50 protein-coding genes, 1 tRNA gene, 1 riboswitch and 1 other annotated feature (2 of these 53 cut by a window edge) are annotated in these 57671 nt (G+C 48.2%); of the genes, 7 read left to right on the top strand and 44 right to left on the bottom strand.

The window, feature by feature from the left end:
* From Q7Q81_RS02005 to ppsA, 7 genes are all read right to left on the bottom strand, one after another.
* A protein-coding gene (locus Q7Q81_RS02005; protein ID WP_021720600.1) for an ABC transporter ATP-binding protein crosses the window boundary here: on the bottom strand, nucleotides 1–80 show its 5' end (the start). Its footprint begins 724 nt before the window's first position; the window shows 80 of its 804 coding nt (coding positions 1–80); it begins with the start codon at nucleotides 78–80; its stop codon lies off the left edge, out of view.
* A 3-nt stretch (nucleotides 81–83) separates the two neighbouring features.
* Nucleotides 84–1082, bottom strand: a complete 999-nt coding sequence (locus tag Q7Q81_RS02000) for a FecCD family ABC transporter permease (RefSeq protein ID WP_304273295.1) — start codon at nucleotides 1080–1082, stop codon at nucleotides 84–86.
* On the bottom strand, nucleotides 1079–2032 hold the full coding sequence (locus Q7Q81_RS01995; protein ID WP_304273294.1) for an ABC transporter substrate-binding protein: 954 nt from the start codon (nucleotides 2030–2032) through the stop codon (nucleotides 1079–1081). Before Q7Q81_RS01995 ends, Q7Q81_RS02000 begins: the two co-directional genes overlap by 4 nt.
* Before the next feature lie 132 nt (nucleotides 2033–2164).
* Nucleotides 2165–2692 carry a hypothetical protein gene (locus Q7Q81_RS01990; protein ID WP_304273293.1) on the bottom strand — a complete coding sequence of 176 codons (528 nt, stop codon included), beginning with the start codon at nucleotides 2690–2692 and terminating at the stop codon, nucleotides 2165–2167.
* Entirely contained in the window at nucleotides 2689–3804 is a 1116-nt protein-coding gene (locus tag Q7Q81_RS01985) for a hypothetical protein (RefSeq protein ID WP_304273292.1), read from the bottom strand. Before Q7Q81_RS01985 ends, Q7Q81_RS01990 begins: the two co-directional genes overlap by 4 nt.
* Nucleotides 3801–4250, bottom strand: coding sequence for a prepilin peptidase (locus Q7Q81_RS01980; protein WP_304273290.1), 450 nt, complete (start codon nucleotides 4248–4250; stop codon nucleotides 3801–3803). The genes Q7Q81_RS01985 and Q7Q81_RS01980 overlap by 4 nt, the downstream gene beginning before the upstream one ends.
* A 165-nt stretch (nucleotides 4251–4415) precedes the next feature.
* Nucleotides 4416–6791: a phosphoenolpyruvate synthase gene (gene ppsA / locus Q7Q81_RS01975; protein ID WP_304241987.1), complete on the bottom strand. Its 2376-nt coding sequence runs from the start codon at nucleotides 6789–6791 to the stop codon at nucleotides 4416–4418.
* 171 nt (nucleotides 6792–6962) lie between these two features.
* Here ppsA and Q7Q81_RS01970 point away from each other — a divergent pair, with 171 nt between their 5' ends.
* Entirely contained in the window at nucleotides 6963–7523 is a 561-nt protein-coding gene (locus Q7Q81_RS01970; protein ID WP_304273288.1) for a hypothetical protein, read from the top strand.
* A gap of 96 nt (nucleotides 7524–7619) precedes the next feature.
* On the opposite strand, the gene Q7Q81_RS01965 is transcribed toward Q7Q81_RS01970, so the two are convergent.
* From Q7Q81_RS01965 to Q7Q81_RS01955, 3 genes are all read right to left on the bottom strand, one after another.
* Nucleotides 7620–7695 (bottom strand) — tRNA-Ala (locus tag Q7Q81_RS01965).
* Between the two features lie 74 nt (nucleotides 7696–7769).
* Nucleotides 7770–9014 (bottom strand): peptidase T, encoded by a 1245-nt coding sequence (gene pepT, locus Q7Q81_RS01960; protein ID WP_304273287.1) that lies wholly within the window; start codon nucleotides 9012–9014, stop codon nucleotides 7770–7772.
* Between the two features lie 292 nt (nucleotides 9015–9306).
* Nucleotides 9307–10860: an AbgT family transporter gene (locus Q7Q81_RS01955; RefSeq protein WP_304273285.1), complete on the bottom strand. Its 1554-nt coding sequence runs from the start codon at nucleotides 10858–10860 to the stop codon at nucleotides 9307–9309.
* 252 nt (nucleotides 10861–11112) lie between these two features.
* Here Q7Q81_RS01955 and Q7Q81_RS01950 point away from each other — a divergent pair, with 252 nt between their 5' ends.
* Nucleotides 11113–12309 carry a pyridoxal phosphate-dependent aminotransferase gene (locus tag Q7Q81_RS01950; protein WP_293721710.1) on the top strand — a complete coding sequence of 399 codons (1197 nt, stop codon included), beginning with the start codon at nucleotides 11113–11115 and terminating at the stop codon, nucleotides 12307–12309.
* 61 nt (nucleotides 12310–12370) lie between these two features.
* On the opposite strand, the gene Q7Q81_RS01945 is transcribed toward Q7Q81_RS01950, so the two are convergent.
* The 16 genes from Q7Q81_RS01945 to Q7Q81_RS01870 form a co-directional block, all read right to left on the bottom strand.
* Nucleotides 12371–13534, bottom strand: coding sequence for a CaiB/BaiF CoA transferase family protein (locus tag Q7Q81_RS01945; RefSeq protein ID WP_304080618.1), 1164 nt, complete (start codon nucleotides 13532–13534; stop codon nucleotides 12371–12373).
* 42 nt (nucleotides 13535–13576) lie between these two features.
* Complete coding sequence (locus tag Q7Q81_RS01940) at nucleotides 13577–14800, bottom strand: class I SAM-dependent rRNA methyltransferase (protein ID WP_304273284.1); 1224 nt, start codon at nucleotides 14798–14800, stop codon at nucleotides 13577–13579.
* A 361-nt stretch (nucleotides 14801–15161) separates the two neighbouring features.
* Nucleotides 15162–16187, bottom strand: coding sequence for a CobW family GTP-binding protein (locus Q7Q81_RS01935; protein ID WP_304273282.1), 1026 nt, complete (start codon nucleotides 16185–16187; stop codon nucleotides 15162–15164).
* Between the two features lie 5 nt (nucleotides 16188–16192).
* Nucleotides 16193–16534: a hypothetical protein gene (locus Q7Q81_RS01930; RefSeq protein WP_368500294.1), complete on the bottom strand. Its 342-nt coding sequence runs from the start codon at nucleotides 16532–16534 to the stop codon at nucleotides 16193–16195.
* Between the two features lie 85 nt (nucleotides 16535–16619).
* The gene (locus tag Q7Q81_RS01925; protein ID WP_368502098.1) at nucleotides 16620–17507 is read right to left on the bottom strand and encodes a polysaccharide deacetylase; all 888 of its coding nucleotides are present in this window, start codon (nucleotides 17505–17507) and stop codon (nucleotides 16620–16622) included.
* Nucleotides 17508–17520: 13 nt separating this feature from the next.
* A complete protein-coding gene (locus Q7Q81_RS01920) occupies nucleotides 17521–18315 on the bottom strand; it encodes a carbon-nitrogen hydrolase family protein (protein ID WP_304273274.1) in 795 nt (264 codons plus the stop codon).
* 74 nt (nucleotides 18316–18389) lie between these two features.
* Entirely contained in the window at nucleotides 18390–18848 is a 459-nt protein-coding gene (locus Q7Q81_RS01915) for a DUF1097 domain-containing protein (protein WP_304273271.1), read from the bottom strand.
* Between the two features lie 454 nt (nucleotides 18849–19302).
* Nucleotides 19303–19842 (bottom strand): hypothetical protein, encoded by a 540-nt coding sequence (locus Q7Q81_RS01910; protein WP_304273269.1) that lies wholly within the window; start codon nucleotides 19840–19842, stop codon nucleotides 19303–19305.
* A gap of 362 nt (nucleotides 19843–20204) precedes the next feature.
* Nucleotides 20205–21026, bottom strand: a complete 822-nt coding sequence (locus Q7Q81_RS01905) for a MetQ/NlpA family ABC transporter substrate-binding protein (RefSeq protein WP_276865251.1) — start codon at nucleotides 21024–21026, stop codon at nucleotides 20205–20207.
* 87 nt (nucleotides 21027–21113) lie between these two features.
* Nucleotides 21114–21214, bottom strand: a riboswitch (SAM riboswitch).
* Between the two features lie 107 nt (nucleotides 21215–21321).
* Nucleotides 21322–21888: a Fe-S-containing hydro-lyase gene (locus Q7Q81_RS01900; RefSeq protein ID WP_021720586.1), complete on the bottom strand. Its 567-nt coding sequence runs from the start codon at nucleotides 21886–21888 to the stop codon at nucleotides 21322–21324.
* Nucleotides 21889–21903: 15 nt separating this feature from the next.
* Entirely contained in the window at nucleotides 21904–22749 is an 846-nt protein-coding gene (locus tag Q7Q81_RS01895) for a fumarate hydratase (RefSeq protein WP_009145044.1), read from the bottom strand.
* Nucleotides 22750–22807: 58 nt separating this feature from the next.
* Nucleotides 22808–24034, bottom strand: coding sequence for an NADP-dependent malic enzyme (locus Q7Q81_RS01890; protein WP_368502100.1), 1227 nt, complete (start codon nucleotides 24032–24034; stop codon nucleotides 22808–22810).
* A 192-nt stretch (nucleotides 24035–24226) separates the two neighbouring features.
* The gene (locus tag Q7Q81_RS01885; protein ID WP_293389408.1) at nucleotides 24227–24706 is read right to left on the bottom strand and encodes a metallophosphoesterase; all 480 of its coding nucleotides are present in this window, start codon (nucleotides 24704–24706) and stop codon (nucleotides 24227–24229) included.
* On the bottom strand, nucleotides 24703–25296 hold the full coding sequence (locus Q7Q81_RS01880; RefSeq protein WP_304273263.1) for an XTP/dITP diphosphatase: 594 nt from the start codon (nucleotides 25294–25296) through the stop codon (nucleotides 24703–24705). Before Q7Q81_RS01880 ends, Q7Q81_RS01885 begins: the two co-directional genes overlap by 4 nt.
* A 60-nt stretch (nucleotides 25297–25356) precedes the next feature.
* Complete coding sequence (locus tag Q7Q81_RS01875; RefSeq protein ID WP_304273261.1) at nucleotides 25357–26682, bottom strand: histone deacetylase family protein; 1326 nt, start codon at nucleotides 26680–26682, stop codon at nucleotides 25357–25359.
* Nucleotides 26682–28331 carry a hydantoinase/oxoprolinase family protein gene (locus Q7Q81_RS01870; protein ID WP_304273259.1) on the bottom strand — a complete coding sequence of 550 codons (1650 nt, stop codon included), beginning with the start codon at nucleotides 28329–28331 and terminating at the stop codon, nucleotides 26682–26684. Before Q7Q81_RS01870 ends, Q7Q81_RS01875 begins: the two co-directional genes overlap by 1 nt.
* Nucleotides 28332–28999: 668 nt before the next feature.
* Between Q7Q81_RS01870 and Q7Q81_RS01865 the strand changes: the two genes are divergently transcribed.
* Nucleotides 29000–30370 (top strand): sodium-dependent transporter, encoded by a 1371-nt coding sequence (locus Q7Q81_RS01865; RefSeq protein ID WP_304273256.1) that lies wholly within the window; start codon nucleotides 29000–29002, stop codon nucleotides 30368–30370.
* Nucleotides 30371–30474: 104 nt separating this feature from the next.
* Here Q7Q81_RS01865 and Q7Q81_RS01860 read toward each other — a convergent pair whose 3' ends face one another.
* The 8 genes from Q7Q81_RS01860 to argC form a co-directional block, all read right to left on the bottom strand.
* Entirely contained in the window at nucleotides 30475–31848 is a 1374-nt protein-coding gene (locus tag Q7Q81_RS01860; RefSeq protein ID WP_304273253.1) for an ATP-binding protein, read from the bottom strand.
* A 165-nt stretch (nucleotides 31849–32013) separates the two neighbouring features.
* Nucleotides 32014–33426 carry an argininosuccinate lyase gene (gene argH, locus Q7Q81_RS01855; RefSeq protein ID WP_304273250.1) on the bottom strand — a complete coding sequence of 471 codons (1413 nt, stop codon included), beginning with the start codon at nucleotides 33424–33426 and terminating at the stop codon, nucleotides 32014–32016.
* On the bottom strand, nucleotides 33426–34646 hold the full coding sequence (locus Q7Q81_RS01850) for an argininosuccinate synthase (RefSeq protein WP_021720576.1): 1221 nt from the start codon (nucleotides 34644–34646) through the stop codon (nucleotides 33426–33428). Before Q7Q81_RS01850 ends, argH begins: the two co-directional genes overlap by 1 nt.
* A gap of 246 nt (nucleotides 34647–34892) precedes the next feature.
* Nucleotides 34893–35834, bottom strand: coding sequence for an ornithine carbamoyltransferase (gene argF, locus Q7Q81_RS01845; protein WP_021720575.1), 942 nt, complete (start codon nucleotides 35832–35834; stop codon nucleotides 34893–34895).
* A 20-nt stretch (nucleotides 35835–35854) separates the two neighbouring features.
* Nucleotides 35855–37045 carry an aspartate aminotransferase family protein gene (locus tag Q7Q81_RS01840; RefSeq protein WP_304273247.1) on the bottom strand — a complete coding sequence of 397 codons (1191 nt, stop codon included), beginning with the start codon at nucleotides 37043–37045 and terminating at the stop codon, nucleotides 35855–35857.
* A 37-nt stretch (nucleotides 37046–37082) separates the two neighbouring features.
* The gene (argB, locus tag Q7Q81_RS01835; RefSeq protein WP_304273244.1) at nucleotides 37083–37973 is read right to left on the bottom strand and encodes an acetylglutamate kinase; all 891 of its coding nucleotides are present in this window, start codon (nucleotides 37971–37973) and stop codon (nucleotides 37083–37085) included.
* 232 nt (nucleotides 37974–38205) lie between these two features.
* Nucleotides 38206–39411, bottom strand: coding sequence for a bifunctional glutamate N-acetyltransferase/amino-acid acetyltransferase ArgJ (argJ, locus tag Q7Q81_RS01830; RefSeq protein WP_304273242.1), 1206 nt, complete (start codon nucleotides 39409–39411; stop codon nucleotides 38206–38208).
* Nucleotides 39412–39503: 92 nt separating this feature from the next.
* Entirely contained in the window at nucleotides 39504–40538 is a 1035-nt protein-coding gene (gene argC, locus Q7Q81_RS01825) for an N-acetyl-gamma-glutamyl-phosphate reductase (protein WP_304273241.1), read from the bottom strand.
* A 238-nt stretch (nucleotides 40539–40776) separates the two neighbouring features.
* Between argC and Q7Q81_RS01820 the strand changes: the two genes are divergently transcribed.
* The 3 genes from Q7Q81_RS01820 to feoB all read left to right on the top strand — a co-directional run bounded on the left by Q7Q81_RS01820 (nucleotide 40777) and on the right by feoB (nucleotide 43984).
* Nucleotides 40777–41601: a transglycosylase domain-containing protein gene (locus tag Q7Q81_RS01820; protein WP_304273239.1), complete on the top strand. Its 825-nt coding sequence runs from the start codon at nucleotides 40777–40779 to the stop codon at nucleotides 41599–41601.
* A 131-nt stretch (nucleotides 41602–41732) separates the two neighbouring features.
* On the top strand, nucleotides 41733–41981 hold the full coding sequence (locus Q7Q81_RS01815; protein ID WP_009145060.1) for a FeoA family protein: 249 nt from the start codon (nucleotides 41733–41735) through the stop codon (nucleotides 41979–41981).
* Nucleotides 41978–43984: a ferrous iron transport protein B gene (feoB, locus tag Q7Q81_RS01810; protein ID WP_304273236.1), complete on the top strand. Its 2007-nt coding sequence runs from the start codon at nucleotides 41978–41980 to the stop codon at nucleotides 43982–43984. Before Q7Q81_RS01815 ends, feoB begins: the two co-directional genes overlap by 4 nt.
* A gap of 28 nt (nucleotides 43985–44012) precedes the next feature.
* On the opposite strand, the gene Q7Q81_RS01805 is transcribed toward feoB, so the two are convergent.
* The 9 genes from Q7Q81_RS01805 to pheS all read right to left on the bottom strand — a co-directional run bounded on the left by Q7Q81_RS01805 (nucleotide 44013) and on the right by pheS (nucleotide 54845).
* Nucleotides 44013–44825, bottom strand: coding sequence for a hypothetical protein (locus Q7Q81_RS01805; RefSeq protein WP_304273233.1), 813 nt, complete (start codon nucleotides 44823–44825; stop codon nucleotides 44013–44015).
* 49 nt (nucleotides 44826–44874) lie between these two features.
* On the bottom strand, nucleotides 44875–45285 hold the full coding sequence (locus Q7Q81_RS01800) for a peptide deformylase (protein WP_293696893.1): 411 nt from the start codon (nucleotides 45283–45285) through the stop codon (nucleotides 44875–44877).
* A 70-nt stretch (nucleotides 45286–45355) separates the two neighbouring features.
* Complete coding sequence (locus Q7Q81_RS01795) at nucleotides 45356–48235, bottom strand: DUF3427 domain-containing protein (protein ID WP_304273230.1); 2880 nt, start codon at nucleotides 48233–48235, stop codon at nucleotides 45356–45358.
* A gap of 2 nt (nucleotides 48236–48237) precedes the next feature.
* Nucleotides 48238–48645 (bottom strand): (deoxy)nucleoside triphosphate pyrophosphohydrolase, encoded by a 408-nt coding sequence (locus tag Q7Q81_RS01790; protein WP_368502099.1) that lies wholly within the window; start codon nucleotides 48643–48645, stop codon nucleotides 48238–48240.
* 2 nt (nucleotides 48646–48647) lie between these two features.
* Nucleotides 48648–49088, bottom strand: a complete 441-nt coding sequence (locus Q7Q81_RS01785) for a hypothetical protein (protein ID WP_304273224.1) — start codon at nucleotides 49086–49088, stop codon at nucleotides 48648–48650.
* A gap of 216 nt (nucleotides 49089–49304) precedes the next feature.
* Entirely contained in the window at nucleotides 49305–50267 is a 963-nt protein-coding gene (locus Q7Q81_RS01780) for a ComEC/Rec2 family competence protein (RefSeq protein WP_304273222.1), read from the bottom strand.
* Nucleotides 50268–50415: 148 nt separating this feature from the next.
* Complete coding sequence (locus Q7Q81_RS01775) at nucleotides 50416–51180, bottom strand: cyclase family protein (protein ID WP_304273219.1); 765 nt, start codon at nucleotides 51178–51180, stop codon at nucleotides 50416–50418.
* A 167-nt stretch (nucleotides 51181–51347) separates the two neighbouring features.
* The gene (gene pheT, locus Q7Q81_RS01770) at nucleotides 51348–53801 is read right to left on the bottom strand and encodes a phenylalanine--tRNA ligase subunit beta (protein WP_304273216.1); all 2454 of its coding nucleotides are present in this window, start codon (nucleotides 53799–53801) and stop codon (nucleotides 51348–51350) included.
* A gap of 12 nt (nucleotides 53802–53813) precedes the next feature.
* Nucleotides 53814–54845: a phenylalanine--tRNA ligase subunit alpha gene (gene pheS / locus Q7Q81_RS01765; protein ID WP_304093825.1), complete on the bottom strand. Its 1032-nt coding sequence runs from the start codon at nucleotides 54843–54845 to the stop codon at nucleotides 53814–53816.
* Nucleotides 54846–55079: 234 nt separating this feature from the next.
* Nucleotides 55080–55293 (bottom strand) — a binding site (T-box leader).
* Nucleotides 55294–55462: 169 nt separating this feature from the next.
* Between pheS and Q7Q81_RS01760 the strand changes: the two genes are divergently transcribed.
* Entirely contained in the window at nucleotides 55463–56551 is a 1089-nt protein-coding gene (locus Q7Q81_RS01760) for a Fic family protein (RefSeq protein WP_304273213.1), read from the top strand.
* 166 nt (nucleotides 56552–56717) lie between these two features.
* Here Q7Q81_RS01760 and Q7Q81_RS01755 read toward each other — a convergent pair whose 3' ends face one another.
* Nucleotides 56718–57671, bottom strand: partial view of a PDDEXK nuclease domain-containing protein gene (locus Q7Q81_RS01755; RefSeq protein WP_304273211.1) — the 3' portion only. 45 nt of this gene lie beyond the right edge of the window; only the last 954 of its 999 coding nucleotides appear in the window; the start codon falls outside the window, past its right edge; its stop codon occupies nucleotides 56718–56720.

Here is a 57671-nt window from a genome sequence, read left to right as displayed (position 1 = left end):
TCCAGCGTCAGGTCCCTGATTATCGTATGCTCGCCGTAGCGCAGAGTAATTTTTTGTGTATGTAATGTCGGGATATTCATAGCTTAACGCATCCTCCGTTTCAGCAGATACAAGAAGAACGGACCGCCGATGAAGGACATGAAGATGCCCACAGGAATTTCCAGCGGACTGAAAAGCGTTCTTGCCGCCGTATCAGCCAGTGTTACCACCGCACCGCCGGCAATCGCCGCACAGGGCAGCAGGTATTCGTGGTCGCTGCCGATTAACAGGCGCATGATGTGCGGCACGATGAGGCCCACAAAGCCCAGCATGCCTGCCACGCTTACGGAAACCGCCGCCAGCAGCGCGGAAAGAAAGATCAAAATAGTGCGCATGCGCATAACGCGCACGCCCAAACTTTTGGCCAGCTCATCACCCAACTGCAACGCATTTAGGGAACGCGCACACAAAATCGTACCGATAATACCAATCGCGCTATAAGGCAAAAGCATTTCCACATGCCCCCAGCTGCGCCCCTGAAAACCGCCGGCCATCCACATAACCGTGCCTTGGATTCTGTCACTGTAAAATACGTTCAGCGCCGCCATACCGCCGCCGAAGAAGGTGGCAACTGCCACGCCCGCCAGAATCATTCGCAGCGGGTTGATGCCCTTTTCCCACGCCAGGAAAAAAACGATGCCTGTGGAAAGCACGGCGCCGACGAAGGCTGCCAGCGGCACCATAGCAGATTGTTCCGGGAAAATCAGCATGACAATCATGGCAAACAGGCCCGCACCGGCACTCACGCCGATGATACCGGGGTCTGCCAGCGGATTGTGCAGCACGCCCTGCAGGTTGCAGCCTGCCAAAGCCAGGTTAGCACCCACCAGCACTGTCACAATCGTGCGGGGCAGGCGGATGAGGTTCACAATGCGATCGGTGTCAGCATCGGCCTCGCCCAGCAGCGCCGCCCATGTTTCGCTCACGGAAAGGCTCACCGTACCGCTGCCGATGCTCACGAAGATGCCTGCAACGAGCAGGATGCACAGGCCGCAAAAGACCGCTATACGCATTTTTTCTTTTGTTTTGGCATCATTGCTCATTGCTTGCCCTCTCCATAGATATATTCTTTCATAATCTTCATCGCGTCGATGGTGTGCGTGCCGGGGTTAACGGTAAACAGGCTAGGCGGCAGCTGGTACACACGGTTATTCTTCACGGCGTTCACGTCATGCCAAATGGCGTTTTCACGCATATTGGCGCGCAGCTTTTCCAGAATCTCCTTGCTGCCGCCCATGGTAATCAGCATCACGATGTCGGGGTTTTCCTTGGCTACGAATTCCATGCTCAGCGGAATGTAGCTGCTGTCCTTCACGTTCTCGGCCTTGTCCGCAATGTTTACGGCGCCCAAACGCTCTGCCAGATCACCGCCGAAGCTCTTTTTGGTGGACATATTGAAGCTGTCTGGCGAGCCGAAGATGATCAGCACCTTCGGTCCCCTGCCCTTCTGTACGTCCTGCGTCAGTGCGGCATATTCCTTTTCTATCTGCGCACGCTTGGCGGCAGCTTCCTTTTCTCTGCCGGCAAAGCGGCCAAAGTCGTCTATGCTTTTCAGCACGTCCTCATAGGAGTTTATCATGTTCAGGTAAAGCGGCACGCCGGCCATTTCCAGAGGCTTGCGCAGCATTACGTGGAAGGGTACGTTCGTACCTACAACCAGGTCAGGCTTCAGGCTCATGATTTTTTCCAGATTGGGCGCGTGGATCATGCCTACTTCGGGGATGTCCTTAATGCTTTCCTTGATGTCGTCGGGATATGAAGTGCTGGTAGGTCTGCCGACGGCCTTGCCGCCGATGGAGGTGAAGATTTCCAGATTGGAGGCATTGAGAAAGACGATTCTTTTGGGCTCCGTGGGGATGTGAACCTTGGCGCCGGTGCTGTCGGTTACGCTGACGGCGGCGTTGGCTGCGAGCTTGTGCTGGCCTCTTGCCAGCAGGAAGTAGCCTGCCAGGGCTATGATTACGACAAATACGAGTAAGATATATTTTTTCATACGCAACTCCCTTTACAATATTAGCCAGTGCTATCTTTAGAATTAAATTAGCCTAGTCTAACTTTACTATGCCATTATCTTATAAGATGGTGGTTTTGTCAAGATAAAATTAGCGTAGGCTAATTGGGCGAATCAGTTTTCAGTATGAAATTCCAGTGAGATGTCCATTTTCAGCACTTCTTTTGCCTGCATATCGCTATGCAAGCGCAGCTCTTTAACTTTGCAACCGTCGCGTTCTACCTGCCGCAGCCAACGCAGCAGGGAATAAAAATCACCGACAGCACTTATTTTCACTGTCTGCAGCTGCAGACCATGTTGCAAAGGCATAGGCTGGCCCTCCAGTTGCATGCTACTCAGTTGAATGCTTTGCGCTTGTGCCTGCTTTTGCAGGCGCTGCAGGATGTTGTTTAAGTTCAAATTATGCTCTACCTGCTGCTCTAATTTCTTTTGCTTATCCAATAGCTTGATTTTATATGTCTTATAATCACTGTGTTCATCAGCAAAACGAATCTGCTGTGTCAGTTGCCCCTGCAGCTTCTGTGTCTGTTCTACCGCCAGTTGTCTTTCATTCCAAAGCTCTAATGCCTTTACTCCAAAGCCTGTAGACAACACCAACGCTATACAGGCAAGCAGATTAATTGTTTTTTCTCCTGCTTTCATTGCTTGCCCTCCTTCATCTGCAACTGCAGTTTATAAACAAGAACGTTACCCTGATGCTGCGATTGCAGAAGCTCTACTCTGCTGTAATTTCCACATTTTTGCAGCTGCTCCACAAAACTTTCCAAGGCCAAATTATCCACCGCCTGTCCTTGCAGCACTAAAGGTTTTTTACTGCCGTTGTATTCTAGCAGTGTCAGCCAACAGCCTGGCATCATCTGGCGGCAGATGTGCTCAACCTCACCACCTGCCTCTTTCGATGGTTTAGATACTGCAGCCAACAGCTTTTCCAAACGCTGACAGTTACGCTCAACAACCTCGCTTTCCTGCATACGCTGTTCCCACTCCGCATACTGCTCTAATTGCTGCTCTACCTCCTGCAAATCGCGCTGCGCCAGATAACAGCCTCCCCAGGCACTGGCATAAGCCAAAATCGCTAACCCTAAAGCTGCACAGCCTGCTTTTGTCAGATAACGGCCAAAAGTGGCCGCTATCCCCTGTAAGCGCCTCTGCTTCTGCCTGTATATTGATGGAAGAGACTTCCCGGCAAACCATTTATCTGCTGCTTCATCAATCGTTTTACTGCCTAACAAAATCCCCTGCAGCTTCAGCATTAAACTTCTGCACAGCTGCTCCAGTTCAGCACGCGACGCATTCTGTAAGGCTGCAAACATCACCTGATATTGCTGTTCATCTGCTTCACCGATAACATGTGCTTCAAAGCTGTAAGTATAGTCTTCATGCATCCAAGGAACGCTCTGCTGTACCTCCCATTGCAGTGCAACCTGCAGTTCACGCCGCCGCATTAAAGGCAAAAGCAGCTGTTCGGAGTACATCGTCGCTGTTGCAGGCAACAGCAAAACGGCTGCTCCTTCCTCCACCTCACGCTTTAAAAGCAGTTCACGTAAATTATCGGCAAGTCTTTGCTTATTTGTCAGGCACTCTTCATCAAGCTGCTCCTGCCAGCTGCGTTCTCCATTCTGCCAATACGCCACCTGCCCCGTTTGCAGTGACAACAGCAAAAGCACCTGCTTACGGCGCCAACGGCAGCGCAAAGCGCACAATACAGACTCAAACAGCTCTTTAACACTAATACTTTTTTCATGCTTCATCATAAGAACATCCTCCAATACCATGTAATGATTTCTTTACCACAAAAATACGCAGCAACCGCTGCTGCGCACAAAAACGGTCCGAAGGGAATCGCCTGTTTCAGCTTCCCACGCCTGCACAGCAACAATAATGCCCCTACAACACCACCGCTGACAAAGGCGAGCAGCAAACACAATAGTCCCTGCTCTAAGCCAAGCCAGATTCCCAACACAGGCGCTAACTTGACATCACCCTCGCCCATACCTCCGCGACTGGCAAAATACAGCACCAACATTATTGCCAAAATAATTCCAGCTCCGTAAGCAGCATCAAAAAGCTGCCCCTCATACCACGCGCGTACTAAGCCAACTGCCGCTAAAATTAATGTTACCTTGTCATAAAGCAGCATAGATTTCATATCAGTATAAGTGTGATAAAGCAAACCGAGAACAAAAATAACAGCAAACATAATTACCTCCTTAAAAATTTTAAGAAAAAAAGCAAATAGGACCCCTGCATTGTAATTTGTACTACAATACAGGAGTCCTAAAACTCTTCACTGCATATTTACTTTTTCTGCTTCCAGATAAAGCCAATGCGCTTAGCCAAAGAGCTGAAAGTCTTTAATTGCCTCTTACCAGTTCAGGTCCTCAACCTCTTGACGGCCTTTGCCAGTCAGAGCATCCATCATGATGCGTTGCTCGATTTGAGCAGCCAGCTTCTTAGTGAACTTAACAGTATCCGGGTTAACGGACATGCTGTCGATACCGCTCTTAATGAGGAACTCGCAGAACTCAGGATATACGCTCGGAGCCTGACCGCAGATAGAAACGGTCTTGCCATCCTTATGAGCAACCTCGATCAGGTGACGGATTGCACGGCGTACAGCCAGGTTACGTTCGTCATAGATATGGGAAACAGTATCGTTATCACGGTCGCAGCCCAGAACCAGCATGGTCAGGTCATTGGAACCGATGGAGTAGCCATCGACAAACTTGTTGAACTGGTCAGCCAGGATGATGTTGGACGGAATCTCAGCCATCAGCCAAACCTTGAAGTCTTTACCACGGGACAGACCGCAGTCAGCCATAATCTTGGTAACCTTTTCGCATTCCTCTACGTTACGGCAGAACGGAATCATAACGTTCAGGTTCTTCAGACCGAACTCTTCGCGAACCTTGCGAACAGCCATGCATTCGAGCTTGAATGCTTCGATATATTTAGGATCATAGTAACGGGAAGCACCGCGCCAGCCCAGCAGAGCAGAAGGCTCGTTCGGCTCGAATTCGTCGCCGCCCTTCAGGTCGCGGTATTCGCTGGACTTGAAGTCGGAGAAGCGCATGGTTACCGGTCTCGGAGCCATAGCCTGGCAAACTTGGCGGATGCCTTCAGCCAGTTGGTCTACAACCTTTTCCGGTTGACCGATTTTAATCAGATACAGCGGATGTTCATGGATATAGGTGGTCCAGATGAACTCTTCGCGCATCAGGCCGATGCCGTCGCAAGGCAGAGTAGCATATTTTTCAGCCAGCTCAGGATCGCCCAGGTTCATATAAATCTTGGTGCCGGTCGGCGGGAAGTATTCAGCAGCAGCAACTACTTGTTGTGCCGGTTGTTCAGCCTTCGGCTCTTCGATAATGCCTTCGTAAACTACACCATGAGTAGCATCAATGGTTACGTCAATGCCATCGGGAATGGTGGTGGTAGCAGCTTCGCCACGGCTCTTGGTACCTACGATACAGGGAATGCCCAGCTCGCGGGATACGATAGAAGCATGGCAGGTCATTCCGCCGCTATCGGTTACGATTGCTTTCGCTTTCTTCATAGCCGGTACCCAGTCAGGAGCGGTCATTTCGGTTACGAGGATTTCGCCTTCCTTGAATTCGTCGATATGGGACGGATCCAAAATTACATGTACGCGGCCTGCTACATTACCAGGGCTGGCAGGCAAGCCTTTAACGATAACTTTGCGATCAGTAGTCACTTTCTTCTCCTCTTTCGGTGCACCATTTTCTTTGTTACGACGGCTCCATACGGTTTCAGGACGGGCTTGCAGGATGTAAACCTTGTTATCGCGCTCGTCAACGCCCCATTCCATGTCCATGTAGCAGCCATAGTGTGCTTCAATTTTCTTAGCGCATTCAGCCAATTGTTTGATTTGCTCATCAGTCAGCTTCTGCTCGTTTTGCTCATCCAGCGGTACAACAACTTCTTCGCAGTCGCCGTCAGCTTTGCGGATCAGCTTAATGTCCTGCGCGTTAACGTTCTTTTCAACAATCTCGCAGGTAGCTTTATTTACAGTATAGTTATCCGGAGTTACGGTGCCTTGAACAACATATTCGCCCAAGCCCCATGCGCCTTCGATGAGGATGTTCTTGTCGTCGCCGGTAGCAACGTTAACAGTGAACATAACGCCTGCAGCCTTGGAGAATACCATCATCTGTACTGCAGCGCTCAGTGCTACATCCAGATGATCAAAGCCTTGTTTTTCACGGTAGTAAACCGCACGGTCGGTAAAGCAGGAAGCATAGCATTCCTTAACCTTAGCAACGATGGTTTCTGCACCCTTTACGTTCAGGTAGGTGTCCTGCTGGCCTGCAAAGCTTGCATCCGGCAAATCCTCTGCGGTAGCGCTGCTGCGAACAGCAACGAACGGATCAGCCTGGCCAACCTTTTCACCCAGCTCTTTGTAAGCTTGGGCAATCAGGTCCTGCAGATCCTGCGGCATTTCTTCGTCCATAATTGCCTGGCGGACCTTAGCGCAAACCTCGCGCAGCTGAGCGCTGTTGTCTACGTCCAGACCGGCAATTAAGTTTTTGATTTTCTCGTACAGACCGGTCTTTTCGAAGAAGTATCTGTAAGCGCAAGCAGTAGTTGCAAAGCCATACGGTACAGGTACATCAACGTGAGAGGTCAGCTCGCCCAAGGAAGAAGACTTACCACCGGCGATTGCTACGTCTTTTCTCTCCAGCTGGTCAAACCACAGCAGGAATGCTTTTTCTTTCTCCATAATAATTTGCTCCTTTTAAAATACTATACTTTTTTCTGGGGAAACCCTTAATATAGTGTATACTATATCACATTTAAAGAGCATATTCAAGCCATTTTTGCAGATTTTTTTAGATTTTTTACCGGAAATTTTCAGACATGCTATAATGTAGATAAAAGTGAGGTGCGAGCCATGAATTTTATCGAACGCCTTTGCAGTAACATAAAAAAGGTAATTGCCCTTATAGCTTTAATGCTCCTTTTAACGCTCGTTATTTTAATTTTTACGCATACATCATTGGGCTATTTTCTTGTGCTGCTGCCCATAACACTGCTGATTATTTATCTTTTACATAAAATGAAAGAGCTGGATGAACAAGAAAGCTTCTTCCACAGCGTAGTTTTATCCGTTCTTGCTTTTATTTTAGTTCTCTGTGGACTGCCGAAGGAGGGAGTATTGCTTGCTGCCGTTGTCTATGCCGCAAAGCTTTTGTACAAATACAACAGGATGCTGCATCCGCAGGAGGAAGAACAGCAGCAATACAATAAAGCAAATAATATAGAAGCAGACAGCGCCGATGATTACGTTCCCCTTATCACCTATGACGACACCTGCCCCGACGATGGCGAGGACTATGGCCCGGAAGGCAGCGTTATCTGGGGCCCGCGTACTATCGAAGAAAATATCTATATCAACGGCAAATGGTACATCAACGAAAACAGCGAGGAATGGGAGGAAAACGAAGGCTGCTGAGCCATTAAACAATTTACGCAGACGCTCATATGCATGGGCGTCTTTTTTTGCGCACAAAAAAGCGGTCCTACCAAAGTAAGACCGCTAATTAGCAATTGGTGGAGACGAGGAGAATCGAACTCCTGACCCCCTGCTTGCAAGGCAGGTGCTCTCCCAGCTGAGCTACGCCCCCAATAGGCTTCGCGCGCATTTGCGTCGGAAACAAGTAAGATTTTACAGGAAAGCGACGCATTTGTCAAGCATTTTTTATTTGGTAATCAGCTCAACCAGCTTCAAAGTCATCAGGCAGGATTTTTCCACGGCAACCATCGGCATAAACTCGCAGTTGGAGTGGAAGTTGAGCGCGCCGGTGAAATAGTTCGGCGTAGGGATGCCCTTGGTGGAAATAAAGGAACCATCGGTGCCGCCGCGCATAGCGATATCCTTCGGCTCGATATCCAGCTCCTTCATAGCCTCGAAAATGTACTCAACGCATTTTTTGTTGTCATCGTTCAGCGCGTCGGCGATGTTGCCATAAACGTCGGTGATGTTCAGCTCAATGCCGGCCTTCGGATTCTTGGCCTGTACATATTCCACAGCATGACGGATAAACTCCTTGCGTGCTTCATACATCTTTTTGTTATGATCGCGGATTTTGATATCCAAAGTCGCTTCCGCAGCGTTGGATTTAATAGCCTGCACCCAGATAAAGCCTTCGGTGCCCTCGGTGTGCTCCGGAGTCTGCATTCTGTCGAAGCAGTTGATGATATCTACGGCAACCAGCGCCGGGTTGACCAAAGTGTTCTTAGCGGACATCGGATGTGCGGTTACACCCTTGATTTTTATGTGTGCGCTGCCTGCGTTAAAGGTCTGGTATACAACCTCGCCCAACTCGCAGCAGTCAATGGTATATGCAAATTCAACCGGGAACTTGCTAAAATCCATCTTTTTGGAACCGCAAAGGCCAACCTCTTCATCCGGAACAAAGGCTACATAAATTTCGCCGTGTGGACGGTTTTCCTTAATGATGGTTTCCAGTGCTACCATCAGGTTAGCAACAGCAGCCTTATTATCTGCGCCCAGTACGGAGGTGCCGTCGGTGGTGATAAGGTCGCTGCCGATATATTTGTTCAGCTCGGGATGCTCGCTTACCTTAATGTAGATTTGCTTTTCAGCGTTCAGCAGTACATCGCCGCCCTGATAGTTTTTCACAATCTGCGGATGTACCTCGGGAGAAAGGTTTACGTCAACGGTATCCATGTGCGCAACCCAGCCTACATTCGGCACGGGAGCGTGGCCTGCAGGCAGGTTAGCCGGCAGACGGCCGGTCAGCACGCAGAATTCGCTGATTTCCAGGTCTACAAGACCAAGCTCAGCCAAATCCTCCTTCAGCAGCTTAGCCATATCCCATTGGCCGGGAGTACTGGGAACAACAGCACAGCCCTCCTTGCTTTGGGAGGTTACGGCAACGTAACGTAAAAAGCGTTCAGTCAAACGTTCTTGCATAGACATTTTTTAGCCTTCTTTCATAAAACTACTTATTACATTATAACACAATTTAGAAAAGCAGATGCGCCCTTTTCTCAATCCCACTCAGACGAGCGAGAAGGGTTGCAGATGCTCCTCCTTCATCAACAAGACGGACGAGAAGGGTTGCAGATGCGAAAGATAATTTTTGAAGGCGTACTAGAGGTACGTCGAAAAAATTATATGAAGCAGATGCGCCCTTATCGTTCGTCGCCAGAGAGGTACGTCGAGGAAACTTTCTGAAGCAGATGCGCCCTTATCGCTCGTCCCTAAGCTATTACATCACCCTACGCGGGTAAACGTAGTCCGCTTGTAAACCCAACGGTATATCCATAAACCAGAAAGCATACAGCATAATAGTCAAAGTAACCAGCAGCGTAATAGTATACGGCAGCATCAGGGAGCTCAGCGTACCGATACCGGCGCTCTTCACATACTTCTGGCAGTAGAGGATAATCAGCGGGTAGAACGCGAACATCGGAGTTACAACGTTAACCGCGGAGTCACTCACGCGGAAGGCAACCTGAGTCAGCTCCGGCGCAATACCTACAGCCATCAGCATCGGTACGAAGATAGGTGCCAGAATCGCCCACTTGGCGGAAGCAGAGGTGATAATAAGGTTCAGCATCGCAACGAAGATGATGATACCGAAAATAGTTACCTGCGGCGGCAGTGCCAGGGACTTCAGGAACTCGGCGCCCGCAATTGCAATCAGCGCACCCATGTTGGAAGCACCGAAAGCATAGAGGAACTGCGCAGCGAAGAAGTAGAATACAATCAGCTGCACCAGAGTTTTGGTGATATCCTCCATCGCAGTGGTAACATCCTTCGGGGATTTGAATTTTCCAACCATTACACCGTAGGTCAGGCCGACAGCGCCGGTGAACACAAACAGCAGGGAAACGATGGACTGCATAATCGGCGCCTTGAAGCTTGCCAGCATACCCTTGTCATCGCGGAAGATGGAATCGGCAGGCAGCAGCAGGTAAACGAGCAGCGCAATCATCACAATCAAAAGGCCGGTAGCAGCGTAGAAGGCACGGTTTTCTTTGGGAGTTACAGCGGTGTTGCCGTCCTCGCCTATTTCTATATCATCATCGAGCGGGCAGTTTTTCCACAGCCACGGCTCAACAATCTTTTCCGTCACCCACCAGCAGCTGGGGATTACGAGGAAGGTCGCACCGAAGGCGTAAAAATAGTTGCACAGTACGTTAACCTGATAAGACGGGTCGATAATCTGCGCAGCGCTCTGGGTGAAGCCTTGGATAACCGGATCAATCGCGGACGGAGTATAGTTGGCAGCGAAGGCACCCGCAATACCGGCGAAGGATGCGCCGATACCTGCCAGCGGATGCTTGCCGCTCGCATAATACATGTAGGCCGCAACCGGGATGATGATTACATAGCCGGTATCGGGGCCGAGATGGCTCAGCATACCAACAAGAATAATAATCGGGGTAATCAAAAACTTAGGCGTAACAGCCAGAATTTTTTTCAGCGCAGTATTGATGTAGCCGGAGCCGTCAGCAATACCGATACCCAGGGTAGCAACGATTACCATACCCAGCGGAGGGAAGCCGGAATAGTTGGTAACCATCTTGCTTAACAGGTCGACAAGATTTTTGCCGCTCAACATATTGTTGACCACAATTTCCTTACCGGTAGTGGGATGCACATAACCAAAGTGCATGGTCGAAAGAATTGCTGACATAATGCAGCAGATGATAAACGCACCGATGAACAAAATCGTGATATCAGGGATTTTGTTGCCGACGCGTTCAATCAGGCCGAGAATGCCGCCGGTCTGATTTTTTGCTTGCGTTGTTTGCATAGGGGACAATCACTCCTTCAAAAAATTAAAAATAACGTCCTCATTATAGCATTTTTTTAATATTTATGCAAAAGCATTCTGCGAACGACAACCATTTGCCAAACTGTTTCTTCAAAAAATGCTTGCGTCAAAAAGTCAAATGTATACAGTATTAATATTTTACTATATACAATCTCGGCAAAATCTGTGCTATAATAAACAAAGCAGTTACATCTGCCCCAAACAAAAATATAACAGCAAGGAGTTTTTTTCATGATACTTTCTCAACGTATTCAAAGCCTGACAGCATCTCCTATCAGAAAGCTGTCTCCGTATGCTGACGCAGCCAAGGCTGCAGGCAAAAAGGTTTATCATCTGAACATCGGCCAGCCTGATATTGCCACTCCGGCACAATTCATGGACAGCGTGCGTGAATTCCAGGCACCGGTAATCGCCTACAGCAATTCCAAGGGCGAAATGTTCCTCTTAAAGGCTGTACAGAAATATTATGCAGAAAAAGGCATGGATTATGCTATTGAAGATATTTTCGTTACCAACGGCGGCAGCGAGGCCCTGATTTTCGCAGTTATGGCTCTGTGCGACCCCGGCGACGAAATCATGGTTTTCGAACCCTTCTACGCTAACTACACCACCTTCTGCAAGGAGTTCGGCGCTAAAATCAACGCTGTTCCTACCAGCGTAGAAAACGGTTACCACCTGCCCAGCGAAGAAGAAATCGAAAAACACATCACTCCGAAAACCAAAGCGATTCTGCTCACCAACCCCGGCAATCCTACCGGCGTAGTTTATACCGAAGCAGAGCAGGACATGATTTCCCGCATCGTTCGCAAGCATAACCTGGCTTTAATCGCTGACGAAGTATACCGTGAATTCGTTTATGACGGTGCATATCGCAGCTTCGGCACCATGCCAGAATTAGACGACAACCTGATCATCATCGATTCCGTTTCCAAGCGCTACAGCGCCTGCGGTGCGCGCATCGGCTGCATCATCAGCAAAAACAAGGAGCTCAGCAAGCAGGTTATCAAATGCTGTCAGGCTCGTCTGTGCAGCCCGATTCTGGAGCAGGTCGGCGCAGCAGCTTTGTACACCACTCCGGCAAGCTATTTGGAAGAAGTTAACAAAGAGTACAAAAAACGCCGCGACACCATCGTTGCAGCTTTGAAGAAGCTCCCCGGCGTGAAGGCATCCGACCCGAAGGGCGCTTTCTACATCATGGTTAACATGCCTGTTGACGATGCAGAAAAATTTGCTATCTGGACTTTGGAAAACTTCGCTATCGACGGCGAAACCGTTATGTTTGCTCCCGGCAACGGCTTCTACAACACTCCCGGCAGCGGCATCAACGAAGCACGTCTGGCTTATGTATTAAAGAGCGAGGATTTGGAGCGCGCTATCTACATTCTGGGCGAAGCACTCAAAGCATATCCCGGCCGTGTAGAAAAATAAGCCTTAAAAACTTTAAAGCTTACAAAAAATCAGACCTCCTGAAAATTCAGGAGGTCATTTTTTATTTGCTCTGCAATGCTTCCGCCAGCAGTTTTTCATCATCAATCGCCTGCGACAGCACCTGCTGCGTATCCTCTCCCAGGCGTGGCGCACGCTTTTTCAGCGTCGCTGGCGTTTTGCTCAGCTTCATAGCGAAGCCAAGCTGCCTGTAGCTGCCAAGCTCTGCGTCCTCTACGTTCAGCACCATCTCGTTGGCCTTGGTCTGCTCCGCAGCCACCGCCTCGGCAAAATCCAGCACTGGCGTTACGCAGGTGTCCTTGCCCGCCAGCAGCTGCTCCCATTCAGGCAGCGTGTATTTGGCAAATTCCAGCGTCAGCTGCTGCTTTAAGTAATCGTGGTTAGCATCATCATCTATCAGATCCGTCATATCAGGGCGCTGCAGTACAGCGCACAGGTTGCTCCAGAACTTCTTTTCCAAGCACCCTACAGCAAGGTAGCGTCCTTCCTTCGTCGCATAAATATTATAGTTGGCGTTGGCACCGGTCAGCCAGTTGTTGCCGCGCTCCGCCACAAAGCCGCTGCCAAAGTACAGGCTCGCAGCACCGGGCATCAGCGTCATTGCCACGTTGTACAGGGAAATATCTATCTCCTGTCCCTCGCCCGTCATCTGTGCATGGCGCAGTGCAATCATAATGCTCATACCCGCCGCCATCGACGCATTCATATCCGCCATCAGCACGCCCGGAATCGCCGGCTTGCCCTGCGCCTCACCACTCATAGCGGTAATGCCTGCCAGGCTCACGTAACCGATATCATGGTCGGCCTGCTTGGCCAGCGGTCCTTTTTTGCCGTAGCCTGTCAACGAGCAGTAGATAATACGCGGATTCACCGCCTTCGCCGCCGCATAGTCAATGCCCAGCTTTTCCAGTACGCCCGGACGATAGCTTTCCACCACCACGTCAGCAGTTTTCACCAGCTCCAAAAACGCTCGGCGTCCCGCCTCCGACTTCAGGTTGAGCACTACGCTCTTTTTATTGCGGTTCAGCTGCAGATGCCAGTAACCGAAATCCTTTAAAAACGGCGGAAAGCTGCGGGCATAATCGCCCCGTTCCGGCTCTTCGATTTTGATAACCTCCGCGCCGAAATCGGCCAGCAGCATTGTACAATACGGTCCCGGCAGCAGCCGTGACAAATCAAGCACACGAATACCCTCTAAAGCCTGCACAATAACGCCCCCTTAACAGCAGCATATTTTAAGACTGAGTTTTTATACTACCTGGAAGATATAGAATTTGAGGTAATTTGTTTCCGGCACCTGCCACAGAATCGGATGGTCCGGAGATTGCTGGCGCGCTTCAATCTGACGCAGAGAAACATTGGCGTCATGCGCAGCGTCCTGCAGCATCTTCACGAACAGCTCCTCCTTCATAAAGTGCGAGCAGGAGCAGGTTGCCAGATAACCGCCGCGCGGCAGCAGCTTCATCGCCTTCAGGTTGATTTCCTTGTAGCCGCGAATCGCATTCTTCACCGTGCTGCCGGATTTGGTGAACGCCGGCGGGTCCAGAATAATAAAGTCATATTCACGGTAATGCTTGTTGAACAAATCGCTCAGCAAATCAAAAACATTCGCCTGCAATCCGTGCATAACATCGGAGCAATCGTTAATCGCAGCGTTATGCTCTGCCATCTGCACTGCCTCCGCACTGATATCAACCGCGGTAACGCTGGCAGCGCCGCCCTTGGCAGCATTCAGCGCAAAGGAGCCGGTGTGGGTAAAGCAGTCCAGCACATGCTTGCCCTTGGCAATTTTGGCAATCGCCTGACGGTTATACTTCTGGTCGAGGAAAAAGCCTGTCTTTTGGCCGTTTTCTACATCAACCGTATATTCGATGCCGTTTTCGACAATCTCGGTAGTCACAGCGCCGGGTTCGGGGCACAAATCGGTAGCAAACCAGTGCTTGCCCTCCTCCATGCCCTCCAGCAGGCGTATTCTTACGTCATTGCGCTCATACAGACCACGGATTTCCTGTCCCATCTCGCGCAGAATTTTAATCAGCAGCTCAAACAGCATCTGCTTGCGCATTTCAATGCCCAGGGACAGTGTTTGCGTTACCAGCAAATCATTGTAGCGGTCTACGGTCAGGCCGGGGAACATATCCGCTTCGCCGAAAATCAGACGGCAGCAGTTAAAATCACGCTCGCCCATAACCGTCAGGCGGTAATCCAGCGCATAGCGCAGACGGCGCTCCCAAAAGGCTTCGTCAAACTTATCATTGGTATTGGTGGAAATAATGCGCACACGGATTTTGGAATGGTCGTTCACAAAACCGGTGCCCAAATACTTGCCCTTGGACGTTACTACATCCACCAAGTCACCATTGGCATAATCGCCTTCGATTTTAGTTACCTCTTCCCCGAACACCCAGGGATGACCGCCGCGTGCAGCGCGCTCTCCCTTCGGGGTTACGAAAAATTTTGCATATTTACGCATATTCTACCTCACGATTTTAAGATTAGTTTTTCTTTAAGTATAGCATATTTTGCAGACGGCTGCACAGAAAACCTCCTTGCTCTTTGCCTGCGCTTTTGCGAAAAATAATCATAACAAGTGCTACAGCGGCATTTCAACAGCTAGCGGCGCAACCCTTGAGCAGAACTCATTACATGCATAACAAGCTACAGACGTCGCAGGTCCGTTGGCCTATTATTATAAAAAACAAAAAAAACGGCCGAAGCAATGCACTCCGGCCATTAAATTTGCATTAGTCTGTTTTCTATTATCCTTTCTTTTGGCCTAAACTCCGTTTTCATGCCACCTTTCCAGCTTTTAATATTATATTATAATTCTTCTTTTACCCAAAGGGAGCCGCATTTAATTCTTCTATTTCTGGTTCTGCTCCAAGCAAGTGCTGAAAAACTTTTAAAGATTTCAGCACCTTCTCTGCTGCTATATCTTTCATTATAAACACAATATGCGAATTACGTTCCTCACCGTGCCAGCTTTCCAGATGCTGCGGCGGATGGATGATATGCTGTACACCATTAATAACTACCGGACCATCTTCTCCAACATCAACTATGCCTTTAATACGAAGCATGTTCTCTCCATGAGCATATAAAAGCATACTCATCCAAAGTCCAAAGGCTGTCCAATCCAATGGTTTATAGAACCGGATGGACATAGAGCTCACCTTTTCATTGTGCCTGATTGGCTTTTGGCTAAAATTTCTGATTGTATGGCTGAATTTTGCTTCAGAGAAACAATCCCGGCTTTTAAATACTGTTTCCGGATCTATATTTCCGTTGGCAGCAGTAATAATTTGGCCTGCAGGATTAAGCATCCGGACCTGTGCACACAATACATCGACCGTTTCCTGTTCAACAAGATCCATTTTCGTAATTATAATCTTGTCAGAAGCCACTATCTGTTTAACCGATTCAGGATTCGCACGCAGATGCAGCTCGCCATTGACAGCATCCAAGCAGCTGATTACGAAATCCACAACGAAATGGTGTGTCAGAAGCGGATCCATAAGTATAGAAAAAAGAATTGGTGCCGGATCTGCAAGTCCTGTTGTTTCTATAACAACACGATCCATCTCTATTTCTTTGTTTTCATAAGCTGTAAGCAAATCTTTCAGCTCTTTTACCAAATTCTCTCTCTTATTGCAGCATATACACCCTCCACTCAAAAGCCTGGTTCGTTCTTCTATACGTCGGATGAGCCTGTGATCAAGTCCGGCCTGCCCATATTCGTTGATAATAACCACAGTATTCCGGAATTCCTTATTATGCAATATATTTGCTAAAAGAGTTGTCTTGCCACTTCCCAAAAAACCTGTTACCACCGTAATCGGGCATTTATTGTTAAGCCACATTGCAACTATACCTCCACACCGCTAAACGCATCCAGAAAGGCGTCATCCAAAGGGTCAAGTTTTTTATGCGCCAGTAATTCCGCCTTATTCCACATATCACCAAGGTCGTAAACAATCTGAGTACCACCCTTTTTATCCCGCAAAACAAAGCGGCTTCCATTCCAGTCGCTGATAGATAATCCGTAATACGCCAGTATACGGTTGCTGATTTTCACACGTTTTATCCTTGAACGCATTCTATCACGTTGGCTCTCTCCGGCTATCACAATATGCTTATATTCATTCTCGTGAGTTCGTCTATCCGTCCAATGAACATGCATTATAAGTTCGCCGCACAACACACACATAATAAATACGCCTCCTCAAGTCACACTATCAAAAGATTGAAATTACCGAGGCGGCTTTTTAGCCGTCCCGGTAATCAGCAAAGGATTATTTTAACTCGGCTGAACGTTTGATAAAATCATCGGCGATTTCATCAAATGTACACCAACGAATACCCTCATGGCTATTAATATACTCAATCAGTCGTTCTAATGCCATAATGCACTGAGGTCTGCCGGAAACATCCGGATGAATTGTCATACCGAATACAGCATAATCATACTCTCTGTAACAATAATCGAATGCATCCTGCCACAGCCCGCCATAAATATCACGAGGATTCGCAAAGCCGTAGCTATTGGGGCTCTTCTTAACAAACATCATTGGCGGAAGATCATCTAAATACCAATTTGCCGGTATTTCCACCAGATTTGTTTCGTGACCGCGTACAAGAGGTTTCATCCATTCACTTGCTTCTGCCGAATAATCAATCTTAGTCCAAGAATCGCCTACACGTACATAGTAAGGATGAAGGTCGTTATGCATCAGAGAATGATCATATTTAATTCCATGCTTTACCAACAATTCATTGGTTACATTGGAGAATTCCCACCATGGTGCTACATATCCGGTAGGGCTCTTGCCGGTAAGTTCTGTAATTAATTCAATACTTCTGAGCAGAATATCTTCTTCCTGCTTCGGAGTCATAGCAATAGGGTTTTCGTGAGAATAGCCGTGTGCGCCAATTTCATGACCGGCATCAACAATCATCTTCATCTGCTCCGGAAAAGTCTCGATAGAATGTCCGGGAGCAAACCATGTTGCCGACAGGTCATATTTCTTGAACAACTTCAACAAACGAGGAACACCAACCTCGCCCGCAAACATGCCGCGGGAAATATCATCGGGAGAATCCTCGCCGCCATAGGAACCAAGCCAGCCGGCAACTGCATCGATATCCACTCCAAACGCCACTAGAATTTCTTTCTTTGCCATAAAAATACCTCCTTTAGAATTTTTCCAGGATCAGCTTATTATATAAGTCCCTAAGATAAGGGATAGCCCTGCGTTGTTCTGCAATAGGATCTAAATCAATGACAGCACTGATTACGCATTCTGCATCAGCTGAAGTACCAGCCACTATATCATCATTAGGCGCAACAACTCTGCTTAGCCCGCCAAATACGGCGTCTTCTTCTGTTCCGATACGGTTGCAGGCCAAAACATAAACCCCGTTTTCCAAGGCACGGCTGCGCGAAGCGATATCCCATGCGTAAGAGCGTGCTTTACCAAAAGCTGATGTATAAACAATTATTTCTGCACCGGCCTGCGTCAAAACACGTGCAGGCTCCGGAAAACCAATTTCATAGCATATCTGCAGTCCAATGGTCGCAAAAGGCAGCTTAAAAACAGGCAGAGCAGCTCCTCTGGCAAAGCGTTCCGGTTCTATTCCCCAAAGGTGAATTTTGCGATATTTATCCATATATCCTTCCGGCCCAACTATTATAGCTGTATCATACAGTATTCCGTCTTCTCCCAGTTCAATAATTGCCGCTGCGAAATATACGTGATATTGTTTTGCTAGCTCAGTCAACCATTCAGTCGTCGGTCCCGGTATAACTTCAGCTAATTCCCGATCAAGTGCTGATACCATGTAGCCGGTACTGAATAATTCCGGAAGTATTATAAGTTGTGCTTTCATATCAGCATTTTCAGCAATCATTTTAGTTACTTTAGCAAAATTTGCTGCTTTATCTGCAAGTACGCAATTCATTTGCACTATAGCTATTTTTAATGCTTTCACAATAAACACCCTACTTTCCTGACCACAAGCAGATTTTCTTTTATTTGAATTGCCATAACCTGTTGGGTTTAATACTATTTAATAGTATTATCACTTTTTTCTGCAGAAAGCTTTTTTGCAGAAAAGTCAGACAACAATCCCAGTACTGCTCCGCAAGTTAACCCGACAGCTGCACCTATAGCATCATTTCCTGCGGCATAAAACGCAGCATTACCAATAAAAGTCCCGGGAATAAATTCAAGCAAATTCAGCTTTGCCTGCCAACACATAATTGCAGCAAAAGCTATTGTAAAAAACAAGGATGGTACAGTCGTAAAGGTTGTGGCAGCCCATATGGTATTCACTCCCCAAAAAACACCGCTAAGATTTGAACAAAGCGTAGAAATTATGCCTTTTTTACCGCCACCAGCCGCAAAATAAGTTGCCCAGCCAAGAAATCCCGCAAATCCTACAAATCCGAGTGTTCCCCCCGCATAAACCCAAGCTCCGGCAAGAATCCCCACTGTAATACCAACTGCAAACAAATAGGTCATAGCTTGTCATCTCCTTTAAGCTAATTTTTCCTTGCTAATATATTCTAAATAAATAATAGTCATAAGTATTTTATCTTTTCTAGCTTTTTTGAGTATATCATATATTTCCAAATAATGCAATGATGTTATGTTCTATTATATCATAAACTATTTTTGTTGTTTACTTATTATCTGTTTAATTTTGCTTAATTTACTTTTAAGAGTATATAGCAAGAAATTTATTTCGTTTTCCTTTGTATAAATTTCAATATATAACATTTTTATTTTCTGCCTCATGTAACTATACTCAAGCTCACTTCTATTATCTTCCCTTTAAAAAGCAAAAACGGCCGAAGCAATACGCTCCGGCCATTAAAAACCAGCAACACAAACCCGGTCGACCTACAAAACAGAATCATAGCTCTGCCGTTTTTCCGTTGCAGAAATATTTTTTTACTCAACAAACGGTAAATATCTACTTAAGCAGCTGCGGCAGCAGCAAAAACAACGAAATAAAGCCTATTGCCAAATTACACCAGCCTGCAAGCTTCGTCAGCCAAGGCTTGCCGGTATACCAAGCAAAGACCAGCACAAAAAGCAGTAAATCAATCACAGCAAGATCTATACCCAACGGCCAAATCAAGCCATCCTTAAATGCTCTGACGGTAAAAATTATACAAAGCAGCAATCCGCAGGCAAAAAAATGTGCCATAACTTTTTTGTCGCCGCCATTAAGAAAAAACAAACCAACAAGAATCCAGAACAGCCCAAAAAAGCCGAACACTGTTCCAAGATAAGTGCTGTGACTGCCGGCAGCACTGAACATATACATAAAAACTGATGTAAAAATTTGCGTTGTGCCACCAAAAATAATTGCAATATGAGCCAATGTGCGTGTCAGCTTACTATGATCCGTGTTCTCATCAACACCAACACCAATTTGCTCCAGTCCAAAACACACCACCGTAGCGATGAGGCCAAAAATACCAATGGCTTCAGGGTTAACGGGCATCATAAAAAATCCTCCTTTGTTATGCGTTTTTGTTTGGGCTGTATTTTTTAACAGCTTTTTATCACTGCTGTTTCAATTCTAACATGCTGTTTTATATGTGTCAATCTACACAGTTAATTAAATAATATACTTTATTATCATTATTGTTTAGCTATTATATATTTTTAACAATAATTTATCACGAGTGCTGTATATTTACTGTCTTCTTATGTGCAGTTAAAAGCAATACACCTTTGCACTGTACGCTGCTCTGTATCGGCTATGTCCCCTTATTCTAATATTCCTCGGCTCTTTAGCACAGAGCACAGAAAAAGACTGCCACCGAAATGCGTCGGCATTTCAGCGGCAGCCCTTCAATTCACAAATCAGAACGCTGCTACAACAGCACCTTTGTATTTATCCTCGATGAACTTCTTAACCTCGGGAGAACGCAGAGCATTCATCAGCTTCTGGATTTCCGGACGGTTTTCATCGCCCTTGCGTACAGCTACGATGTTAGCATACGGAGATTCCTTCGGCTCGGTGAACAGAGAATCCTTAACCGGATTCAGCTTAGCTTCCATAGCGAAGTTGGAGTTGATAACGGACAAATCGGTATCATCCATGGAACGCGGCAACAGAGCAGCTTCGATTTCCACAATCTTCAGCTTTTTGTCGTTGCCAACGATATCGCCTACGGTAGCTTTAACGCCAACGCCATCCTTCAGCTTCAGCAGCTTAGCGCTTTGCAGCAGAGCCAGCGCACGGCCGCCGTTGGACGGGTCGTTCGGAATAGCGATTTTAGCGCCTTCGGGGATATCATTCAGAGATTTGATTTTCTTGGAATAAATACCCATCGGCTCGATATGTACCTTGCCTGCGGATACAAGATTCATCTTGCGCTCGGAAACAAAGGTATCCAGATAAGGCTCATGCTGGAAGAAGTTGGCATCCAGCTCCTTATCGTTCAAAGCCAGGTTCGGTTTAACATAATCGCTGAATTCGATAATCTGCAGGTCTACGCCCTCTTTAGCCAGGGTGCCTTTAATCTGGTTGAGGATTTCAGCGTGCGGTACAGCGGTAGCGCCAACCTTCAAGGTTACCTTTTTGTCAGCACCGTTGTCTGCCTTTTTGTCTCCGCCGCCACAGCCTGCAGCAACAACTGCCAGGCTTACTAATGCCAGTAATGCAACTAATAATTTTTTCATCTTTTCTTACTCCCTTTCTTTATTTAACACGTCTTGCAAAACATCCGCCTAAGAAAAAAACTCCTTCTGAGGAAGGAGCCGGTCTTCCTCTCATCTTTCAAGATTACACTTGCAGGATGTAGCACCATAACATTTGTCTGGTTGCCGGGCATCATCGGGCCTGTTCCCTCCGCCACTCTTGATAAGAGCGTGTTATTAAGATGTGAGTAATAATATATTATCCTAGTGTCTTTGTCAACATTAATCGCAAAAAAAATTAAGGGCAGAAAATCCTGCCCTTAATCTGTTAACAATGTTACTCTTTTTTATACTTGGCAATACCAACTTTATAGAAGTCATTACCCTCGCTGTCGATGCAGACGATAGCCGGGAAATCCTTAACCTCGTATCTGCGGATAGCCTCCGGTCCCAGGTCCTCGTAAGCAATCATGGTTTCGCTCTTGATGGATTGGGTGATAACAGCAGCAGCACCGCCTACAGCAACGAAATAAACAGCGCCATGCTTCGCGCAGGCATCAATAACCTCCTGGCTGCGCAGGCCTTTGCCGATCATGCCGCGCATGCCCTGCTCGATCATGGTCGGGGTGTATTTATCCATACGGCCGCTGGTGGTGGGGCCGGCACTGCCGACAACCTCGCCCGGTTTGGCAGGAGTAGGACCAACGTAATAAATAACATTATTGGTCAGGTCCAAAGGCAGCTTTTCGCCGCGCTCCAGCGCTTCATACAAACGCTTGTGAGCAGCGTCGCGTGCAGTGTAGATATAACCGCTGATGCGTACAACGTCGCCTGCATGCAGGTCTTTGACAGTTTCTTCGGTCAGCGGAGCATTAATATATTTGATTACAGCTTCTTCACTCATCTTCAGGCGCCTCCTTTAAATTTCTGCTTCAGCCTTGCGTGCCTGATGGCAATTCAGGTTTACAGCGCAGGGCATACCACCGATATGGGTATGGGTAAATTCAACATTTACAGCCAGAGCGGTAGTGCTGCCGCCCAAGCCGGAAGGACCTACACCGGTCTTGTTTACCAGCTCCAGCAGCTCGTCCTCCAGTGCCGCATAGCGCTCATCCTTATTGTGCTCGCCTACGGTACGGGTCAGCGCGTATTTAGCCAGAATAGCGGCACGCTCCATGTTGCCGCCGATGCCTACGCCGACGGTAATCGGCGGGCAGGGGTTCGGGCCTGCGGCACGCACGGTATCAACAACAAATTTTTTGATGCCTTCAACACCGTCTGCCGGCTTCAGCATCTTCAAAGCGCCCATGTTTTCGCTGCCGCAGCCTTTGGGGCAAACGATAATTTTAACCTTTTCACCGGGAACAATCTTGGTGTGGATGATTGCCGGAGTATTATCACCGGAATTTTTACGATCAAATACCGGGTCGCCTACAGAGGATTTACGCAGATAGCCTTCAGTGTAGCCCTTTGCTACGCCTGCATGAATGGCAGTATACAAATCGCCGTCAACGAAATGTACTTCCTGGCCGATTTCCAGAAATACAACGGTCAGACCGGTATCCTGACACAGAGGAACAGCTTTTTTCTTAGCCAGCTCGAAGTTCTCAATCAAGGTAGCAAGGATTTCCCTGCCCAAAGGAGATTCTTCTTCAACAGCGGCATTTCTGATTTTGTCCATCATCTCCTGCGGGAGATAGTAGCAGGAATCCATGCACAGCTTGGCAATAACATCAGTGACTTCACTAACCTTTATTTCTCTCATGTTTTCATCCTCCTAAGCTCACATTGTCATTGTGAGAATAATATTTGTATACTGCGGCTTAACGGCCGATGCGTTTAGCAGTATTGGCTCTTACAACCTCAGGATCTACAATTTTGCGTGCCAGGCCCTTTTCAATAGCAACCTTAGCTACAGCGGCAGCAACCGCCGGAGCAACACGCGGGTCAAAAGCGTCAGGTACTACATAGTCCTCACGCAGGTCTTTTTCGTCAATCAGGTCGGCAATAGCATAAACAGCAGCAACCTTCATCTCCTCGGTGATAGCGCGTGCGCGTACATCAATAGCACCGCGGAATACGCCCGGAAATACGGTTACGTTGTTAACCTGGTTCGGTCTGTCGCTACGGCCGGTGCCCGCAACTGCAACGCCTGCTTCCTTGGCAGCATCATAGCTGGTTTCCGGAACAGGGTTAGCCAGAGCAAAAACAATAGCCTTATCAGCCATGCTCTGCATAATTTCTTTGGTGAATACGTTCGGAGCGGAAGCACCGATCATAACGTCCGCGCCCTTGGCAACATCAGCAAGAGTACCCTGCTTATGTTCTTTATTGGTTACGGTAGCCAAGTAGCTCTGGATGCGGTCCAGCTTAGCGTCAATGCCTTCATAGAGAGCGCCGAAGCGGTCAACCATGATTACATTTTGTGCGCCCATGTTTACCAGCAGACGGCCGATAGCACTGCCGGCAGCACCACAGCCGTTGACAACGAATTTAGCGGTAGCAATGTCTTTTTTAACAAAGCGCAGTGCGCCCAGTACAGCAGACAGGCAGGCAATAGCGGTACCATGCTGGTCATCGTGGAATACAGGAATATCGCAGATTTCTTTCAGCTTATCTTCGATTTCATAGCATTTGGGAGAAGAAATATCCTCCAGGTTTACGCCTGCATAGTTAGGCTGCAGCAGCTTAACGGTGCGGATGAATTCTTCCGGATCCTTGGTATCGAGGCAAACAGGCACAGCGTCAACATCACCGAAGGTTTTGAACAGTGCAGCCTTGCCTTCCATTACCGGCATAGCAGCTTCGGGACCGATGTCGCCCAAGCCGAGTACACGGGTACCGTCGGTAATAATAGCAACCATGTTGCCACGACAAGTATATTCGAAGGAGAGGTTTTTGTCCTCTTTGATATCCTTGCAAGGTTCAGCTACACCCGGGGTATAGGCAATAGCCAAATCATGACGGGTTGCAATAGGTACCTTGCTTACTACAGCAATTTTGCCGTTATTGTCCATATGTAATTTAAGAGCTTCTTCACGCAGAGTCATTGTCATCTTTTTTCCTCCCAAGATTTCCCGACGTAAGCTGTCTAAAAAATCATTAGCTCCGTCCGATAAATAGTATACACTTATTGTATATTAAACTACCCTGTTTTGCAAGATATTTTCTGTGTAATCTACATCATTTTGAGGAATTGTCAAAAGATTTTTGCTTGCTACGAAAAAATTCAGAACCAGGAATCAGACTTTGAAGAATTCCACCTGCGGCGTCTGCCCCGCCTGCAGTGTAAGCACCGCAAAGCAAGGCTCAGAACCGCCGCGAGGGCGGGACGGACTGCCGGGGTTCACCAGCAGCGTTTCCGCATAATACTCGGCCATCGGCACATGCGTATGCCCGAACACCACGATATCCTGCCCCAGCTGCTTGGCCCAATAGCCCAAATCAGCCTGCACATTTCTTTCTATATATCTGTGTCCGTGCGTCAGCCAGATTTTGTAGCCTTCTATTTCCAGGTACTCGTCAAAACGGCTGCCGTCATCCAATAAATCACAGTTGCCGCGCACACGCACTGTTTTGATGCCTGTCGCATCATGCAGGCGGTTGGCATCGGCCGCATAATCGCCTGTATGCAGCCACAGCTCGATAGGCGGTGTCTGCTGCAGAATGCGGCGAATCGCCTGCGCACTGCCGTGCGTATCACCCGTAATGCCTATTCTCATTTCTTTTTGCTCCAGATAGCCACCAGCTTACGGATTGCCTTACCGCGATGGCTGATTTTGTTTTTCTCCTGCATGGTAGCCTCTGCCATACCCTTGTGCAGCTCGGTGGACCAGAACAGCGTGTCGTAGCCGAAGCCGTTTTCACCTAAAGGCTCATGCAGCAGCATGCCGTCGCAGATACCGTCTACCTCGTTCAGCACCTTGCCGTCGGGTTGTGCTACGCACAGCGCACAGCGGAAGCGGCAGGTACGCTTAACCTGAAACTTCATGTTGTGCAGCAGCAGGTTGTTGTTGTCCTCGTCGCTGGCCTTTTCGCCGGCATAGCGCGCACTGCGCACACCGGGAGCACCGTCCAGTGCCTGCACCTCTAAGCCGGAGTCATCGGCAATACAGGGCTTGCCCAGCTTCTTTGCATAATAGGTAGCCTTTTGGCGGGCATTGGCAGCAAAGGTACGGCCTGTTTCCGCCGGCGCTTCCACTGCGTCAAAATCTGCCAGATATTTAATTTCAATCGGCAAATCCTTCATTAAAGTTTTAAACTCTTCCACCTTGCCCTGATTATGGGTAGCTACAACCAATTCATTAATCATTATTTAACCTCGATTCTCAGCTCGGGACGCATATTTTATTTCTTTACGTCCCGATGCTTATTATAGATTTTCTACTGTACCTGTGGCAATGTCCTGCACCAGCACATACTGCCAGCGGCCGCGCTTCTTTTCTGCCAGCGATGCATCGTAGGCCTTTTGCCGGCAATGCGAACAGATTTCACGAGTCAGGCAGGTAATGAAAGCGCTCTGGTCACCAAAGCGCGTCCCTTCGGCCGCCGTCTGCAGGGTAAAATAACCGCGGCAGGCCTTGCGTTCGCAATAATGCACGCTTTCCACCTGCTCCTCGCGGATACCCTCCTCATCGTAGTAGATATGCTTGCTGCGCTGCCAGATATTACCGCATTTCTTCAGCAATTCCTTGCTCGTGCGCTCACGATTGAAGTACAAATCGCCTACCTCGGCAATAAGCTGGTCTACGCGCTTATTGCAGCGCTCATCCTGCGGTCGCAGTCCGCGCAGATCAGGCTCCACCACCTTGCTGTAATCCATGCCTGCCATCGCCAGAATAATACCGGTGTTGACATAAGGCAAGGCGCTTTCAATCGAATAACCGCCCTCCAGCACCGCAATATCCGCCTGCAGCTTATCCGCCAGACGCGCATAGCCCTGCGCCGTCACCTGCATGGAAGCCAGCGGGTCGCTGAAATGGTTATCCTGCCCGGCGCTGTTGATAATCAGCTCCGGCTGAAAGTCCTCCAGAATATGCGTGATTAAGCCGTCATACAGGCGATGCAGTCCTTCATCACCGGTTCCCGGCAGCAACGGCAGATTGATGTTCGTGCCCCAGGCCGCCGGACTGCCTGCTTCATTAGGAAAGCCTGTGCCCGGATACAAGGTGCGCCCGTCCTGATGGAAGGAGATATACAGCGTATCGGGATCGTGGTAGAACACATCCTGCGAGCCGTCGCCGTGATGCACGTCGGTATCCACAACAGCAATTTTACGGATATTATACCTGCTACGTAAATATTCTACCATTATTGCTTCAATATTAATAGTACAAAAACCACGGATTCCGTGTACTACACGCATAGCGTGGTGTCCCGGCGGACGCACGAGAGCAAAGGCACGCTGTACCTCCCGCTGCATTACGGCATCGGCCGCCACCAGGCAGCCTCCCGCAGAGGTCAGATGCGCCGGCGTAATCAGACGTGCAATCGCCGGCACGCCGACATGCGCACGCTGCAAATCCTCGATTTCAGCCAAGCGCGGGCGATATTCCTTAATCTCCTCGCAATCGAAGAGGCCCTCCTCCTCCAGCTGGTCGCGCGTATATAATAAGCGCTCCTGCCGTTCGGGGTGACCGGGGCTGATCATCCAGTCAAACGCAGGGAAAAATACTAATCCCAAGGTATTCTTTGCCATCAGAAGCTCACCTCCCTGCCGCTAACCTTATAGAGAATTCCCGGCTTCAGCTGCATGCGCAGGCTGTAAATATCGCCGGTTTCGTAATAGCCGTGTACTGTATGAAAATGCTCGTAGCTGATAAGCTCTGTTTCCTGGTCGGGCAGCTGCCACTGCGCCGTCTGCTCCCGCAGCCAGCTTGCGAGCAGCTCCTCTGCCGCCTGCTTGTTGAAGCGTCGCGGCAAAGCTTCGCGTTTTCCGCCCTCAGGAATAATGTAATAGCCGTCGGTCGTGTCCGCTCTGAGTCCTGCGCTCAGCGTCGGCCTTGCTACCGCTGCGCCGATAGCGTTCGCTACCATAGCTCCGGCAGGAATATCCACCGGCAGCGCCATAGCCTCACCCAACGCCCTGATTAAGCCCGGTGCGCCGCCGCCGACGCCAATCAGCTGCTGCGGAATAAATTCCGTGCCCTTGATAACATCGTTAACCGTATATACGGGCTGCTTGGCCCATTCGTCCAGCATTTCCCGAATCGTTGTTTTAATCTGCTCAACGGCAGCAGCCACAATCTTGCATGCTTCCGCCTGCGGTTCGCCGCCCAGAGCGGCAATCGCCGCCTGCGCCCGCTCCTCATCACCGAAATGCACATAGCCCGCCGTAATCAGCGCATCGCTCAGCGTCGCTATGCTGCCGCCGACAGCGGCAGCGGAACCTTCGCGCTCGGGGCCGACAACATAACCGTTTTCCGTCTTATGCAACCTGCTGTCGCCGCCGATGCCAATGCTGCGCATATGAAAGGCGCGCACTGCCGTAGGATAACCGGCAACCGCCGCTCCCTTGCGGGCCATCAGCGGCAGGCCGTTCTCCCAGAATGCAATGTCGGTAGTAGTGCCGCCCACATCCAGCGAGATACTGTTCACTTGGGGAGCACACAGCGCCTCTATGCCCAGTACGGAAGCAGCAGGACCGGTAAACACAGCCTCCACAGGCTGCTGCAAGGCTGCCTCAAGCGGCAGCGTACCGCCGTCCGCCTTCAGAATATGCACCGGAGCGCTGATGCCGCGCTCTGCCAGAGCACGCTCAATGCGCCTGCAGAAGCGGGTGAAAAGCTCATAAACCTGCGCGGAAAAATAGGCCGAATTGCAGCGGCGCACAAAGTTCAGCTCACCGCTCAGCTCGCTGCCCAAGAACACCTTGCTGTAGCCGCATTTTTTCAGCTCATGCTCCGCCTGATATTCCAGCTGCGGGTTACGCACGGAAAACTTGCCGCTCACCGCGCACACACCGCTGCCCTTGCGCCGCATCAACTCCTGATGCCTGCTCCATTCGATATTAGCCGTAATCTTGCCGCGATGGTCCACATAACCGGACAAGTAATACGGCGTCACCGGCAGATGTCCCTTGACGTTCATGCCCGGTCCGGCGATAATTGCCAAAAACGCCGGTGGCAGGCTGCCCTCGGTCAAAGCGTTGGTCACAATAGTGCTGGATATTACCACACGCTCCAGCTTCTGCGCCATTCCCGGCTGCAGCACCGCATCCAGCGCCGCCAGCACACACTGCAGCACATCATCATGCGTCGTCGCGCGCTTGGCCTGCGCCACTACCTCGCCCTGCCGCAGCACCACGGCATCCGTAAAGGTTCCGCCTACATCAATACCTAACAGCATTGCTTCATCCCTCCTTCGTTTAAACCAGAGTGTCAATGCGTATTCTTTTAATCTATACTATATTTACTTTTAACAAGCTAATAACGGACAGTCTATATTAATTATATTATATCATGTTGCCAAACTCCGTGCGAAGAAAATTCCTTGCTATAATTATATGCCAACACCCCCGCAAGCGTTTGCGGGCAGAAAAAAAGACGTAAGCTCCGTTGCTTACGCCTTGTAATTATTATTGGCATCCGGGTGGGGTAATCCTGCAGACATTTTATATTTCTGATAATGTCCTGCAGCTGCGATTGCCGGATGTAAATTGCTGCCGCTTAAATTTAGCTAAGCTCTCAAAAGAGCATCATAGTAAACCAGGCTGGCAGCACCGCATAAAGATAAAACGACAGTACTCAAAATAATAAGATACTTTTTCTGCATTTTAATTCTCCTCTACACACAAAACCCATCTCTGTGTGTGAGGCTATTATAAAATAGGTACCGCCGATAGTCAAGTTAAATGTTATAACGATTTGTTATATTTAATATTCCTGCCCGGCCTATATCAAATTCGCCGTTACTGCAGCCTGCGAGAGCATTTATTTCTCTTTAGCTTGCTAAAAACAGGATAATAGCTTATACTATATACTATTATTGTATAAGTAAGGGAGTCGATATGTATTATGGAACGTGAAAGCTTTTCTTCACGCCTGGGATTTATCCTGATTTCTGCTGGCTGTGCCATTGGTTTAGGCAACGTCTGGCGCTTTCCTTTCGTCACAGGCCAGTATGGCGGTGCATCCTTTGTGCTCATCTACCTGTGCTTCCTGCTGCTGTTGGGTCTGCCCATCATGGTAGCGGAATTCGCTGTCGGCCGCGCCAGCAGACGCAGTCCGGCCAAATCCTTCGACACATTGGAGCCGAAGGGAACTAAATGGCATCTGTTCAAATATGTAACTATTGCCGGCAATATCATCCTCATGATGTTCTACACCACCGTCAGCGGCTGGATGCTATATTTCCTCTATAAAATGGCTGTCGGTGACCTTTCCGGTCTGGACGCTCAGGGCATCAAGGGCGTTTTCGGTGCTCTGCTGCAGGACCCGGCAACTATGGCCGGTAACATGGCAATCATCATCATGCTCTGCTTCGGCGTCTGCTACATGGGCGTTCGCAACGGCGTTGAACGCATCACCAAGGTTATGATGGCCTTCCTTATCGTGCTGATGGTTGTGCTTGCCGCCAACTCCATGCTGCTTCCGGGCAGTGAAGTCGGCCTCAAATATTACCTCTACCCCGACTTCAGCAAAATTGCCGAGCATGGTGTACGCGAGGTAATCTTCGCTGCTATGGGCCAGGCCTTCTTCACGCTGAGCATCGGCATGGGCTCTCTGTCCATCTTCGGCAGCTACATCGGCAAGGAGCAGAAGCTCACCAACGAAGCGCTGTGGATTATGTTCCTCGATACCTTCGTAGCAATCGTTGCCGGTCTGATTATCTTCCCGGCATGCTTCAGCTTCGGTATCCAGCCGGATGCAGGCCCGAACCTGCTCTTCATCACCCTGCCCAACGTATTCAACGCTATGAACGGCGGTCGCATCTGGGGCACTCTCTTCTTCCTCTTCATGCTCTTTGCGGCAATGTCCACTGTTATTGCCGTATTCGAAATGATTATCTCCAGCATCTGCGAGCTGACCGGCGGTGACCGCCGTCGCCTCATCCCCTTTGCTGTTATCGGCATGATTCTGCTGTCCCTGCCCTGCGTTTTCGGCTTCAATATCTGGAGCGGCTTTGAGCCTCTGGGCAAAGGCACCTGCGTGCTTGATCTGGAAGACTTCCTCGTCAGCAACAATATCCTGCCTTTAGGCAGCCTCATCTTCCTGGCCTTCTGCACTACCCGCTACGGCTGGGGCTGGAATAAATTCATTGAAGAGGTTGATACCGGTAAGGGCATCGGCTTCCCGAAATGGATGCGCTTCTATGCGACCTACATTCTGCCTCTGATTGTCCTCTTCATCTTCTTTAACGGCTATTACGCTATGTTCTTCAAATAAGATAAATTGGGGTGTCCTGTAGCGTCAAACCCAATTTTACACATTTCTATAACGCGAAACGAGCACTACCTGCATACCCTGCAAGTAGTGCTCGTTTGATTATGTCAATTATACTTGTACAGCTCTGCTCCACTGATGAGCTCATACTCAGAACTGGTAAAGTCAAAACCAGATAGAGCCACAAAACCAAGCCTGCTAACCTCCATAAAGCTCAACACATTTTTCAGCTGCTGCACTTCAGCCTCTGCCTCCGCCCTCGAAAAAGTCTTATCGTAATACTTCACTTCATAAAATGCATAACCATTCTTCAGCTCTAAAACACAATCAAATTCGCCGCTACGTCTTTCCTTAGGCATATCATACCAAAAAGTTCCGATATCATACACATCTGACCTTTTTCCTTCTCGCAACTGTCTGGAAAAATACTCTCTGACAATGGCTTCATACCGGTGCGAAATAAATGTCTTGATGCTGCTCTTTATATACAGCTCATAAAAATTTTTAGTACCGATTCTTGCAATAACATCACGCTTATTATAGATATAGGCATAATAAAAACGCACCAGATTATCACTAATCTCATAGAAAGTCTTTTTCTTATCATTTTTCTTGTTAATAGGATAAATCTTTTGAATAATCTCCATCTCCAATAAATTTTTCAATTGCTTGTCTAAGCTGCCATTGGAATTGCCGGAAATCAGCTGTTCAATTTCTCCATACCTTTTCTTGCCATTAGCCAAAGCAGACAAAATCATATTAGCATTCGCCACCTTAGATAGCTCCGCCAATAAAATATATTCCATATAGATGCTGACAGGACTATTTGCATTGAGCAGCAATCGTTCAATATTACCCTCTAAATTCTCTTCCTCATTAATAAGTACATTAACAAATGGACTGCCACCAAACACTGCATATAATGCTGGTTTTGCAGAAGCTGAAAGCTCTGCATAAAATAAAGATGCATCATAATAATCAAAAGGCCTGATATGCAGAATTAAAGAAAATCTGCCAAACAGCGGATTTTCTTGTTGAAGCAATTCTTTCATCATGCCAACATATGAACCAAGCAGTACAAGATCTATATTATTTTTTAAGCTGTCAACAATTCTCTGAAACAGCGAATCTATGTAATGAGCGTCACTTGTTTTCTTCAAATATGTATATTCGTCAATAATAATGATGACTTTTTCCTGCTGCGACCCCAAAAATTCAAACAGCTCCTCGAAATCGACAAAATGTAAAAATTTATTATTATAGCAAGCCTTCACCTTCGACTCAAGACTTCTGAAATTATCTTCTAGAGAAGTCATGAGACACTCATAATAAATAACTTTGCAAGCTATATTCTTTATAGCTTCTAAAATTAGCGTACTTTTACCAACTCTGCGCCTGCCATAAAGCATCACTGCCTGCTTACCTGGCTGAGCAAAAACTTCTGTTAATTGCTGTAACTCTGCTTCTCTACCGACAAACATCCTGTAACCTCCGTTTATACTGAATTCCGTTTCACTGAATTTAATTTCAGTATAATTTTATATTTTCCATCAGAATTTGTCAATATTTTTTTGCTAACCCCTGCACTACAAGCAAAGAGGCTGCCACTTTCGTGACAGCCTCTATAATTTTGCTCGATTAAATTTTTACAGCTTACTTTGCAGCTCCTCCAGCTTAGCCTGCAGCACTGCCAGCACCTTGTCACCGATAGCGAACTGCTTCTCATTTTCGGAGAAAGCAGGGCCGCCGTAGGATTTACGTGCTTCTACACAATGCTCGGGCTTCAGAGCTACCAGCAAATCGCTCTCGAAAAGGTCGGAGAACTGCTTGTATTTCTCCAGAGAAATCTCCGGCAGGAATTTGCCCTGATGAATTGCATAGGCAACGCATTTGCCGACAACCTCATGTGCCTGACGGAAGGGCAGTCCCTTGCGTACCAGATAGTCAGCCAGGTCGGTGGCATTGGAGAAATCCTTGCTCACTGCCTGCGCCATCTTGTCCACATTAACCGTCATCGTCAGAATCATATCACGATAAACAGCCAACGTGAATTTAACGGTGTCGATAGCGTCGAAGAAGCCTTCCTTATCCTCCTGCAGGTCCTTATTATAGGTCAGCGGCAGGCCTTTAGCCGTTGTCAGCATAGCCATCAGATGACCATACACACGGCCGGTTTTACCGCGTACCAGCTCGGAAATATCAGGGTTCTTCTTCTGCGGCATCATGGAAGAGCCGGTGGCAAAAGCATCGTCCAGCTCAACAAAGCCGAATTCGGTGCTGCTCCAGAGGCAGATTTCCTCGCTAAGACGGCTCATATGCATCATGAGGGTAGAAGCAAAGGAAAGAAATTCAATGATATAGTCACGGTCGCTTACTGCGTCCATGCTGTTCGGATAAACTGTGCCGAAGTTCAGCTCCTCCGCAACCATAAAACGGTCGATGGGGAACGTGGTACCTGCAATCGCACCGGCACCCAGCGGCATCATGTCCGCGCCTTCCCAAACGCCCAGCAGGCGGCGGAAGTCACGCTGCAGCATATTGAAATATGCCAGCATATGATGAGCAAAGGTAATCGGCTGCGCACGCTGCAGATGGGTATAACCCGGCATCAGAGTTTTTTCGTGCTTTTTGGCAACTGTTAAGAGAGCTTCCTCAAATTTAAGCAAAAGCTCGGCAATTTCGGCAACCTCACGCTTCATATACATATGCATATCGAGTGCAACCTGGTCGTTACGGCTGCGTGCGGTATGCAGACGGGCGCCGGCGCTGCCGATGCGTTCGGTCAGACGCGCTTCCACATTCATGTGAATGTCCTCCAGCGCAACGTCAAAATGGAAGTTGCCTGCTTCAATATCAGCCAGGATGTCTTTCAGACCGGCAATGATTTTCTCCCCGTCCTCTGCCGGAATGATATCGCATTTAGCCAGCATACCGGCATGAGCAATGCTGCCGCGGATATCCTCGTGATATAAGCGTTTATCAAATTCGATGGACGCATTAAACGCGTCCACCAATTCGTTCGTGTTCTTACTGAAACGACCGCCCCAAAGCTTGGCCATTATTTCAGGTTGCCTTTCTTCATCAGCGCTCTAACCTTCAGCGGCAGGCCGAAGAGGTTGATGAAGCCGGTAGCATCTGCCTGGTTGTAAACTTCGTCTTCGCCGAAGGTTACATATTCCTGGCTGTACAGGGAGTACGGGGATTTAACGCCTGCACTGTAGATGTTGCCTTTATAAAGTTTCATGCGAACAGTACCGGTAACGGTTTTTTGAGTTTCGTTAACGAATGCATCCAGAGCCTCACGCAGCGGGCTGAACCACATGCCATCGTAAACCAGCTCGGAATAACGGATGGAAACCTGTTGCTTGAAGGATTGGGTTGCACGGTCCAGGCAAAGGTTTTCCAGATCGTTGTGGCCGTAGTAGATGATAGCGCCGGCAGGGTTTTCATAAACGCCACGGGATTTCATACCAACCAGACGGTCTTCAACCATATCGGTAATACCAACAGCGTTGCGGATACCGATTTCGTTCAGTTTTTCAACGAGCTTAGCCGGGCTGAGTTTTTCACCGTTAACGCTTACAGGCACGCCTTCAACGTATTCCAGTTCAACATATTCCGGTTTATCAGGAGCTTTTTCAGGAATGTTGGTAACGATGAACAATTCATCTTTCGGTGCATTCCACGGATCTTCCAGGTCGCTGCCTTCATGGGACAGATGCCACATGTTGCGGTCCATGGAGTAGTCATGGTCATGAGATACAGGGATAGGAATGTTGTGTGCTGCAGCATAGTCGATTTCCTGGTCACGGCTGCGCAGTTCCCACTCACGCCACGGAGCGATGATTGCCAGCTGCGGAGCCAGAGCCTTTACGGACAGTTCAAAACGAACCTGGTCGTTGCCTTTGCCGGTAGCACCATGAGCAATAGCATCAGCGCCTTCTTTTTCAGCGATTTCAACTAATTTTTTAGCAATCAGCGGACGAGCGAAGGAAGTACCCAGCAGGTATTTCTTTTCGTATACAGCACCGGCCTTAACGGTGGGCCATACATAGTCGCTGATGAATTCTTCTTTCAGGTCCATGATGTAGCATTTGCTTGCACCGGTTTTCAGTGCTTTGTCATGAACGGGTTCCAGTTCGTCACCTTGGCCAAGGTCAGCGCAGGCAGCGATAACTTCGCAGTTGTTGTAATGCTCTTTCAGCCAGGGGATGATTACGGATGTATCAAGGCCACCGGAGTAAGCCAGAACTACTTTCTTAATATCTTCTTTTTTCATTATAATAGCCTCCCATTTCTGTATAATGCTATGCATTAGTGAATAAACTTACAAACTTCTTGTATTATATACCCTTTTTATGCATAAATCAAGTATTTAAGCGCATGTATACAATACTTTTTGTGTACTAGATGTAACAAAAAACCTAAAATATAGCTTGTTTCAGAAAATTTTGTCTGTATACAAGAACGGCTAAGCATATAAACTATACGCTCAGCCGTTATATTTATACATTCAAGACCTGATTTAGAGTACTTCGTCGCTCATCAGCAGCGCCATAATAGCCTTTTGTACGTGCAGTCTGTTCTCTGCCTGGTCAAATACAACAGATTGCGGTCCTTCCAGCACTTCCTCGGTAATTTCTTCACCGCGGTGTGCAGGCAGGCAGTGCAGAACGATTGCTTCCGGACGTGCTTCGTTCAGCAGCGCCTGGTTAATCTGATAATTATGCAGTGCTTTGAAACGAACCTCACGCTCCGCTTCCTCGCCCATGCTGGTCCATACATCGGTATAGAGCACGTCGGCGCCCTTGGCAGCCTTGAAGAGATCCTCCTCTACGGTAATGCTGCAGCCGGTCTGGGCAGCGTCCTCTTGTGCCAGACGCAGGATTTCCGGATCCGGCTGATAGCCCTTCGGGCTGGCGCAGATCATGTTCATGCCAACCTTGGCGCAGGCAAACATCAGAGAGTGTGCCATGTTATTGCCATCGCCTACATAAACCAGCTTACGGCCTTTGAGCACCTTCATCTTCTCCTGAATAGTGAAGATATCGGTCAGAGCCTGGCATGGATGCAGCAAATCGGTCAGGCCGTTGATAACAGGAACGCTTGCATATTTAGCCAGCTCAATAACGGAATCATGGGAGAAGGTACGGATCATAATACCGTCAACAAAACGGGAAAGTACACGTGCGGTATCGCGAATCGGTTCGCCACGGCCTATCTGGGAAGCGGAATCGCTCAGATAAATCGGATGGCCGCCCAGCTGCCAGAAGCCTACCTCAAAAGAGGTTCTGGTACGTGTAGAAGCCTTGGAGAACAGCATAGCCAAAGTTTTGCCCTTTAAATATTGGTGAGGCTCACCGGCCTTTTGCTTACGTTTCAATTTTTTTGCCACATCAAGAATTGTTGCGACCTCGCCTACGCTAAGGTCATGAATAGAAATCAGGTCTTTGTCTTTTAAACTCATTTTTTATCCCCTCTCGTTTTTTAACAGGCCGCCAGCGCTTTATCCAGCGCAGCAACCACAATATCAATTTCTTCCTTGCTGATAATCAGCGGCGGTACAATGCGGATAACATTGCCTGCAGTGCAGTTCACAATAACATTGTTCGCCAAACAGCTTTCCACAATCGGCTTGCCCTCACCGGCAACCTCCATGCCCAGCATCAGGCCGCAGCCGCGGACATCGGTAACCTTGTCAGGATATTTTTCCTGCAGCTTACGCAGTTCATTCTTAAAGTATTCACCCTTCTCCGCAACCTTGTCTACCAGTCCTTCGGACTTGATAGTAGTCAGCGTTGCGTATACAGCGGCGCAGGCCAGCGGATTACCGCCGAAGGTGCCGCCATGGTCGCCGGGTTTAAACACATGCGCCAGACGCTCCGGCACAGCAAAGCCTGCAACCGGGAAACCACCGCCGATGCCCTTGGCAAAGGTCAGGATATCAGGCTTCACGCCGCTGTGCATATAAGCGAACCATTTGCCGGTACGCGCAACACCGGTCTGCACCTCGTCAAAAATCAGCAGCGCATCATGCTTGTCGCACAGCGCACGCACCTGCTGCAGATATTCGTCAGGCGGTACATGCACGCCGCCCTCGCCTTGGATTGGCTCCAGCAGAACAGCGCAGACATCATCATCCATCTGTGCCTCCAGCGCCTTAATATCACCGTAGGGCACAAGCACGTGTCCGGGGCTCAGCGGACCGTAGCCGACATGATAATAATCATGACCGGTAGCAGCCAGCGTATCAAAGGTACGTCCGTGGAAGGATTCGTCCGCAGAAATAATTTTATATTTCGTAGGTGCTTTGCTCACGCCGTATTTGCGCGCCAGCTTCATAGCGCCCTCATTGCCCTCTGCGCCGCAGTTGGCAAAGAAAATGCGGTCCATGCTGGTAGCCTCGGCAACAACACGCAAGGCCTTCGCCTGAATCTCGGTATAATACAGGTTGGAGCAATGCATCAGCTTGGCAGCCTGCTCACTGATAGCCTTCACCAGCACCGGATGATTGTAACCAAGACTGTTGACAGCGATACCGGCAAAAGCATCTACATACTCATTGCCCTCGTTGTCCCACACACGGCAGCCCTGGCCAAGCTCCATAACCATCTGATATCTGCCGAAAACAGGCAGATAATATTTTTCTGTTTCTTCTATAATTGTTTTTTTATCCATTGTCAAGAATATCTCCCCCTCATACAAGCCCCTGCTGTCAGATTTCTTTAACTACCTCGGTACCAACGCCCTTGTCGCTGAACAGCTCCATCAGAATAGAATGCTCAGCGCGACCGTCAATAATATGTGTTTTCTTGGCACCGCCACTAAGAGCCTTAATGCAGGAGCGAACCTTAGGAATCATACCGCCGTCAATGCTGCCCTTAAGAATAAGCTCATGAGCCTTTTCAAAGGTCAGAGTGGAAATGAAGCTGCTTTCATCCGGGTATGCGGAATAAATACCGCGGACATCAGTCAGCACCAACAGCTTTTCTGCCTTCAGCGCACCGGCAATTTCACCGGCAGCAACATCTGCATTAATGTTATAGGTTTCACCCTCATCACCGACGCCGGTCGGAGCGATTACAGGAATATAACCGCCGTCCAGCAGGCAGTTAATCAAATCGGTGTTGACCTCCTTAACGCTGCCAACAAAACCGATATCTACCAAATTAACCTCACCGTTTTCATAAACATCAGCCAGATATTTTTTAGCCTTCAGCAGATTAGCATCCTTACCGTTGAGGCCGACAGCCTTGCCACCCAAAGCATTCAGACGGCCGACAAGGTCGGTGTTGATTTTGCCTACGAGCGCCATCTCGGCAATAGCTGCGGACTCTGCATCGGTTACACGCAGACCGCCGACAAATTCGCTCTTTTTACCAGCCTGCTCCAGCTGACGGCTGATTTCCGGACCGCCGCCGTGAACAACTACCGGACGCATACCGGCGTATTGCAGGAACAGGATATCCTGCAGCACCTTGTTTTTCAGCTCATCATTCAGCATAGCGTTGCCGCCATATTTTACAACAATGGTTTTATCTTTAAAATTGCTGAGATACGGCAGTGCTTCCATTAAGGTATGTACTTGTTGTTCGTTCATTAACATAGGTGATGTCCTCCCTCATTTTTTTATATTTGTCTTGCGTTTATATTTATTACTTCTGCTTCTCTCCAAAGACGCGAGAGAAGGTTTTAGATGTAAACCATCATAATAATATTATGCTCTCACTACCAAGGACGAGCTAGAAAGTACCAGAGACGAGGAAAGCCGACGACGGCGTACTAACAGTACGTCTAGGAGGCTTGACGAAGCATATGGTGCTTTATCGCTCGGCCAATCAAGTATGGTATTCGCCGTTAATCTTCACATACTCATAACTAAAATCGCAAGTCCACACAGTTGCGCTTTCCTCACCGGCACCCAGGTCAATGCTCATGGAAATATCATGCTCGGCCATGGTCGGCGCCAGCTTTTCGGCAGGCACATTGCAGTTCATGCCGTTTTCCACCAGACGGATACCGCCGATAGAAAGATTTACCTTATCTGCCTCCATGGCAGCGCCGCTGTAGCCTGCAGCGCAGACAATGCGTCCCCAGTTCGGGTCCTCACCGAAGAAGGCTGTTTTTACCAGCGGCGATTTGGCAATCGCCATCGCTGCGGTTTTGGCATCCTCCCAAGTTGCGGCACCGGTAACATTTACCTCCAGGAATTTGGTAGCGCCCTCGCCGTCATGCGCAATCATTTTAGCAAGGTCGGTAGCACAGGCAACCAGCGCTTCAAAGAAGGCCGGATAATCCGGATGCTCCTCCGAAAGAATAATTCCGTTTTCGGCAAGACCGTTGGCCAGCACAATCATGCTGTCGTTGGTACTGGTATCGCCGTCGACAACAACCATGTTGAAGGATTTGTCGGCAGACTTTTTTACCGCGCGCTTCAGCACATCGGGAGCAACGGCGGCGTCGGTAGTAATGAAGGTCAGCATAGTTGCCATGTTCGGATGAATCATGCCTGCACCCTTGGCAATACCGGCAAAAGTTACCTTTTTGCCGCCGATTTCCGTTTCATAGGCAGCGTGCTTGATAAAGGTATCCGTAGTCTGAATCGCCATAGCGCAGCTTTCGCCCTCGCATTCGTCCAGGCTGTCGACAGCATCGGCAATGCCGGTCAGCAGCTTGTCCATCGGCAGGAATTGGCCGATAACACCGGTGGAGCAGACAAAGACTGCTTCCGGAGCAATGCCTAAAAGCTCTGCCGTATGCGCCTGCATTTTCTTGGCATCCGCCAGGCCCTGCTCGCCCGTGCAGGCGTTGGCACAGCCGCTGTTTACGGCAATAGCTTGCGCGTAGCCGTGCTTGTTGACCTCGCGGCTCACGAGCACAGGAGCAGCGCACATTTTATTTTGTGTAAATACCGCACCGCAGGCAGCAGGCACGGTACTGAAAATTACAGCTACATCATGATTGCCGCTGGCTTTGATACCGGCCTTGACGCCGGTAGCAATAAAGCCCTGCGGTGCAGTCACCCAGCCTTCGATTTTCTTCATGAGATTCCCCTCTTTCCTTGGTGCTTACATCTTTTCTTCTACAGCGGCATCACCGCTAAGCACCGTTTTATAGTATAATAGTTATAACAAGCTTAAGGAACAAGCGGCAGCTGACGCAGGCCGGCAGCTTCATCAATGCCAAACATTACATTCATGTTCTGCACTGCCTGTCCAGCAGCACCCTTAACAAGATTATCAATACAATTCATAACAATAATGCGGCCTGTACGCTTATCGGTCTGCCAGCCAAGGTCCACATAGTTGGAGCCGCGGATATTCTTCAATTCCGGGCAAACTCCCTTACCGCGCAGGCGGATGAAAAATTCATCGCCGTACATTGCCTGATAGGCCTCCTCAATCTGTGCATCCGTTACGCCCTGCTTCAGCTGTGCATAGCAGGTTGCATAAATACCGCGGTCCACAGGCAGCAGATGCGGTGTGAACTGAATCACTACATCCTCACCGGCAAATTCGCTGTAAATCTGCTCGATTTCCGGCGTATGGCGGTGCGAAGCAACGCCGTAGGCCTTAAAGCTTTCGTTGACGCTGCAGTAAAGACTGCCTGCCTTCAGGCTGCGGCCCGCACCAGTCGTACCGCTTTTGGCATCAATCACAATGCCCTTAGTTTCAATCAGCTTATATTTTAAAAGCGGCACCAGCGCCAGAATGCTGCAGGTTGTATAGCAGCCGGGATTTGCCACCAGCTGCGCCCCGCGCACCTTGTCACGGAAAAGCTCGGTCAGACCGTAGACAGCCTGTGCCTCCGGGTCCTCATGCTTCACCTTGTACCACTGTTCAAACACATGGTAATCCTTAAATCTATAATCGCCGCCGAGGTCAATAATCTTGGTCTTTCTGCCTCGCAGCTGCTTGCCTATCTTCATAGCATGGCCATGAGGCAAGGCAATAAAAATCACATCACTTGCTGCAGCAATAGCATCCAGCTCCTGCATAGACTGCAAATTCTTTTCAATGCGTCCTGACAAATGCGGATACATAGAAGCAATCGCCTCTCCTGTACTGCTTTCAGAGGTAATCACGGCAATTTCCGCTTCCGGATGTCCGTCCAGAAGTCGCAGAAGCTCAACTCCTGCATAGCCTGTTGCACCGATAACACTTGCTTTCATATCCATCCTCCTTTGCACTCGATAATTATACAACCAAATTGTATAATTTTGCAAGCACTTTGTGAATTTTTTTGTAAAAATTAAGGGACAATAATCCATTTTATAATCTTATTTTACTACCTAAAAGGCAAATATACCAGTATTTTTTGCCAAATTCACACTTTATTGTTACAATAGACGTGAATGTTATACACGTCAACGTTTAAAATATATCAAAATCAATAACGAGGTGTAGCTTATGTTTAAAATTATTATCATGGCTTTGCTCATTTTTATAGGCATGGTGGGTTATGACAGCATTACGGATAAGGCGCAGCCTACCACCCCCGTACAGCAGGAACAGCAGAAGGTCAGCAAGCACGAAAAATCCGCCGCTATGGCGCTTTTCACCAGCCTGCTGCCTCCCAAGGAGGAATGGCCCTCGCCCGTACATAAATTCTATCTGGCCTTTAATATGGATGAGGTTATCGATCCTATCCGCCAAAACCCGAACTGGACAAGTCTTGATGCCATGTCGCGCGATATTCCGCAGGCGTTGATTGCTATCGAGGACCATGGTTTTTATAATCACGGCGCTATTGCCGTGGAAGGCATTCTGCGCGCCGCACTGGCCAACATCAACGCCGGCGAGGTAGTGCAGGGCGGCAGCACGCTGACACAGCAGTTTGTCAAAAATGTTTTTCTGTCGCACGAGCAAAGCATGGAGCGTAAAATTGAAGAGGCCGTGCTCTCGCTCATGCTGGAGGATAATTACAGTAAGGACGAAATTTTGGAGCTTTATCTGAACACCACCTACTTCGGCGCAGGCTCCACCGGCATTAAACAGGCCAGCAGAACCTACTTCGGCAAGGCACCTTCGGCGCTGACTTTGGCCGAGGCCGCCGTAATTGCTTCGCTTCCCTACGCGCCCACCGGCCTCAATCCGCTGGAAAACCCCGAGGGCTGCAAAAAACGTCAGCTGCTGGTGCTGGCTGCTATGCATAAATACGGTATGATTAATCAGGGCCAGCTGGCCGAAGCCAAGGCAGAAAAAATCCGCCTCACCAACGGCACCGTTATGTAAAGCTGTAACAAAATCTACATTGTATATTTTTTAATTAAAGTTTATCGCTAAAAGCTTTGTTTTACTTGACCGCTTCATGCTTCATATATATAATTAAAGCTTAAGCAAAATCACTCAAAGAAGGTCAAATCATGGAAACTACAACATTAGATAAGCTTCCCTTAGGTCAGGAGGCTATCATCGCTAAAGTCGGCGGCGAAGGCAGCATTCTGCGTCGCCGTCTGCTTGATATGGGGCTCACGCCCCGCACCCGCGTTATGGTACGCAAGCGCGCACCGCTTGGTGACCCGCTGGAAATCTCCCTGCGTGGCTACGAGCTGACGCTGCGTGCGGAGGAAGCCGCAAAAATCACCGTTACGCCGGAGGTGAGCGAAGCATGAAGCTGCATTTCGCCCTCGTCGGCAACCAAAACTGCGGCAAAAGCACGCTGTTCAACTATCTCACCGGCAGTAACCAGCACGTCGGCAACTTTCCCGGCGTAACCGTCCAGAAAAAGGAAGGTACGATTCTCGCCGTTCCTGACGCAGGCGTTATCGACCTGCCCGGCATCTACTCGCTTTCTCCCTACACCTCGGAGGAAATTGTTACGCGTGACCTGCTGTTATACAATAAGCCGGACGCAATTATCAACGTCATTGACGCAACTAATATTGAACGCAGCCTCTATCTTTCGCTGCAGCTCATTGAACTGAATATCCCGATGGTCATCGCCCTCAACATGATGGACGAGCTCACAGGCAGCGGCGGCAGTATTGACATCAAGGCTATGGAGGATTCGCTGACCGTACCTGTTGTCCCCATCACCGCCAACTCCGGCGAGGGCGTAGGCGAGCTTTTGCGCCGCGCCGTAGAGGTAGCGCAAAACCAGCAGCTGCCACAACGCCTTGATTTCTGCAGCGGTCCTGTGCATACCGCTATTCACAGTATCGCCCATTTGATTGAAACTAAAGCACGCCGCCAGAACCTGCCGCTGCGCTTTACCGCCACCAAGCTTATCGAAGGTGACAGCGATTTCGCCAAGGCTTTGCAGCTTTCGGAAAACGAATGCGATATCATCGGCCACTTCGTTACCGAGATGGAGCAAAACCTCAAAACGGATAAGGAAGCGGCGCTGGCAGATATGCGCTACGCCTATATCGAGGACCTCTGCGCGCAGACCGTGCAGAAGCCCAAGCATACGGAAGCACAGCTGCGCTCCGTCAAAATCGACCATTATCTGACGCATAAATTCTATGCTATCCCTATTTTCGTGCTTATCATGGGCATTGTATTCTGGCTCACCTTTGACGTTATCGGCGCCTTTCTCAGCGACATCCTCAGCAATGTTATCGATGCTGTAACAGCTTCGGTTGATAACACGCTCACCGTGCTGGATATTGCACCGCCGATGCATTCGCTGATTATCGACGGCATCTTCTCCGGTGTCGGCGCCGTGCTTTCCTTCCTGCCGACCATCGTCACCCTGTTCTTCTTCCTTTCGATGCTCGAGGACAGCGGTTACATGGCGCGTGTCGCCTTCGTTATGGATAAGATGCTGCGTAAAATCGGTCTCTCCGGTTCCTCCTTCGTTCCGATGATTATCGGCTTCGGCTGCAGCGTGCCGGCAATTATGGCATCGCGCACCCTCGCCAGTGAGCGCGACCGCAAAATGACCATCATGCTCACACCATTCATGAGCTGCAGCGCCAAGCTGCCCATCTACGGTATGTTCATTGCCGCCTTCTTTCCGCACAGCGGCGGCTTGGTCATGCTTTCGCTCTACCTCACCGGTATCTGCGTAGCTATTCTCTCCGGCTTTTTGCTCAACAGCCTGGTGTTCCGTGGCAAGCCGGTCCCCTTTGTCATGGAGCTGCCGGCCTACCGCCTGCCGACGGTGCGCAACATTATCATGCACATGTGGGAAAAGGCCAAGGACTTTCTGCATAAAGCCTTCACAGTTATCTTCCTCGTCAGCATCATCGTCTGGTTCCTGCAAAACTTTGATGTGCGCTTTTACATGGTAGACGCTTCCGACAGCGTTATCGCCTCCATCGGCAAGCTGGCAGCGCCTATTTTCGCACCGCTAGGCTTCGGCAGCTGGCAGGCAACAACCTCGCTTATCTGCGGCATTACCGCCAAGGAAGTTGTCATCAGTACGCTTTCCGTGCTTGCAGTCGGCAGCGGCGGTGCGCCTGATCTGGCAAGCCTCTTCTCGCCGCTCACAGCCTACACCTTCCTGGTGTTCTGCCTGCTCTATCCGCCCTGCGTCGCAGCGCTGGCTACCATTCGCCGCGAGCTGAACTCGGATACCAGCACGCTCTGCCTTATGGGCTATGAGCTTGTTGTGGCCTGGTGCGTAGCGTTTATCGTAAGACAAATCGGCTTAATGCTTGGCTTCGCCTAAATAATTGCATAAGAAAACAGCCCAAAACTCATGCTTTGAGAATTGGGCTGTTATTTTTTTGCAATTTTGCTGCGTTCAACTGCTTTATCCGCGCATACGCCTGCTGCCAGCTCGTCAGCGACAGCTGCCACAGCTCGCTGTACGCCCGCACTGCCGCCTGCGGCGAACTTGCGTGCAACGCGCACAGTCCCCGCACTCCTGCATAAGGATAGTGCGGAATGCATGTCCGCGCCTCCTCGGGCGTCTGCAAAAACGCCTGCGCTATACTATGCTGCCCCTGCTGCAGGCAGCACAGCCAGCGGGCAAACTCCGCCAACGTTTCCTTGACCACGGCAGCCTGCGCCGCCTCCGTCTGCCGGCCATACCAATAGCGCTGCGCCTGCTTGTACTCCGCACTCTGCACCGCTGCGCCGGCAGCGCCAAAATGCGCCAGCACCGCCTGATAATGCAGCAGATGTACACGCTCATGCACCAGCACGGAATCATAATAGGCTGCGTAATCCCAGCCATGCTCAGCACATTCCTGCCTGATAGCATTCACATAAAGCGTAATGCCCTTGCCCGCAGCAAACTCGCCATGTAGCAGGCGTTTGAACTTTAGCTGCTGCAGCTTTTTGCTCCACTCGGCATATTGCTTGCCAAGCCTTGGCAATGCAGCTATGTCATGCTCCGCCTGCAATGCTTCCGCACGCTCGAGTAATTGCCTGCCCTCGCGCTGCACGGCAACCGTGTCATAGCGTCCGTACTGCCTGTAAAGCAGTACGTCGGACTCCGCATACGCTGCAGGCAGGCCAAGCCTTTCGGGAGCAGTGACGATATTTTCTAAGATAATTTCTAACATTCTTTTTGAATAAACAAGCACTTTGCAGTTTCTCGGGCCATCTCTGCGCTTAAATTATAATACCATGGCAATGGTCAATCTCATGCTGGATAATCTGAGCCGTAAAGCCGCTGAAGCTCTGCTTGCACTTTTTAAACTGCATGTCCTGATAAGCCACGGTAATTTTTTCGTAGCGCACTGCAGCACGCTCGCCCTCCAGCGACAGGCAGCCTTCCTCCGTCATATACTTGCCGGAGCGCTTGATAATCTCCGGGTTCAGCATAGCAATATTCGTAGGGCCGATATTTACGGCGATAACGCATTTGGATACGCCGATCATGTTTGCTGCCAGGCCCACGCAGCGGTCCGCATGAGCTGCGAGCGTATCTAATAAATCCTGCGCTACTGCAATATCCATAAAGGTTGCAGGCTGCGATTTTTGTGCCAAAAAGGCTTCGTCTCTAATTATTGGTTTTTCCATGGTGTACCTCCGTAGGTTTTTTGCTTAGCGCCAGCCTTATCTGACGCAACGCCCAAGAATAACATTAATATCATCCTTCAAAATAATCATAAATCTTTGCCTCTACCGGCGTTTTCATTTCGTAAAACATTTGCACAATAGAAAGCTTTTCACCCTTGTTGCCGGTAATAGTGGTACCGATGCTCTGCTTATGCAGCATTTCGCCCATAAAGTAAAATTCTGAGCCCTCAGCATCACTCTTTTTGATAAACAGGAGCTTCAGTGTTTCCGGCTGTTCAATCGCTACAACCTCAGGCGAATCAATATTTACTCTGCTGCGCGTCTGCCAGTTAAAAATCGTAGGACTGGCAAATCTGTCATCATATTTAGTGCTTTCACTGATATTTTCATCCTTTTTATAGGTTACAAATATCGGACAGGTGTTGTATTTAACCCTATAGCCATAAACAACAGCGCTTTCATCCTTCGCCCAGTTCAATATACGGCAGACATCCTTACGCGTATATGAACCATAAAGCTTAAAGCCATAATAAAATTTTGCTGGCTTATAATCAGACAAAAAGCGTTTTTCCGCATAGGCCAAAGCATCATTAACATAGCCGTAAAATTCTTTATTCGCAAGCATGCTGCTAAATTTTTCACTTAAACAGATGCTATCTGCATTCGCATTCACCAACGGCATATTACCATATTTTTGGGCATCCGCAGTTTTAAAAAATTGCATACTCAATACATTCACTACGCTGGCAACAGTTGCTACCGAAGTAGTAAGCTGATACTTATCCTGCATATATTGCATAAACGCAGGCACATCAATTTGCGTATGCTGCATTAAACAGCGCAGCAGCACAACCTCTTCCAAGCGTCTGCCATTAGCAAGCTCCAAGCAGATAAACTCCAACAGCCTGCCATGCATTGCACTCATCGTGCTTTCGTAAGGATCTGCATATTGCCTGAAATTGTAATAGGATTTTTTCTTTTGGATAAACAGATATGGATCCTTGTCACCCAAAGCCAGAAAATCAAGCATCATCGGTGCATGACCTAGCTTAGATTTAACTAACTGATAGGATTCCTTTAGCTGACGCAGCTCCAGAAAATTATTTTTATTTAAGGATTCAAAAATGCGCTCACGAACTACATCAGTAAAATAAACCGTCGAAGCACCCGGTAAAAAGTTATTATGCACAATGCGACGCAACTTTTCCTTACTGCCGCTACGGTCGTCATACAAAGCTATCGGCAACATGTAATTGTTTTCATAGTTACCGATAAAATCAATAACCTCCAGATAGCGCTTCGCCTTGCTCTTACGCAGACCACGGCCAAGCTGCTGTACAAAAACAATAGCAGACTGCGTCGGACGCAGCATAATAATCTGATTGACGGAAGGAATATCTACGCCCTCATTCAAAACATCAACGGAGAAAAGATAATCGAGCTTATCTACGCCCTCCTCGTCGCTTTCAAGACGTTTGATAAGCCTTGCACGCTCTTCCTCACTGGTAGCACCAGCCAAAAAGGCAGCTCTTTTGCCATGCTTATTAAACGCCTCAGCTAAAGACCTCGCTTCTTCTATCCTGCTGCAAAAGACAATACCCTTGACGCGCCCTTGGTCACAGCCATAAAAATCTGCATAATACAGGATATTTTTGACACGTTCTTCACTCGTCAGGCGGACAAAATCAGCATTATCATCTAAAAGCTCGCCATCTACAACAATTTCGCTTACGCCGTGATAATGAAACGGCACCAGCATATTTTCAGCCAAGGCCTGATTTAAACGGATTTCGTAAGCAATATTATGGTCGAAGGTTTTAAAAATATCGCAGTCATCGGAGCGCTCCGGCGTTGCTGTCATACCCAGTAAAAACTTAGGCTTAAAATAGCTCAGCACCTTTTGGTAGCTCTTAGCTCCTGCATGGTGCGCTTCGTCGATAATAATATAGTCAAAAGCATCTGGTGCAAAGGCATGCAGGTTTTCATCCTTCACCAAGGTCTGCACTGTAGCAAAAACATAATCCCTGTCGATTTCTCTGTGACCGCTGGTAAACAAACCAGTCGTAATATGCTCATCAATGATCTGCTCAAAGCTCTCCTTAGATTTACGCGCAATCAGCCCGCGATGCACTATAAACAGGCAGCGTTTCGGCTGCGCTGCCCTAACATCAAAGGCCGAAAGATACGTTTTACCGGTACCAGTAGCAGAAATCAGCAAAGCGCGATTTTTGCCCTCTGCCCTAAGCGCTGCAATATTTTGTAAGGCTGCTGCCTGCATTTTATTAGGATTGATTTTGTACAGCTTATGTATTTTTGTATAAGCACGCTGTCGTTGGCTGCGCGCTTCACCATAAATGCGCTCATAGGCAGCAATCCATTCCTCAGTAACAGGCGTAGCATCATCCCACGCCTGATTAAGCTCCTCCTGCATCTGCCTGATCAAAGCGCCATCCTTCATGGAAGAAAGCTGCACATTCCACTCGCGGTTAACCGTCAGCGCACTTTGCGTCAAATTACTGCTGCCAACAATCATGGTATAATTTTCATCCTTAGCAGAGGTTGCATGTGTATGGAACAAGTAACCCTTAGCATGAAAATTATAATCAGAGGTGATTATCTTTAATTCCAGATTATGAAACTGCAGTAATCTGCGCAGCGCTCGCGGTTCCGTAAAGTTTTGGTATTGCGAGGCCAAAATTTTTCCCTTAATATGCTTATTCTCCAATTCCTTCAGCGTATCAATTAAGCAGGCAATACCGCTGTTAGTTACAAACGCCACAGAAAAGAAAAATTCATCACAATGCTCCAGCTCAAAGAGCAGGTTTTCCAATACCTTTACCTGCTCCTGCTGATTATTGGTCAATATCTTAGGCAAAAATCGTTCGTCAGTTTCAATATTAAAATCAATAAAGCCCGCCTCAAGATACAAGGCAAGTTCACTGCTGTTCACGATTAATCAATCTCCTCATGCTGCAGACGCTCTACAATCGGCATATCTGCTGCCGCCCAATCCAGACTGCTTAATTCTGCCGGCGCCAGCCATTTTGCAGCTACATGCTCCTTCATAACAAACTTGGGCTGTGCCAGCTTGCACACATACGCATGCATAGTAATCGCAAAATCCGGATAGGTGTGCTCTACCGTCATCAGATACGCATCCTCGGGAATGCTAATATCCATATCCATTTCCTCACGCAGCTCGCGTTCCAGCGCAGTGTGACGCTCTTCGCCGGCTTCTACTTTACCGCCGGGAAACTCAAATTTATAGCTTACATAATCAAATTTGCCTTTATTACGCTGCATGCACAAAATCTTGCCGTCATGCTCAATTACCGCTGCCACTACCTCATAATGCTTCATCATTACAACCTCCGTGCGTTTTCTCTTGTTTCCTTCAACATAACTACTGCATCATATACCGCTTCTCCATTAGTACCGGGAATAATATCCTCAAAATCGGCATAGCTTCTGTTAAACGAATTAATAACTTCATTTTGACTATTATAAAACGTCACAGACAGTGTTCTTCTCATTCTGCAGTCAAGGTCATATTCATCATGTGAAATAACATATTCATCTTTATCTGCATCATACCATTCCATCCATACAAGCGCACATTGATGATTTCTATGCGCATACTCTTCGCTACCTGTATAAAATCTTGCCGTTGCCGTATCAATCCACGCCCCGTAATGTGCATCAGAACCTATCCAATACCATCTCGGCGGCTGCGGCGGATTAAAGGCTGCACACGTTGCAGTCAGCGACAGTAGTAAAACCAACAAACACAATATTTTCTTCATCACAAACACACCTTTCAAACCTATTTATCTATTATCTTGTTATTTGTAAAGAATTTCTATTCCCTATTCTACCCTACATCTGCGCCTTAAGCAACCGCAAGCCCTTTATTACTACACTACGTCTGTACATTCAAACACGCTTGTACATATTAAATAAATTCTACACAAATTTGATTTGTAACCCATTTTACGTTACAAGTCAAATTTATTCACCTTTTACCGCTCCGTCATCACCTCAAAGCTCTTGCCGTCCGTCGTCACCGTCAGCGTACCGTGATCATGTGTTGTCAGCACCTTTGCGCCAAGATGCGTTAAGCTGCCCACCACGTTCTTGTTCGGATGTTTATAAATTGAAAAGTCACCGCAGCTGATGAGTGCATATTTAGGCTTAACCTTGCTGACAAACGGCCAATAGGACGAGGTCTTGCTGCCATGATGCCCCACCTTCAGCACATCTGCCTGCAGCGCAGTGCCATATTTTTGCTGCAGCGCATCCTCCACCGGCGCCTCCGCATCACCCGTCAGCAGCATCTTAAAGCTGCCGTAATGCAGCATCAGCACCAGGCTGGTGTTATTCAAATTTTTCATATCCTTTTTGCTGAGGAAGTCTCCCGGCGCCAGCACCTCAATATAATAATTTTTATCAATCTTAATCGTATCCCCGGCCTTCAGCGCCTGTCCGTTATACCTGCCGGCGCGCAAATCCCGGTCCAGCGCCACGGACGCTTTGTAACCGCTGTTGACATAACCGCTGTCATAAATATTGCTGACGCCGTATTTACCGCGCACATACATGATATTACCCATATGATCACGATGATGATGTGTCACAAAAACTGTCTTGATTTTGCTGACGCCAGCCTTATCCAGCGCCTTGATTATCGCCTGCCTGCCGCCGCTGTCGCCAACCTTGTCCTTAACGTCATTGCCCACGTCAATCATGATATTACGCTTGCCGTCCTGCAGCAAAATCGCATCTGCCTGCCCCACATCCAGCACGCTGATGCGCAGTCTGCCCTGCGCTGTGCCTGTGTCCTGCTTTTGCTGCATGCTCTGCGGCATGTTATTTTTTACCGCCGCACGCACACTTTCGGCGTTTGGCTGATATAGACCGCTGTACGCTGCCAGCGCCACAATGAAGGCTATAATAATCTGAAAAACAAACTTTAATTTACGCATGAATATCCTACTTCCCTTTTCTTTACTCAATTAATAAGTTTTTACTGATATATTTATTATATCACGCATACAAAAAAGGCGTACATACTTTTAAATCGTATGTACGCTTCTTTCTTAATCTGTCAGTTTAAAAGGCCTGAAATTTTTCTTATTTTTTCGGAGTAATCGCCAAGACGCGCGCCGGCAGGCCGGTCGCTCCTTCAATACGCGGCCAGGCCGCAACAAGCAATGCTCCCGCATGTGCCACACGGTCCAGGTTCTGCAGCACTTCAATCTGCAGCTTGCCCTTGCCCAGCACATAGCGCTCGCACGCCAAATCTCCTGCCTTGGCAGCCTCTGCCGAAGCATCGGTGTCCAATGTTTCGTGGCCGTTGGCTGCAGCATTGCGCTCTTCATAAATATATTGCAGCGCCGGCAAAGACCAGCCGGGGAAGTTTTCGCTGCCGTCGTCAGCAATACCGCTCAGCTTATCCATATCAGGCCAATTTTTATACCAGTCTGTGCGCAGTGCCACAAAAGCGCCGTCGGGAATCGGTCCATATTCTGCCTCATAAGCCTTGATATCCTCCACCGTTACGGCGTAATGCACATCCTCTGCAACCTTGGCAGTGATATCAATCACGCACAAGGGAAACAGCATCTGCTGCGCGCCAAACGCTTCGGATAAAGGCATATCCTTAACAAAGTGACCGGGAAAGTCAATGTGTGTGCCATATTGCCCGGGAAATTTAAAGGTCTGAATCAAACATTCCAGCATCGGGTTGCCCCAATCGAAAACTGTCTTGCTAACCTCTACCGAGCCTGAGGGAATACCGCTCCACACCGGACTGTCATTGTTCATAGAGTGGGAAAGCTCCACCCATTCATAAGCGTCTGATTTCATTTCCTCTAACATATTCCATAATTTGTACATAAGAAAACCCCCTCAATAAAAAATATTGGTCTCATTATTATCATAGTACATTGATAGGAATTTGTAAAGCAGATATTTGCATAACAGAATCTTTGTATCAATGCAAAAGACCCGCCACCGCTAAAAAGCGGCAACGAGTCCTTTTATACGTAATAATTATATCTTAATTAATCTCTCAGCTTAGCCTTATATGCTTCGGCAACCTCAGCAATTACCTTCTTCATGGAAGCATCAACCTCAGCATCGGTCAGGGTGCGGTCTGCAGCCTGATAAGTCAGGTTGAAGGCCATGGATTTGCAGCCTGCAGCAACCTGCTTGCCGGTATAGATATCAAATACACGCACACCCTGCAGCAGCTCGCCTGCATGCGCACGGATAACCTGCTCCAGCTCGGCATTGGTTACCTCTGCCGGAACAACAACGGCAATATCACGGCTCATGCTCGGGAACTTAGGCAGATGCTTGTATTGCGGTACAGCGGTTGCACTTGATACCAAAGGCTCTACGGCCATTTCCAGCACGTAGGTAACCTGATCCAGCTCAAAGTTTTCCTGAACTACCGGGTGCACCTCACCGAAGGAGCCGATAACCTCGCCGTTAACAACGATATCACAGCTTTTGCCCGGATGCAGGTACGGCTGTTGGCTGCGAGTCATGGTGTAATCGCTCACCTGCATTGCTTCCAGCAGGCCTTCAACGATGCCCTTCATATCATAGAAGTCAACGTTGCCTTTATCGTCGCACCAGTTGAGTGCTTTGCGGCTGCCGCTCAGTACTGCGGTCAGCAGCTGACGCTCTGCGGGATCCTCGGTCAGCGGCAGTGCCTTCGGCAGGAAGATACGGCCGATTTCAAACAAGGCAACACTGTTGTTGTGGTTACGCAGGTTGAAGGAGGCAGTCTGCAGTGCGCTCGGAATCATGGTGGTGCGCATTACGGAGAATGCGTCGGTAATCGGGTTCAGCAGCTCGATGCAGTTACGGCGTGCATCATCTGCCGGCAGCAGCATTTTATCGTAAGCGTTAGCCTTGATGAAGCTGTAGGTCATCATCTCGCTCAGGCCTGCGCCTACCATGTAATCCTGTACGTCGTCCTTTACATCGTCCAGCACAGACTGGCTGCCTTGGGTGATGGTCAGCTCCGGCTGATGGCTTTCGATGAAATCATAGCCATGCATACGCGCAATTTCTTCGCTGATATCGGCATCGCAGTCGATATCACGGCGCCAGGTGGGAGCGGTAATCAGCAGCTCGCCGTCCTTTGCTTCTACGCCGAAGCCCAATTTAGTAAGAATAGCAACCATTTCGTCCTCAGCAATATTCACGCCGATGCGGCCGTTAATCTTTGCTGCGGTAGTGGTGATTACTGCCGGCTTCAGCTCTTCGGGATAAGCCTCTACGATACCGCTGAAGGTTTCGCAGGCACCCATTTCTTCCAGCAAATGAGCAGCACGGTTCAGAGCGTCATGGTCGCGGATGGTATCCACACCGCGCTCAAAGCGGCCGCTGGCTTCACTGCGCAGTCCCAGCGCACGAGAGGTGCGGCGGATGGAAGGACCGTGGAAGGAAGCAGCCTCCAGAATAACGTTCTTGGTTTCGTCAGTAACCTCGGTCAAGAGGCCGCCCATAACACCGCCCAGACCGGCAGCCTTTTCGGCATCACCGATGGTAATCATAGCAGAGGTCAGCTCACGCTCCTTGCCGTCGAGGGTAACAAGCTTTTCGCCCTCTTGAGCACGGCGCACGATCAGAGTGTGGCCGGCAACCTTGTCGGCATCATAAGCATGCATCGGCTGGCCCAGCTCCAGCATTACATAGTTGGTAACGTCAACTACGTTGCTGATGGGACGCACGCCGCAGGCACGCAGACGGCGCTGCATCCATTCGGGAGAAGGCATGATTTTGATGTCCTTCAGCACGCGGGTAGCAAAGCGGGAGCACAGCTCCGGTGCGTCAATTTTTACGTTTACATAATCGCTTGCCTTGCCTGCGGCAGCTTCCTTAACGTCCATAGCAGGCATTTTCAGCGGGCAGCCGGTAATAGCGCTGATTTCACGCGCTAAACCGATAATGCTGAAGCAGTCCGCACGATTGCTGGTCAGGTCGATATCGATAACGGTATCATCCAAGCCTAAAACGGTTTTGATGTCTACGCCAATCGGAGTGTTTTCCGGCAGAATGAAGATGCCGTTTCTTTGCTCCGGCAGCAGCAGCTTGGATTCAATACCCAGCTCATCGGCACTGCACAGCATACCGAAGGAATCAAGACCGCGCATTTTAGCCTTTTTCAGCTTCAGGCCTTGCGGGTTGCGCTCGCTCGGAGGCAGTACGCTGCCAACTACGGCAACAGGCACAATGTCATATTGATGTACATTTTGCGCGCCGGTAAGAATCTGCACCGGCTCGCCGCCTTGGCCGTAATCCAGCATGCAAACCCACAGATGGTCGCTGTCGGGATGACGGTGAATTTCCATAACCTTACCGGTAACAACACCCTCCAGGCCTTCGCCTAACTTTTCTACAGTGTCAACCTCCAGGCCGACACGGGTAATTTTATCGCACAGCTCCGCAACGGAGATGTTAATATCTACATATTGTTTTAACCATTCTAAAGATGCAAGCATGATTGATCCTCCTTATTTGAATTGACTGATGAAGCGTTGGTCATTTTCGAAGAACAGGCGCAAATCGTCAATGCCGTATTTCAGCATAGCGATACGTTCAACGCCCAGACCAAAGGCAAAACCGGTCATTTTCTCAGGATCATAACCGCTCATGCGCAATACGTTGGGATGTACAACACCGGCGCCGAGGATTTCCAGCCAGCCGCTGTCCTTGCAGACATGGCAGCCGCCGCCCTTAGCATGGCAAATCGGGCAGGATACGTCAACCTCAACGGAAGGCTCGGTGAAGGGGAAGTAGGAAGGACGCAGGCGCACCTTTACATCCTCGCCAAACATTTGCTTACAGAACAGTTCCAGAGTGCCCTTCAAATCTGCCAGGCTGATGTTTTTATCTACAACAAGGCCTTCTACCTGATGGAACATCGGGGAATGGGTTGCGTCGTAGTCACAGCGGTAAACGGTACCGGGGCAAATCATGCGAATCGGAGTGTTAGGCTCCTTGCTTTCCAAGGTACGCGCCTGCACGCCGGAGGTTTGGGTGCGCAGCAGATAGTTTTCGGTGATATAGAAGGAATCCTGCATATCCAGTGCCGGATGATCAGGAGGCAAATTCAGTGCGGTGAAGTTGTGGTATACGTCCTCGATTTCCGGACCGTCGCAAACGTCAAAGCCCATGCGCATGAAGATTTTCTTAATCTCACGCATGGTCAGGGTTACTGGATGCAGATGACCTGCTTTTGGCTTGCGGCCCGGCAGAGTAATATCAACCTGCTCATTAGCGAGCTTGTCAGCCAGTGCCTTCTTCTCCAGCACGGCGGTTGCTTCGTTGATTTTGCCCTCCAGCTCAGCCTTGATTTCGTTGACAATCTGGCCGATTTTCGGACGCTCTTCGGCAGGCAGCTTGCCCATACCGCGCAGGATTTCGGTCATCGGGCCTTTTTTGCCCAGATATTTGACGCGCAGGTCCTTGAGCGCATCAAGAGAAGTTACGGCAGCAAGCTCTTCTAAAGCCTGTGCTTTTAATGCTTCTAATTTTTCTTTCATTGATTTCATCCTTTCTTCATTGGACGGCTTAGAAAGTATCAGATACAAAGAAACGCGACGCAGGCGTACCAAAGGTACGTGACGCAAAGACCCGATTTATCATGAGCTAATGCGAATTGGATAAATCGTTGGTCGTGCTAATACCTTTGGTACAAGAAGCTGTTTCTGCAGTAGATGATGCTTTATCAGCTGTCAGCCAAAAATAAGAAAACGCCCCTGCAAAACTGATAAGTTTACAGGGGCGAAAAATATTCGCGGTACCACCCAAATTTGTTCCTTCATTTGCAAGCTTTAACGCAGCCTTACGCCCACCCTACACAGCCATGCAGCCTTCAGACAGGACACTCCCAAGGGAACTTCGGCATAATTTTGTGTGCGAAGCTTACAGCCGGTGACTTCGCTCTCTTAAACACAGCCTTAAGCCTACTTGCTTGTTCATCGTGTTATCAGGGGTCGATTCAATTTGATGTTTATTATAGCACTTTTTGAGCAAAAGATAAAGAGGGGTAAAATGATTTATTATTTTCTCCTTTCATCCAACCTGTTTGCTTTTCGTCCAAAATTGGTATATAATTGGACGAAAGTAACAAATATTGGAAGAAAGAAGGTGTGGATAAATGAGAAATTTTGACTATGCAAAATTGTCAACAATGCTTTGGGACACTGAAATTTTATCATACATAGCAAAAATTCATGAGTATAAAGGACGTCAGGCTTTATATCTGCGCCAAAAGCCTATGGAATTAGAACGGTTAGTTGAGGTAGCCAAAATTCAAAGCACGGAAGCATCCAACAGAATTGAAGGTATTATTACCACGAAAAGCCGTTTAAAACAGTTGTGTGAAGATAAGACCACACCTAAAAATCGTGATGAGAAGGAAATTTTAGGTTATAGGAATGCTTTAAATCTAATACACGAAAATTATCCTTACATACCTGTTAAGCCAAATTATATTTTACAATTACATAAAGAGTTACTAAAATTCACTAATCTTTCCTATGGTGGTATTTTTAAAAATACGGCTAATGAGATAGATATGCGTTTGCCTGATGGCACTATGCAAATAATTTTTAAGCCTCTTTTACCATATGAAACACCGCAAGCCATAGAAAATATTTGTGCGAGCTACGAAAATACCCTCAACAAAGAATTAGTTGATCCACTGCTGCTGATACCTTGCTTTATTTTGGATTTTCTTTGCATTCATCCGTTTAATGACGGTAACGGCCGAATGAGCAGATTATTAACTTTACTGTTATTATACCGCAGCGGTTATGTAGTCGGACAATATATAAGTATTGAAAAAGCTATTGCAGATACCAAAGAAGTATATTACGAAAGCTTGGCTGCTTCTGACGAAAATTGGCACACAGAAAAAAATAATCCCCGGCCGTTCATAAAATACATGCTTGGCATCATTTTAGCATGTTATCGTGAATTCGAAGAACGTATTACCATTTCAGAACAGGCAGGAGCTAAAAGCACTGTCTATGATATTGTCAGATACTACGTTACACAAAAACTGGGACGTTTTACCAAGAATGATGTTTTAAATTCTTGTCCAAACATCAGCTCTTCTTCGGCAGCTGCAGCTCTCAAGAAATTAACAGAAGAAGGCGTGATAAGCAGATACGGCTCCGGTAAAAATACATTTTACGCAAGCAATACCTTACATTCGACTGAGCAGCAAACCCATCTAAGATAATCAGGCTAAATCATTTCTTTCATCCAACTCCTTAACCTTTCGTCCAAAATCGGTATATAATTGGACGAAAGTAACACATATTAGATAAAACCGCCCCCTGAAATCAGCTTTTCAGAGGGCGATTAATTTTTTCAATATAAATTATTTTACGCAGGAGCAGGCAACTTTATTGGATTCGCTTCTGAATATCCTCGATAGAAGGCAGCTGCTTTTCTAGACTATCCGGCAAACTGCTAGTTATTTTGTACTCGCTTACACCAATAGGTTTCGATATATCCTTCAGGGAATATTCTGCAACAACGTTGTTCTTGCTCTTACACAGAAGCAAGCCTATAGACGGATTATCTTGTTCCTTTTTCAAAATACCATCTACTGCGGAGAGGTAGAAGTTCAGCTTTCCTGCATATTCAGGCTTGAAATCACCTGTTTTCAGTTCTATAACTACATAACAGCGTAAATTGATATTATAAAACAACAAATCAATATAAAAATCATCACCGCCTACATTCAGATGGTATTGATTTCCCAAAAACGCAAATCCTGTTCCAAGCTCCAAAAGCAGTCTAGTAACATCTCGAACAAGAGCTTGTTCAACATCTCGTTCCAGCATATCCTCTTTGAAAGTAATAAAGTCAAATACGTAGGGATCCTTCATGGTCTGTGCGGCTAATTCGCTTTGTGGAGACGGTAAACGATTTTCAAAATTAGAAACTTTCTCTGCTAAAACCTGTCGCTGATACAAACTGCTTTCAATCTGATGTACTAGCACATTACGTGACCAACCATTTTGTGCTGAATTTTTGATGTACCATTTTCGTTCTTCCAAATTATTTACTTTATCCAGAATAACTATATTATGCCCCCAAGGAATTTGTGCAACAACCTGTTGCACAAATTCTCGTTCCGGATAAGTTTCAGCAAACTTTGCCATATACTTAAGATTACGGACGGAGTAACCTTTGCTTTTCGGAAATGCCAAGCGAATATCAGCAGCAAGATTATCAATAAACTTGCTTCCCCAGGTTTTATGCTCATTAATAACACAACCAATATCATAATAAAGCAGCAGCATATCTGCATTCACATGAAGCGCAGCACGATATTGCGCAGCATTTATTTC

This window comes from Phascolarctobacterium succinatutens (assembly GCF_958453765.1).
Classification (GTDB): Bacteria; Bacillota; Negativicutes; order Acidaminococcales; family Acidaminococcaceae; genus Phascolarctobacterium_A; species Phascolarctobacterium_A succinatutens_B.
Note: the sequence above shows the minus strand (reverse complement) of the source record. Positions and strands in the feature narration are given on the sequence as shown.

Coding starts and splice junctions, on each gene's coding strand:
- Q7Q81_RS02000 (WP_304273295.1), bottom strand. CDS start 1,082: ATGAGCAATGATGCCAAAACAAAAGAAAAAATGCGTATAGCGGTCTTT.
- Q7Q81_RS01995 (WP_304273294.1), bottom strand. CDS start 2,032: ATGAAAAAATATATCTTACTCGTATTTGTCGTAATCATAGCCCTGGCA.
- Q7Q81_RS01990 (WP_304273293.1), bottom strand. CDS start 2,692: ATGAAAGCAGGAGAAAAAACAATTAATCTGCTTGCCTGTATAGCGTTG.
- Q7Q81_RS01985 (WP_304273292.1), bottom strand. CDS start 3,804: ATGATGAAGCATGAAAAAAGTATTAGTGTTAAAGAGCTGTTTGAGTCT.
- Q7Q81_RS01980 (WP_304273290.1), bottom strand. CDS start 4,250: ATGTTTGCTGTTATTTTTGTTCTCGGTTTGCTTTATCACACTTATACT.
- ppsA (WP_304241987.1), bottom strand. CDS start 6,791: ATGGAGAAAGAAAAAGCATTCCTGCTGTGGTTTGACCAGCTGGAGAGA.
- Q7Q81_RS01970 (WP_304273288.1), top strand. CDS start 6,963: ATGAATTTTATCGAACGCCTTTGCAGTAACATAAAAAAGGTAATTGCC.
- pepT (WP_304273287.1), bottom strand. CDS start 9,014: ATGTCTATGCAAGAACGTTTGACTGAACGCTTTTTACGTTACGTTGCC.
- Q7Q81_RS01955 (WP_304273285.1), bottom strand. CDS start 10,860: ATGCAAACAACGCAAGCAAAAAATCAGACCGGCGGCATTCTCGGCCTG.
- Q7Q81_RS01950 (WP_293721710.1), top strand. CDS start 11,113: ATGATACTTTCTCAACGTATTCAAAGCCTGACAGCATCTCCTATCAGA.
- Q7Q81_RS01940 (WP_304273284.1), bottom strand. CDS start 14,800: ATGCGTAAATATGCAAAATTTTTCGTAACCCCGAAGGGAGAGCGCGCT.
- Q7Q81_RS01935 (WP_304273282.1), bottom strand. CDS start 16,187: ATGTGGCTTAACAATAAATGCCCGATTACGGTGGTAACAGGTTTTTTG.
- Q7Q81_RS01930 (WP_368500294.1), bottom strand. CDS start 16,534: ATGTGTGTGTTGTGCGGCGAACTTATAATGCATGTTCATTGGACGGAT.
- Q7Q81_RS01925 (WP_368502098.1), bottom strand. CDS start 17,507: ATGGCAAAGAAAGAAATTCTAGTGGCGTTTGGAGTGGATATCGATGCA.
- Q7Q81_RS01915 (WP_304273271.1), bottom strand. CDS start 18,848: ATGACCTATTTGTTTGCAGTTGGTATTACAGTGGGGATTCTTGCCGGA.
- Q7Q81_RS01910 (WP_304273269.1), bottom strand. CDS start 19,842: ATGATGCCCGTTAACCCTGAAGCCATTGGTATTTTTGGCCTCATCGCT.
- Q7Q81_RS01905 (WP_276865251.1), bottom strand. CDS start 21,026: ATGAAAAAATTATTAGTTGCATTACTGGCATTAGTAAGCCTGGCAGTT.
- Q7Q81_RS01900 (WP_021720586.1), bottom strand. CDS start 21,888: ATGAGTGAAGAAGCTGTAATCAAATATATTAATGCTCCGCTGACCGAA.
- Q7Q81_RS01895 (WP_009145044.1), bottom strand. CDS start 22,749: ATGAGAGAAATAAAGGTTAGTGAAGTCACTGATGTTATTGCCAAGCTG.
- Q7Q81_RS01890 (WP_368502100.1), bottom strand. CDS start 24,034: ATGACTCTGCGTGAAGAAGCTCTTAAATTACATATGGACAATAACGGC.
- Q7Q81_RS01885 (WP_293389408.1), bottom strand. CDS start 24,706: ATGAGAATAGGCATTACGGGTGATACGCACGGCAGTGCGCAGGCGATT.
- Q7Q81_RS01880 (WP_304273263.1), bottom strand. CDS start 25,296: ATGATTAATGAATTGGTTGTAGCTACCCATAATCAGGGCAAGGTGGAA.
- Q7Q81_RS01875 (WP_304273261.1), bottom strand. CDS start 26,682: ATGGCAAAGAATACCTTGGGATTAGTATTTTTCCCTGCGTTTGACTGG.
- Q7Q81_RS01870 (WP_304273259.1), bottom strand. CDS start 28,331: ATGCTGTTAGGTATTGATGTAGGCGGAACCTTTACGGATGCCGTGGTG.
- Q7Q81_RS01865 (WP_304273256.1), top strand. CDS start 29,000: ATGGAACGTGAAAGCTTTTCTTCACGCCTGGGATTTATCCTGATTTCT.
- Q7Q81_RS01860 (WP_304273253.1), bottom strand. CDS start 31,848: ATGTTTGTCGGTAGAGAAGCAGAGTTACAGCAATTAACAGAAGTTTTT.
- argH (WP_304273250.1), bottom strand. CDS start 33,426: ATGGCCAAGCTTTGGGGCGGTCGTTTCAGTAAGAACACGAACGAATTG.
- Q7Q81_RS01850 (WP_021720576.1), bottom strand. CDS start 34,646: ATGAAAAAAGAAGATATTAAGAAAGTAGTTCTGGCTTACTCCGGTGGC.
- argF (WP_021720575.1), bottom strand. CDS start 35,834: ATGAGTTTAAAAGACAAAGACCTGATTTCTATTCATGACCTTAGCGTA.
- Q7Q81_RS01840 (WP_304273247.1), bottom strand. CDS start 37,045: ATGGATAAAAAAACAATTATAGAAGAAACAGAAAAATATTATCTGCCT.
- argB (WP_304273244.1), bottom strand. CDS start 37,973: ATGTTAATGAACGAACAACAAGTACATACCTTAATGGAAGCACTGCCG.
- argJ (WP_304273242.1), bottom strand. CDS start 39,411: ATGAAGAAAATCGAAGGCTGGGTGACTGCACCGCAGGGCTTTATTGCT.
- argC (WP_304273241.1), bottom strand. CDS start 40,538: ATGAAAGCAAGTGTTATCGGTGCAACAGGCTATGCAGGAGTTGAGCTT.
- Q7Q81_RS01820 (WP_304273239.1), top strand. CDS start 40,777: ATGTTTAAAATTATTATCATGGCTTTGCTCATTTTTATAGGCATGGTG.
- Q7Q81_RS01815 (WP_009145060.1), top strand. CDS start 41,733: ATGGAAACTACAACATTAGATAAGCTTCCCTTAGGTCAGGAGGCTATC.
- feoB (WP_304273236.1), top strand. CDS start 41,978: ATGAAGCTGCATTTCGCCCTCGTCGGCAACCAAAACTGCGGCAAAAGC.
- Q7Q81_RS01805 (WP_304273233.1), bottom strand. CDS start 44,825: ATGTTAGAAATTATCTTAGAAAATATCGTCACTGCTCCCGAAAGGCTT.
- Q7Q81_RS01800 (WP_293696893.1), bottom strand. CDS start 45,285: ATGGAAAAACCAATAATTAGAGACGAAGCCTTTTTGGCACAAAAATCG.
- Q7Q81_RS01790 (WP_368502099.1), bottom strand. CDS start 48,645: ATGAAGCATTATGAGGTAGTGGCAGCGGTAATTGAGCATGACGGCAAG.
- Q7Q81_RS01785 (WP_304273224.1), bottom strand. CDS start 49,088: ATGAAGAAAATATTGTGTTTGTTGGTTTTACTACTGTCGCTGACTGCA.
- Q7Q81_RS01780 (WP_304273222.1), bottom strand. CDS start 50,267: ATGCGTAAATTAAAGTTTGTTTTTCAGATTATTATAGCCTTCATTGTG.
- Q7Q81_RS01775 (WP_304273219.1), bottom strand. CDS start 51,180: ATGTACAAATTATGGAATATGTTAGAGGAAATGAAATCAGACGCTTAT.
- pheT (WP_304273216.1), bottom strand. CDS start 53,801: ATGCTTGCATCTTTAGAATGGTTAAAACAATATGTAGATATTAACATC.
- pheS (WP_304093825.1), bottom strand. CDS start 54,845: ATGAAAGAAAAATTAGAAGCATTAAAAGCACAGGCTTTAGAAGAGCTT.
- Q7Q81_RS01760 (WP_304273213.1), top strand. CDS start 55,463: ATGAGAAATTTTGACTATGCAAAATTGTCAACAATGCTTTGGGACACT.